We start from the raw sequence: 57671 nt of genomic DNA on the forward strand, positions 1-57671 counted from the left end.
GCAAGGTTAGCCTGCGAGGACAAGACGTCCATCGACTGGGCGCGCGTGATGCGCGGCATGAATTCCATCGCAAAGGCGGTCACCCCGGCCTTGGCCAGTGCCGCGACGGCGGCATCGTTGCCATACGGATCCATGATGGCGATGACCGCAGCGCCTGACTTGTAGCTTTTCAGCTCCGCATCAGTCGGCCGGCGCACCTTCAGCACCACGTCGGCCTTGGCAACATCGCCGGCCTCGCCGATCGAAGCGCCCGCCTTGGCAAACTCCTCATCGGGAATGCGCGATCGCGTGCCGGCACCGGCCTCCACAACCACTTCAAGACCCAGGCCGGCCAGCCGTTTCACCGTATCGGGCGAAGCCGCGACGCGCGGCTCGTTCGCATCGAGCTCACGAGGGATGAAAACCGTCTGTCCCACCGCATGATCCTTTCGGCTGGAACCTGTTTGCGCAAAATGTCGGCCGGGGCATCCGGCGACGTCAAAGGCAATGGGGTTTCGGAAAGACTATCGCAGAATGAAGGCGCCGACGGCCATGATCAGGACGAACAGGATAGTCGCCGAGAAGAAGCCGCCCGCGAAGAAACCGAAAGCCATCGCCAGAAGTATGGCGCCGCAGAAGAGTGATCCGTATTTGGCCAGCATGAGGAAGCCCGCATAGGTGCGGTCGTGCTCGGCATAGTCCATCTTCGCGCCCAGTTCGACAGGACCGGTCGGCGTGTGCTCAGCCATAGGAATACCCCTTCGAAGACATCTTTCAGGCACATAGCGAAAAGCCGCGCCGAGAGCAATGGCGCTATTGCCGCATCGCAGCCGACAACTGCCTCAAGGGAAATTTGAAGCAAAGCGCCCCTGCGTTCGGCAGAATCGCCGAACCGCTCCGGCTGCTTGTTTTCGCGCAATCCCGGACGAAGCCGGCTGGCGCGTCAACCGCGCTGGCCGTCTTTAGCCGGCGAGGTGCGGAAACAATCCAAGCAGGCCGGCTATGATCAGGTAGAGCGCGACGATGTAGTTCAGCAGCCGTGGCATGACTAGGATCAGCACCCCGGCGATCAGCGAGATAAGCGGCGTGAGCGCGAGCTGGGAAATATGCATGTCGGGGTCCTTTTGGCAGATACGTCGAAATGAAGACGCGGAGCGTCAACGCGCCGCCGTCATCAAAACGCGGATCTGGCCGGAAAGCTCCGGAGCTTTGCAAAATCAGGGGCCTCAGGCGGCCTCACGATAATATTTCGCCGTCGGCACGATAGACAAGGGCGTCAGCCGATTGATGGCCGGATTGGCGAACATCAACCGCTGTTCCATGGGCGTCGACCTGAAGAATGGGAAACGTTCGAGCGTCAGGCGCATATTTTCGCCGGCGGGGATTTCGAACAGGGCGATCCGGGTAAGAACGCCCGGAAACTCCTTAGCCTCGGTCCTCTGCACGGCATTGAAGTAACGAGAATAAAAATTGGAATGCTCGACCTTGACCGGCGTCAGCACAGAGTTCTGGCCAAAATAGAGCGAGGCCACCATGGCAAGCCTGAGTGTCAGAAACGGCAGCACTCCGGGTGCCGGCGCGGCGTCAGGATCGGTTGCGAAGCGGGTTCCATCGATGAAGGTTTCTCCGCGGGCAAGCCGCTCGATCAGTATTTCCGGATAGGCATCAACGGAGGGCGAATTCGGGTGCTCGATGGAAATGTAATGGAAGCGGATTGTGCTCACCAATTCGCCGTAGCAATAGACACCGAATCGGTAGGAATTGGGTAGATTGTCCCAGCGATCCTCGAACATGCCGCTGGCGAGCGGGCCGCACATGCCGGAGCGCAGATAGGACTTATAGCGAAGCCGGTAAATCGCTTCCAAATCCTCGCCCCCGGTAATGAGGCGATAATCGACATGCTCAAGCAGTTGCATCATCGATCGATTCAGCACCGAATCCCCGGCTGTGCTTACCCCGCCAGACGCATTCCTTGTAGCTGTTGCAGCATCCATCGTCTGTCCTCGAATTCGACCTAGGATAGGCTATTCGAGTTGAAATGAGACACAAGCCGAAATTTAGATCTTGTTGATTTACATTCCGTTAACCTTAATGGCCGGGAGTCGCCCGAGAATATCTTACTGAGCAATCGTCCGAGCGATTGCCGCTGAGAGGACGTGGATCATGCCTCCGAATACATCTGCATACTCTGAGGAGGACCCTTTCAGCTGCATTGCGCAAAGGCAAAATCGCGGCGGAACCGTATCCCGACACTGAACGAGTTCGACATCAAAGAGCGTCTGCGATTCGCAACGCGCGGGGAATCCAATCGAGCGAAGTCGAAAATTACGGCGCTAACGGACCGTCCGTTTACCGGTGCGACGCAGGTCAGCGGCAAATGGCCAGGTGACATTCGACATCGTCTCGATACCCGACGCACTGAGCGCGGCACCGAACAGGAAGCCCTGCACGAGATCCGGTTTCACTTGCAAGGCAAGGATCTTGAGCTGCTCAAAGGTCTCGACGCCTTCGACAGTCACCGAAAGTCCAAGCGGCCGCGACAGATTGACAATGCCCTTCAGCAGCTCCAGCGAACGCTTGCTCTGGGTGACGTCCATCAGGAAGGAGCGATCGATCTTGATCTTGTCGAGCGGCAGCTTATGCAGATAGCTCAGGCTCGAATAGCCGGTACCGAAATCGTCAAGTGCGATGCGCACACCGATCTGCTTCAGCTCCTCGATATATTGACGTGTCAGCGACTTGTCATCGAGCAGCGCAGTTTCGGTGACCTCGATCTCCAGCCGGCCGGCGGCAAGGCCGGAGCTGACCAGAGCGTCGCGAACCTTCTGGATGACGTCCCGGTTGCGGAAATCCTTGGCGGAGAGATTGACCGAGACGCTGGTGTGGTCCGGCCATTTGGCGCATTCGGTGCAGGCTGCCTGCAGCACGAAGGTGCTAATCTCGGAAATGATGCCCATTTCCTCCGCCAGCGGAATGAAGATGCCGGGCGAAATCGGCCCGAGGTCGGGATGGTCCCATCGGCACAGCGCCTCGCAGCTGGCGATGCGCATCGTGCTCATCGCCACGATCGGCTGGTAGACGACGCGCAGGGCCTTGCCTTCCACCGCGCTGCGCAGATCCGCCTTCATCAGCTGGCGGTTGCGGAACGCAGCGTCCATGGCGGCCTCGAACAGCCGCCAGCCGTTCTTGCCGAGCTCCTTGGCCTTATAGAGCGCCAGGTCCGCCTTGACGATCATGGCGTCGACGTCGGTATCCCTGACCCGCGACAGCACGGCGCCGCCGCTGGCCTGGATGCGCAGCCCGTGGCCGGCGACGTCCACCTCCCCTTGCAACGCTGCAAAGATCTCGTCGATCTGAAGGGTCAGATGGCTCTCATCCTCTATGCGGTCGAAGAAAACCATGAATTCGTCGCCGCCGAAGCGGCTGACGGTGATGCCTTGTCCCGCAATGGCGGCAAGACGCTCGGCCACCGCGTAGATCAATCCATCGCCGATCGGATGCCCGAGCGTGTCGTTGACGCTCTTGAAATCGTCGAGGTCGAGCACGGCAAGGCCGCAGAGGCGGTCACGGTCGCCTGACGCCATCGCCTCGCCGATCAGTTCGTGGAAATAGGCGCGATTGGGCAGGCCGGTGAGATTGTCATAGCGCGCCATGAAGCGGATCTTGTCTTCCGCCTCGACGCGCGCCGTCACGTCCTCAAAGGTGATGACCCCGAGTTCCTGGCTGCCTTCGCGGGCGGAGAATTCGTAGTGCTGGCCATTGGCGAGCGAAACCAGGACCTTACGGTCGCGGCCCTCGCGCAATGCACGCGTCAGCTGGGCTTCGATGTAGCGGCAGTCCTTTGGGGCCAGCATGCCGCCCACGACGCCGCGCATCAACAGACCATGGATTGACCGCCCAAGCAGAGCATCGGCCGATTTGAGCGACATCAGATGCGCGGCCTCGGCATTGGCGACCGCCACCCGACCGTCCGGGCCAAGCATGACGAGGCCATGCGACATGGTATTGAGCGCGCGATCGAATCTGAGCGCGAGCTTCCTCGCTTCCTTGTGGCCGATGACGGCCGAGAAAAGCACATCGCGGACGTGGTCGGCGCTGTTGATCGTGACGAAAGTCAACGGGATGATCATCAGCCCGAGAATGACCGAAGGCACATCCATGCGCAGCAAAAGTGCAAGTGCTGCCGGACCAATGAAGGTCACGGAAAAAACCCGCACCATAATGGGAGAGCCGTAGTTCCGGCCAACAACCGTCACCAAGGTTGCGATGGCCAGCGACGTCGCGGCCAGTTCGGCAAAGGGATCGGGATAGACATAGATCGATATGAAGCACAGCGCGCCCAACGTGAGGCCCTGCACGCTGCCCTTGAGGATGTAGTTGCGCTCCCACCGATGCGCCTCCTGGACGTCGGCTATTACACCGCCTGCCTTCCGGAAGGCGCGAATGCCGAAATAGCGGTAAAGGCAGATGGACAGCAGAACAAAAGAGAAAGCCAGGAACAACGGATTGTTCGTGCGCAAGTAGATCATTAGTCCGAGGATCCAGTAGCACACGCCACCGATCACCAGCATGTGGGCGTTGTCGAACAACGACCGCACAAACTGGATATAAACATCCGCTGGGATGTTTTCGGTCTTTGTTCTGCCCATGTCGTCGGCCCAACGCTAGGCCTCGTCATCTCACATCCGCCTTAAGAAAGGCTTAGAACAGCGGTTTTGGGCGGCTTGCCGAGGGTGCGCAAAGCAGGACAGACTGGGAGAATTGGGCTTTAGGTAAACAAGGCCATCACTCGGCGGCCTGGAGTTCCGCCTTCGCTGACGTGCCGGACAGGCGCTCGAGCAGCCTTTGGCGCTCGCCGGCCGCCTTTTGAGCGCTGGCTTGCCGAACATGGCCGTAGCCGCGGATGAGTGCCGGCACGGAGACGAGGGCCGTGGCGGCCTCGATGGTGTCCGGCGCCAGCGAGTTGGCGACGCGTTGCAGGTCGGCCTCATATTGCGCCAGCAATTGCCGCTCCATGCGCCGCTCGGCGGTGTAGCCGAACAGGTCGAATGCTGTCCCGCGCAGGCCCTTCATCGCCGCCAGCATGCGGAACCCTTTCATCATCCAGGGACCGAAGCTCGATTTCCTCGGTTTGCCGTCATTGCCGCGACGGCCCAGAATCGGCGGCGCCAGGTGGAATTCGAGTTTTTCGTAACTCTGGAACTGCTTGCCGAGTTCGGCGGCGAAGGAGCCGTCGGTATAGAGCCGCGCCACCTCGTATTCGTCCTTGATCGCCATCAGCTTGAACAGGTTCCTGGCCGCCGCTTCCGTCACGGCGCTCGAACCGGGCGCGGCCTTGGCTTCGGCCGCGCGCAGGGCAGCGATCCTGCCGGCGTAGCGCTTGCCATAGGCGGCGTTCTGATAAGCGGAAAGGAAAGCGACCCGGCGAGCAATGATTTCGTCCAGCGTCTGGGCAATGGTGGCGGGTTGGCCGTCCTTGCCCGGCTGGACGAGGCCACGCACGAAATCCGGCTGATGCGCGGCGCGGCGGCCCCAGCGGAAGGCGGCGATATTCATCCCCACCGCCTCGCCGTTCAATTCGATCGCCTTTTCGACGGCTTGCGCCGACAGCGGCAGACCGCCATGCTGGAAGGCGAAGCCGAGCATGAACATGTTGGCGCCCAGCGAATTGCCGAACAGGGCGGTGGCTGTGCGGGTGGCGTCGAAGAAATGCGCCTTGTCGTCGCCGGCAGCAGTGCGGATCGCCTTCTTCAAGCGCTCGATGGGGAGCGAGAAATCGGCCGAGCGGGCAAACTCGCCCGGCATGATCTCGGCAGTGTTGGCGAGGAAGATGGTGTGGCCCTCGCGCACCGCGGCCAGCACTTTTTTGGCTCCCGAGACGACGAGATCGCAGCCGAGCACGAGATCGGCCTTGCCGGCCGAGACACGGATGGCGTGGATGTCATCGGGCGTGCGGGCGATGCGGACATGGGTGAACACCGAGCCGCCCTTCTGGGCAAGCCCGGCCATGTCGATCATGCCGCAGCCCTTGCCCTCGAGATGAGCCGCCATGCCGAGCACGGCGCCGACGGTGACGACGCCGGTGCCGCCGACGCCGTCGATGATCGCCGCCCAGCCCTGTTCCCCGAGCGGGAATTCGGCGGCTGCTGGAACGCCGTCGAGCGGATCGGTCTTGCCGGCGATGCCTTCGGCCTTGCGGATCTTGGCCCCATGCACCGTGACGAAGGACGGGCAGAAGCCATTGACGCAGGAAAAATCCTTGTTGCAGCTCGACTGGTCGATCCGGCGCTTGCGGCCGAACTCGGTCTCCACCGGCTGGATGGAGACGCAGTTCGATTGGACGCCGCAGTCGCCGCAGCCCTCGCAGACCAGTTCGTTGATGAAGACCCGCTTGTCGGGATCGGGAAAGGTTCCGCGCTTGCGACGGCGGCGCTTTTCGGCGGCACAGGTCTGGTCGTAGAGCAGGATCGAAACCCCGCTGACGCCGCGTAGCTCGCGCTGGACGAGATCGAGATCGTCGCGGTGATGGATGGTGGCTCCGGCCGGGAACTCGACCTTGCCGGCATATTTGTCAGGCTCGTCGGTGACGATGGCGATGCGCTCGATTCCTTCGGCCCGCACTTGCCTGGCGATCATGTCCACCGTCAGGCCGCCTTCATGCGGCTGGCCGCCCGTCATGGCCACCGCGTCGTTATAGAGTATCTTGTAGGTGATGTTGACGCCCGACGACAGCGCGAAGCGGATCGCCAGCGTGCCGGAGTGGTTGTAGGTGCCGTCGCCGAGATTCTGGAAAATGTGGTCGCGCTTGGAAAAGGGCGCCTGGCCGACCCACTGCGCCCCCTCGCCACCCATGGCGGTGAAGCCGACAGTATTCCTGTCCATCCACAGTGCCATGAAATGGCAGCCGATGCCGGCCGCGGCGATCGAGCCATCCGGCACCTTGGTCGAGGAATTGTGTGGGCAGCCGGAGCAGAAGAAGGGCGTGCGGGAGCCGATGTCCGACGCGTCTGCGAGCATGGCCTGGAACTGGCGCAGCTTCGCCACCCGCGCTGAAATCTCTTCCGACGGACCGATGGTTTTCACGATCCTTTCGCCAAGGGCAATGGCGATTTCGTTGGGGTCGAGCGCGCCCTTGGCCGGAAACAGCCAGTCGCCGCGCTCGTTCTTCTTGCCGACGATGACGGGCTGCGTGGCGGTGCCGTAGAGGCTCTCGCGAAGCTGCACCTCGATCAGCGAACGCTTCTCCTCGACGACGACGATGGTGTCGAGGCCGCGCGCGAACTCGGCAATGTGCTGGAAATCGAGCGGCCAGGGGCAACCGACTTTGAACAGCCGCACGCCGATGCGGCCGGCGGCCGCCTCGTCGATGCCGATATCCTCGAGCGCCTGGCGGACGTCGAGATAGCTTTTGCCGATGGTGATGATGCCGATCCTGGGATTGCGGCCGCCCGAATAGACGACGCGGTTCAGCCCGTTGGCATGGATGAAGGCCGACGCGGCGGCGCGCTTGTACTCATGCAGCCGCTCCTCCTGGCCGAGCATGTCGATCTCGTGGCGGATGTTGAGGCCGCCGGGCGGCATGTCGAACTCGGGATTAACGATGTTCAGACGCTCGATCGAGGCATCGACCGAGGCCGTCGATTCGATGTTGTCCTTGACGCATTTGATGGCCGCCCATGTACCGGCGAAGCGCGACATGGCAAAACCGTAGAGCCCGTAATCGATTATCTCCTGGACACCGGCCGGGTTGAGGATCGGCACCATGGCGTCGACGAACAGGAATTCGGTGGCATGCGCGTTGGTCGAGGATTCGGCCATGTGGTCGTCGCCCATCAAAGCGAGCGCACCGCCATGTTTCGACGAGCCGGCCAGATTGGCGTGGCGGAAGACGTCGCCGGAGCGGTCGACCCCCGGACCCTTGCCGTACCAAATCGAAAAAACGCCGTCATGGGTGCCTTCGCCCAGCAGTTCCGTCTGCTGCGATCCCCAGCAGGCGGTAGCGGCGAGTTCCTCGTTAAGGCCGGGCTGGAAGACGATGTCGGCCTGGGCGAGCTGTTTTTTTGCCTTCCACAGCTGCATGTCGAGGCCGCCCAGCGGCGAACCGCGATAGCCGGAGACGAAGCCGGCCGTGTTCAGGCCCGCGCGGCGGTCGCGCTCGCGCTGCATCAGCAGCATGCGGATGACCGCCTGGGCGCCGGACAGGAAGATGCGTTCCTTCCTCAGGTCGAACTTGTCATCGAGCGCGACGTCGTGCAGCGTCATCAGGCATTTCCTCTGCGGAGGCCGCGCGGGGGCAGGCAGCCAGCGTCGGGATCGGATGACGCATCCTTTCTCCCCTTGCAACACAGGTCAAACGAAATCGGACGTGCCAGGCAACGCGCAACGAACGATCCGCCGTCGTCTCTTGCCCGGTATGAAATCGCCCCGCGAGCAATGTCCGGCGTACGAAAATTTCGCTTGCCTTTCGGCTTGGCGGCGAGCGTCAGGTGCCCTTGGAGCAGTCGGGCTTCGGCTCGCCCGGCAGCTTGCCGTCGGGGTGGCCGACGAGATCGGGATTGGCGGTGTAGAGCTGGTCAATGACGAGCGGCCGGTCGGGCAGGATGGACTGGTCTTCGGTGGACATCAGCGTGGTGTCGATCTTCTGCAGGACCGCGCCGTCGGAACCCTTGATAGCGATGGCGATCGTATAAGGCGTGTTCTTGACGACGCAGGTCAAAGCCGGGCTCTCCAGCGTCACCTTGTCGAGCTTGGGCCAGACCTTCTGCTCGACCACCAACGGCGCGCCGCCGGCCGGATCCTGGAAGCTGGCGACCGCGACCTGGCCCTCTCCCATCGGGCGCAGGGGCCGCAGCGTCACGACATAGGTCGCCCTGGCAAGACGATAGTTGAAGACGAATATCTTGCCCGAAATCTCGAACAACTTGCCTTCACCGTCCTTGGCGGTGTCGCGGCAGGCGCCGAGCGCCATCGCCGCGATCAGCGCCATGCCGAGCAGGGCTGAACGAGAGCTAATCCTGGACATTGTTGACCTCATTGGCCGCCCTGCGGCGGCGATAGTGGCGGCTTGCCTTCTGGCGGTTGCCGCAGACCGCCATGTCGCACCACAGGCGGCTGGAATTGCGGCTGCGGTCGACGAACAGCCAGGTGCAGTTGGGGCAGATCCTGAGCCTGGCGACCGTGTCGTTGCGCAGCAGCGACAGGGCGGAAACCGCCAGTGCCGCTTCGAATGCGATCGGCGTTGCCGGATCGCCGAACGGCTTTCCGGGCGTTGCGATCTCGGTCCGGCTGCCGGCAAGACCGCCGGCGCAGGCCCCCAGCAAGCCTGAGAGATGATCGGTAGCGACGGTGCCTTTCGACACCGCGTGGCGAAACAACCGGTCCGTCGCCTCGCGGATCGCCAGCACGACAGGCGCGATTGCAGCCGGCGCGGAGACCGCCAGCCGCCTGCCGCCAAGCTCGGCGGCGCGAAAGCCGCTCGCCGCGTCCGCGAAGCGGGCGATCTCGCGCGGATCGTCAAAACGGTCGAAGGTCCTCTCGGGATCGGCACGCAGCACGACGGTGTTCGCCGTGTCGAGCGCGAGCAGGCCGCCGGTGAAGCGGTGCGGGGTCCAGGATACCGTCATGTCCGAAATCTAACCGATAAATGGCATTTGACAAGTTAGATTCGACGATGCAAGTCTGCCCTGAAGCGGGTATTGCCGCTCTCTGTCTGGAGCGTATCGTCGTCCCAAAACCGCTATGCGCTTTGGGCGACATGCCCCCGAGGATTTTCGCATGCTGTATCTGTTCCAGCAGGTCCTGAACGGGCTGCATTCAGGCGCACTCTATGCGCTGCTGGCGTTCGGCTATGTGCTGACCAACGGCATCCTGCACCGCACCAACCTGGCCTATGGCGCGCTGTTCGCCTTTTGCGGACAGACGATGATCCTGACCGCCGCCTTCGGCTATCAGGTGCTGTGGCTGACGCTGACGGCGGCGGTGGTGCTCGGCGTCGCAGCGGCTTTCCTCTACGCCGCGCTCATCAGCCGCGTCCTGTCGCGCAGCGTCTTCGAACCGCTGGCCGACCGCTCGCCCAATGCGATCGTGGTGACCACGCTTGGCATCCTGCTGGTTTTGTCGGAAGCAAGCCGCATCGCGGCCGACACGCATGATCTGTGGCTGCCGCCTATGCTGGCGCAGCCTGTCGTTTTCGCGCAGGATGCCCGCTTCAAGGCGACATTGACGCTGATCCAGCTGCTCGATTGCGCCGTGGTGCTGGCGGCGGTGGCGCTTGCGGCATGGGCCTTTGCCCATTCGAATTTCGGCCGGCGCTGGCGCGCCGTCTCCGACGATCCCAAGGCGGCCGCCATGTGCGGCGTCGATGTGCGCGCCGTGTTCCGCCACGCAGTGCTGTTCGGCGGTTTCTGCGCCGCGCTGGCCGGCGTCATGGCCGGCCTCTATTACGGCAATGTCAGTTTCGGTTCCGGCCTCGTCTACGGGCTGAAGATCCTGTTCGTGACGGCGGTCGGCGGCTATCTCTCACCGCCGCGGGCGGCCCTGGGCGCTGCCGCCTTCGGCATGGCCGAGTCGCTGTGGGCCGGCTATTTCCCGGTGGAATGGCGCGACGCATGGATGTACCTGTTCCTCGTCGCCATGCTGGTGCTGATCGGCGCTGGCCGCGACCAGACCAAGATCGCGTGATCAGCATCAGACTTTGGTTGCATGACGCCTGCCACCGATGAGCCTGTTTCGGCAACGAAACGATCTCCTTAACGCTTTGATTTTGCCCACGAACCCTGCCGGAAGCCGGTTCCGGTTTTCCGAGCCCTGCGCCGCAGCCCTGCGCTTCGTCGGCTTCCTCGTCTCACAACCGCGTTGACAGCGCCGCTCCTGTGTTGACCCGTCCTGCCACGCACGGCATACGGTTAGGCCACAGCGGCGCGGCGTAAAACAACGGGGAGCCGTCGCGCCTCGGACAAAAGGGAGGAATGCATGGCAGGGCTTCTCGCTCTATCCAGGACGATCGACCGTGTGAACGAGTTCATCGGCAAATGGATATCGTGGTTGATCCTGCTGGCAATCCTGGTGAGCGCCGCTAACGCGACCATCCGCAAGGTGTTCGACACCTCGTCGAATGCGTGGCTGGAGCTGCAATGGTACCTGTTCGGCGCCGCCTTCATGCTGGCGGCGGCCTACACGCTGAAGCAGAACGACCATATCCGCATCGACATCGTCTATGGCCTGTTCCCGCGCCGCGTGCAGCACTGGATCGACCTTTTCGGCCATGTCTTTTTCCTGATGCCGTTCGTGACGCTGATGGTGATCTATTTCGTCCCCTACGTGTCGCTTTCGTTCCGCAGCGGTGAAATGTCGAACAATTCCGGCGGGCTGATCATCTGGCCGGCAAAGGCGATCCTGCTGGTCGGCTTCTTCCTGCTAGCGCTGCAGGGCATCTCCGAGATCATCAAGAAGATCGCCATCATGCGCGGCGACATGGACGACCCGACCCCGTTCATATCGGCGCATGAGCAGGCGGAACTCGAAGCCAAGGCACTGGCCGACGAGGTGCGCTCGTGATCGAGTTCATCGCCCAGAACATGGCGCCGATCATGTTCGCCTCGCTGGTCCTCTTCCTGCTGATCGGCTATCCCGTCGCCTTCTCGCTCGCCGCCAACGGACTTTTGTTCTTTTTCATCGGCGTGCTGGTCTCACCCTATTCGGGCGGCTCGATCAATCTCGCCTGGCCGCTGCTGCATGCGTTGCCGGATAATTTCTACGGCAGCCGGGTGATGTCGAACGACACGCTGCTGGCGATCCCTTTCTTCACCTTCATGGGCATCGTGCTCGAGCGATCGGGGATGGCGGAAGACCTGCTCGATACGATCGGCCAGCTGTTCGGGCCGATCCGCGGCGGGCTTGCCTATGCCGTGATCTTCGTCGGCGCGCTGCTGGCCGCGACGACCGGCGTGGTGGCGGCATCGGTCATCGCCATGGGGCTGATCTCGCTGCCGATCATGCTGCGCTACGGCTATGACCGCCGGCTGGCGTCCGGCGTCATCGCCGCGTCCGGAACGCTCGCCCAGATCATCCCGCCGTCGCTGGTGCTGATCGTGCTCGCCGACCAGCTCGGCCGCTCGGTCGGCGACATGTATGCGGGCGCGCTGATCCCCGGCATCGTGCTGACCAGCCTCTACATGCTCTACATCCTGATCATGACGATCGTCCGGCCGAATTCGATGCCGGCGCTGCCGCTGGAAGCACGCACGCTCGGCCATGGCGTCGTGTCGCTGCTGGTCGCGTTGCTGGCGACGGTGGCGATCTCCTACGCGGCCTACCGCTATCTCGCACCGACCCATGGCGACAATGCCGACATCCTCGGCGCCAGCATCGGCGTGGCCGTGATCTATATCGTTGCGATCGCCGATCAGCGCCTGAAAATCAACATGATGTCGCGGCTGGCGCAGCAGGTCGTGATCGTGCTGATCCCGCCATTGGCGTTGATCTTCCTGGTGCTGGGCACCATTTTCCTTGGCATCGCCACTCCAACCGAGGGCGGAGCCATGGGCGCTGTCGGCGCGCTTGCGATGGCGGCGATCAAAGGCCGGCTGTCGCTCGATGTGGTCAAGCAGGCGCTCGCTTCGACGACAAGGCTGTCGTCCTTCGTGCTGTTCATCCTGATCGGCGCGCGCGTCTTCTCCCTCACCTTCTACGGCGTCAACGGCCACATCTGGGTCGAGCATCTCTTGACCTCGCTGCCGGGCGGCGAGGTCGGCTTCCTGATCGGCGTCAACATCCTGGTCTTCGTGCTTGCCTTCTTTCTCGATTTCTTCGAACTGGCCTTCATCATCGTGCCGCTGCTGGCACCGGCCGCCGACAAGCTCGGCATCGACCTGATCTGGTTCGGTGTGCTTCTGGGCGTCAACATGCAGACCAGCTTCATGCATCCACCCTTCGGCTTCGCGCTGTTCTACCTGCGCTCGGTCGCCGCCCGGGTGCCCTATCTCGACCGCTTGACCGGCAAGCAGATCGCGCCGGTGACCACGGGCCAGATCTATTGGGGCGCCGTGCCGTTCGTCTGCATCCAGGTGATCATGATCGGGCTCACCATCGCCTTCCCGCAAATGGTGATGCACTACAAGGGCACAGCGGTCGATTCCGGCACGATCGACTATACGGTGCCGGAGGTGCCGGGACTGACGCCGCTCGGCACGCCGCCGGCCGGTACCGGAACCGCACCCGCCACTGGCGCCGCGCCGCCCGCCGCGCCTGCCGCACCCGACCTGTCGCAACCGCCGAACTTCGGCGACACGGCGCCCGCCAAACCGGCGGCACCACAGCCGGATCTGTCGCAGCCGCCGAACTTCAACTGATGCCGGAGGTCGCAAAATCATGAAAGCGGTACGGCTGGAAGCGGTTGGCAGCATCACGCTGCGCGAGGTCGCCAAGCCGGTTCCCGGGCCTGACGATCTGCTGGTGCGCATCGAGTCCTGCGGCGTCTGCGGCACGGACCGGCATCTCTTCCACGGCGAGTTTCCCTGCCGGCCGCCGGTAACACCCGGCCATGAGTTCTCCGGCATCGTCGAGGCAATGGGACATTCGGTGAGCGGCTTCTCGCTCGGCGACCGCGTCACCGGCGACCCCAACATCGCCTGCGGACGCTGCCGCCATTGCCATGCCGGCCGCATCAATTTGTGCAGCAATCTCAATGCCATCGGCATCCATCGCGACGGCGGCTTCGCCGACTACGTCGTGTTGCCGCAGAAACAGGCCTTCATCCTGCCCGCGGACTTGAAGCCGACGCACGGCGCCTTCTGCGAGCCTCTCGGCTGCTGCCTGCATGGCGTGGATCTGGCCGAGATCAAGCCCGGCTCCTCGGTCGCCATACTTGGCGGCGGCGTGATCGGCCTGCTCACAGTGCAACTGGCAAGGCTTGCAGGGGCGACGACCATCATCCTGTCGACGCGACAGGCCTCACGGCGCGCACTGGCCGAGGAGCTCGGCGCGACGGCAACGGTCGACGCAAGCGCCGCCGACGTCATCGATGCCATCTCCGGGCCAGCGGGACTGGTGCCCGGCGGTGTCGACGTGGTGCTCGAATGTGCCGGTGTCCAGAAAACGGTCGAGCAGTCGCTGCGGCTGGCGAGGGCCGGCGGCACGGTCGTCATTGTCGGCGTGGTGCCGCAAGGCATGAAGGCGGCGTTCGAGCCCTTCGATCTTCTGTTTCGCGAGTTGAAGGTTCTCGGCTCCTTCCTCAATCCCTACACGCACCGCCGCGCCGCCGAGCTGATCGCTTCGGGCGCGATCGAGATCGACCGGCTGATCTCCAGGCAGGTGCCGCTGGAAGAGGCCGCCGCGGTAATCGCCAACCCGCCTGCCGCCGGCGAGGTCAAGGTGGTGGTGGTGCCGGACCGAGGCTGAGTGCCGCTGTCGCTTCGAACCCGTTCGACCCCCGGCCCTGCGGCGCAAGTTTCGACGCCTTCGACTATCGATGTTTCCAGCACCGACGCCCAACGAATAAACCCCGGACTACCGAGTCCGGGGTCTTCGAAAAGGAGGCAGAAAAACCTTACAGCTTGCCGTTGCGCTGCTGGACCATCATGAAGGTGTCGTAATTGTACTCGGCCACCTGCGCCCAGAGATAGTGCTCCTTACGGAAGCCCTTGATCGAGTCCCAGATCTTCTTAAACGGCGCGTTCGAGGCTTCCATTTCGGCGTAGACCTCATTGGCCTTCTCGAAGCAGGCGGACATGATCTCCTGGCTGAACGGACGCAGTTTGGCGCCGCCGGCCACCAGCCGCTTCACCGCCGCAGGATTGAGATAGTCGTATTTCTGCAGCATGTTGGCATCGGCGGCTTGCGCGGCGGTATGCAGCAGCGACTTGTAAGTCGGCGAAAGCTCTTCGTATTTCGCCTTGTTGAACATCAGGTGGACGGTCGGGCCGCCTTCCCACCAGCCTGGATAGTAGTAGTAGGGCGCAACCTTATAGAAGCCGAGCTTCTCGTCGTCATAGGGGCCGACCCATTCGGCTGCGTCAATGGTGCCCTTTTCGAGCGCCGGGTAGATGTCGCCGCCGGCGATCTGCTGCGGCACGACGCCGAGCTTCTGCACAACCTTGCCGGCGAAGCCGCCGATGCGCATCTTGAGGCCGGAAAGGTCGGCCACCGTGTTGATCTCCTTGCGGAACCAGCCGCCCATCTGCACGCCGGTATTGCCGCCAGGCAGGCCGAACAAGCCTTGCGTGGCGAGAAATTCGTTGAACAGGTCGATGCCGCCGCCATGATAGTGCCAGGCATTCATGCCGCGCGCGTTGAGCGAGAACGGAACCGCCGCGCCCAGCGCCCAGGTCGGATCCTTGCCCCAGTAATAATATGCCACCGTGTGGCAGGCCTCGACCGTGCCGGCGGTCGTGGCGTCGGCCGCCTGAAGGCCGGGCACCAGCTCGCCAGCGGCGAAGACCTGTATCTGGAAGTTGCCGTCGGTGGCTTCCGAAAGCATCTTTGAGAAGACCTCGGCGCCGCCATAGATCGTGTCGAGCGATTTGGGAAAGGACGACGCCAGCCGCCAGGTCACCTTTGGATTGGACTGGGCTATGGCCGGCGCGGCGAGCGTGGCGGCGGCCACAGCGGCGCCAACGCCGGTCGTCCCGGCCTTGCGGATGAATGAACGACGATCCATGAAGTCCTCCCTTTTGGATCAACAAACCGACGTGCGGCGCATGCTCGATGCCCCGCACGGCTGGGCGAAACAATACACGGGCAAGGAGTCGAGTCCAGCGTGGCGGCCTGATTTGACGGCGTGTGCGCAGGGCCTTGCAACTATAGTCTAACGGGCCGTTTGGTGGCCCATCCGACGGACCGAAACTTGTCATGGAAAAATGTGCTGGGATCGCCTATTTTGAGGGCAGGATTCCCCGGCCCAGATGGAAAACAAAGCCAAAATGCAGCAGCCGCTCGTCGCCGTATCGACCGACGTCCGTCAATTCGACAACTACACCTGGCATGCCGCCCCACAGCAATATCTGGAGGCGGCGATCGCCGGCGCCGGCGTGTTTCCGGTGCTGGTGCCCTCGTTCGGCGATCGGCTCGATTTCGATGAGCTGCTGTCGTCGGTCGACGGCGTCATGCTGACCGGCTCGAAATCCAATGTCGACCCCTCGCTCTATGGCGGCGATGCCAGCGAGGCGAACGGCCCCTATGACCCGGCACGCGACGCCACCACCTTGCCGCTGATTCGCAAAGCGATCGAGCGTGGCGTGCCGCTGCTTGCCATCTGCCGCGGCATCCAGGAGATGAACGTGGCGCTGGGCGGCACGCTGGGCACTGAAATCCAGGAGCGTGAAGGCTCGCTCGACCACCGCGCGCCGGTGAGCGACAATCAGGACGAACGTTTCGCGATTCACCAGACCGTTTCGATCAAGGCGGGCAGTTGCCTGGCCGGTGTGTTTGGGGCCGGCGACATGAAGGTCAACTCGTTGCACCGCCAGGCAATCGGCCGGCTTGGTTCGAAGCTGCAGATCGAAGCCGTGGCCGACGACGGCACCGTCGAGGCGGTCTCTGTAAAGGATGCCCGCGCTTTCGCGGTCGGCGTCCAGTGGCATCCCGAATACTGGGTCAAGTCGGATAGTAACTCGGCCAAGATCTTCCGGGCCTTCGGCGACGCGGTTCGCCTGCATGCGGCTGCCAAAGCCGGCGCCCGCGCGGCGGCGGAGTAATCAGTCGTCGGTGCTCGGGTCCCCGGCGGCCGCCAGCGACAGCAGCGGCAGTGCGGGAGCGTAGGATTCGAATCCGTCGCCATCGGCGACCGCGAAGGTGACGATCGGATCGACGCCGTTGACGCTGAAGGCGACCGTGCCGTCCTCCTGCTCGCGCCAGAATTTCGCCCGCTCGATGCCTGGCATGAGTCGGCTACAGTTCGGAGCCACCGTCAAAAGCGACAGGCCGTCCGAGACGGTGGCGCCGCGTTTGATTGCGCAAACCCCCTCATCACCATTGGCGACCAGCCTGTAGGTGTCGGGCGGCGCGGCCTCTTCAGCGACGCTTTCACCAGTGCCGCCATGAAACAGCTGAACGCCGCCAAACAGGGCGGCGGCTCCGATCAGTACGGAAAGCGTTTTCATGGTGATCCTCATCCATGCGTACGGACAGGATGAAGAATGATTTCAAAGGGTTAAGCTGACGTTAATAAATATGGCAGCCCGACCGCTCAGCAGCGCGCCTTCACATGCGCGGTCTCGGGCACAGGTGTGATCGACCGGCGCTCGCTGAACCAGGACACCAGATTGTCGACGCACAGATCCGCCATGGCGCGACGTGTGTGCTCCGACGCCGAACCGACATGCGGCAACAGACTGGCATTGGTCGCGTCAAGCAGCGCCCGCGGCACGTTCGGTTCGTCGGCGAAGACATCGAGCCCGGCGGCGGCGATAGTGCCCTTGGCGAGGGCTGTCGCAAGCGCCGCCTCGTCGACCGTGCTGCCGCGCCCGATATTGACGAAGACGCCGTTGGCGCCAAGCGCCGACAGGATCTCGGCATCGACCGCCTTTTCCGTCGAGGCGCCGCCCGGGACCACCGAAATCAGCGTGTCGACTGCTTCGGCGAGGCCCTTCAGCGTCGGATGATAGGGGTAGGACAGGCCCTCGACCCGGCGCCGGTTGTGATAGGCGACGGGCAATCCGAACGCCTCCAGCCGGCGGGCAATGGCGAGCCCGATGCGGCCCATGCCGAAAATGCCGGCGCTGCGGCCGCGCAAGGTAAGCCGGCTCAAGGGATAGTTGCCCTTGCACTGCCAGCTGCCGTCGCGCAGCCAGGCTTCGGCGCGCGGCAGGTCGCGCACGGTGTTGATCAGCAGGCCGATGGCGGTGTCGGCGACCTCCTCGGTCAGCACATCCGGCGTGTTGGTGACCATGATGCCGTGATCGCCAGCGTGGCGGGCATCGACCGAATCGTAGCCAACACCGAAACTGGCGACGATCTCAAGCTTGGGCAATGCATCCATGAAGGCCGCGCTGATGCCGCCGAACGAGGCGATGGCGCGCACGTTGTCACGCATTTCATCGGTGACCAGGGACGGGTCGGCGCGCTCGATCCCGACACGCCTGAATGTCCGGTCGATGCGCTCGACCGCGTGGTCGTTGAAATGCCCCGGCACCAGGATGGCGACGGTTTGCAGTTGCTCGGGCCTTGTCATGCACGCTCCACCGGCTTGCCGGTCGACTGTCGCACATGCAGTTCCGGCTTGATCAGTTCCTGAGAGGGCCGCACCGTCTGCCCGTTCAGCTTGTCGAGCAGGGCGCTGGCGGCGCGGCGGCCAACCTCGCGCTGACCGTTCCACACGGTGGTCAGCGCCGGCGTGGCGATTGCCGCCTCCTCGAGATCGTCGTAGCCGGTGACCGATATGTCCAGGCCGGGCACCAGGCCGGCGCGCGCGATGCCGTTCATCAGGCCGATGGCGACGAGGTCGTTCCAGCAGCAGGCGGCTGTCGGCTTGTCCTTCAGGGCCAGAAACTGTCCGGCGGCCTCGAAGCCAGCCTGCTTGGTGCGCGGGCCGGGGATGCGCCAGGCCGGCCGCACTTCCAGCCCGGCGGCCTCCATGGCGTTGACATAGCCCTGGTAGCGATCGCGGCCGGTCGAGGTCTGGTCGGTGCCGCCGATCATGGCGATGCGCTTGTGGCCGAGCGAGATCAGGTGATTGGTGGCAAGCCCCGTGCCATAGGCATCGTCGCCGCGAAAAACCGGCACGTCGGCGCCCTCGACGGTGCGCGCGATCAGCACCGCCGGCAGGCCGTTTTCCTCGGCCATCAGAATATCCGAGGCCGGAGTGCCGATGGCCGGCGACATGATGACGCCGTCGGCGCCGAGCTGCAAAAGCGTGTCGATGAAAGTGCGCTGCTTCTCGAGCTGGTCGTAGTGATTGGACAGGATGAAGGTCTGGCGGCTGCGGTCGAGCTCGCTTTCGATCGAGCGCAGTATCTCGGCGAAGAACGGGTTCATGATGTCATGCACGACGACGCCGACAATGCCCGAACGCGAGGTACGCAGGCTGGCGGCACGGCGGTTGTAGATGTAGCCGATGGCGCGGGCATGTTCCTTGATGCGGTCACGGGTGCCGCCTGCCACCAGCGGGCTGTCGCGCAGCGCCAGCGATACCGTGGCCGTGGACACGCCGAGCGCATCCGCGATCGTCGACAGCTTGATCTTCTGTGCCAGCCTTCCCCTCCCCCGTCGTTTTTTTAAACTGTTTAAAGGCGGCCTTATGCCACCCTTCGACGCTAAATCAAAGTTTTTTTGCCAGCGCTTCCGCCTCGACGTCCAGCACCGCACGATTGCGCAGGCGCAGCCGGTGCTCGCGATGAACGATGTAGAGACCGCTGGCGACGATGACGGCGGCGCCGACGAGTGTCCAGCGGTCGGGGAACTGCTTGAAGACGATGAGCCCGGAAAGGATCATCCACACCATCTGCGAATAGGGATAGGGGGCGAGCGCGGTGGTGGTGGCCATGCGATAGGCCTGCACCAGAAGCCAATGACCGACGCCGCCAAAGACGCCGAGCATGAGCAGGATGAACCAGTGCCAGCCATCATGCGGCAGGGAAAACGAGAACGGCAGCATGGGCAGGAGCACCACCGCCGGGGCCAGTGCCGAAAACAGGATGAGGCTTTCCGATGTCTCGGTCGCCGACATGCGCCGGGTCATGATCACATAGAAGCAGTTCGACAGCATCGAGCCGAGCGCGAACAGGTGGCCGATGCCGAAAACGCCGACTCCCGGCCTTGTGATGATCAGAACCCCGGCGAACGCGGCCAGGATCGCCAGCCACCGCCGCCAGCCCGCCCATTCGCCAAGCAGCGGGCCGGCAAGTGCGGTGATGACCATCGGCCCGAAGAAATAGATCGATGTCGTCTCGGCCAGTTGCAGGGACCGCAGCGCCAGCACGTTGAAGATGGTCGAGCCGAACAGGAACAGCCCGCGCAGGACATGAGCCGGCAGGTTGGCCGGACAGAACCGCGCCGGTTCACGCCAGCCGCGCAACAGCGCGCCGACCAGCACGACATGCACGGCAAAGCGCACCCAGGCGACGACAAGCGCGGAGACGCCGGCTAGGACGAGGTATTTGCTGCTGGTGTCGAGAAAGGTGAAGAAGACATAGGTGGAAAGCATGCACAGGATCGCCACCGGCGGCGTCGCGCTTTCTGAAGATGTTTGGGGAGCACTCACTTGCAGGCCGGATGGAAAACTGGGCTGAGGCCCACCTTTTGCGGCAATTGCGGGCGTGCGGCAAGCCAAAAGCAGCTGGCACAACAAGACGCGCCGACAGGCTCAGGCCGGCGCCGTCAGGGATGCATGCGAGCACCCTTGGTGATCTTGTCGACCGTCTTCTTGTCGGCGCGCAATGCAATGCCGACCACCTTGGCGTCTTCCGGCGCGAATTCGGCGAAGACGGCGCGGTTGGCGGCGTCGAACCCGGTCGAGAACATCTCCTCGACATAGAGCGAGCTCGTTACTCCGCGCTCCAGGGCGCGGCTGTGGATCGCGCCGAGTGTCACCTGGTCGGCGGACAGCACGATGACGGGCTGGATCGACAGCGGGTTGTAGACATTGCCGGCGCGGTCACGATAGGGCTCGCCGATGATATCGGGGAACTGCGCGACGACGCCGCTGGTCAGGAATGCGGTGACGTTGAGTTTTTGCCAGACCGGCAGATCATCCCTGAGCACGATTGCAAATTTCGTATCGAACATGAGACAGTGACCATTCGGGGTTGTGCCCCTTTCAAGGCGAAAGGAAGCGATGTCGCTCGATCTAGGCAGCCAGGCGTTCCAGGGTCTTGGACGTTTGTGCGCGGAGGCTGCGGAAAACTGCATCATTGCCGCCCGCGACCCCGCCGGCATGGAGCGCATCGAGGCGCGATTCCACGGCAGCGCCTTCGACCTGCATCGCCACGACACCTATGCGATCGGGGTGACGCTGCAAGGCGTGCAGAGCTTTCGCTATCGCGGTGCGGTGCGGCATAGCCTGCCCGGCCAGATCATCGTCCTGCATCCCGACGAACTGCATGATGGCGGCGCCGGAACCGAGGACGGGCTGCGCTACAGGATCCTCTATCTGGAACCGTCACTGATGCTGGACTGCCTCGGCGGCGCATCGCTGCCTTTCGTCAGGCAGGCCGTGGTGGCGGACGAACGCCTGCGCGCGACCTTGCTTTCGGCGCTGGGTCCGCTGGAGGAGGAACTCGATGAGCTGTTCGTCGCCGACTTCCTGGCGCAACTGATGCAAGGGCTCGCCCGCCATGCCGGCCAGCCGGCGAGAGCGGTGCCGGGAACGGCCTGGCGGGCGGCCGCTCTGGCGCGCGACTATCTCACGGAAAACTCTGCCCGGCCCGTGCGATCCGACGAGTTGGAGGCGGTTACCGGGTTCGACCGCTATGCCTTGTCCAGGCATTTCCGCGCCGCTTTCTCCACCAGCCCGCATCGTTTCCTTTTGATGCGCCGGCTTCAGCGCGCGCGACGCATGATCGCCGCCGGCGAGCCGCTGGCACAGATCGCGGCCGAGGCCGGTTTCAGCGACCAAAGCCACTTCAACAGGCAATTCAAGAAGGCATTCGGCATGACGCCGGGACGCTGGTCTTCGCTGATCCGTGGGGCCGCAGCGGCAGCCTGATCACCGCACCGGCGGTCAGTCGTCCGACTCGGCGTCGTCGTCGATCAAGGCCAGTTCTTCGTTCGAAAGATTGGCCTCGATGCGGGCAAGAAATTTGAACAGCGCCTTCTGGTCCTTCTTGTCGAGGCCCTTCAGCGCCTGCTTTTCGGTCTTCTTCACCGACTTTTCGATGGCGCGGATGGTCTCGCGACCGGTGTCGGTGAGAAAGATATGCGCCTGGCGGGCATCGGCGTCGGAGGCGCGCTTTTGCAGAAAACCCTGTGCCTGCAGCCGATTGATGGTCTTGGTGATGGTGGGCGGGCGCACGCCGAGCCGGCCAGCCAGATTGCCCGGGGTCTGGCCGTCCTCGCGGTCGAGCGCCAGCATGATCTGGTCCTGGCCGGCATAGAAGCCATGCGCCAGCAGCCGTGCCGCAAGCGCTGTTCTTGCCAGCCTTGCCGCCGAATGCAGCCGGCTCATTGTCGCAGTTTTGTCCGCCTTGGCCATGGTCATCCCTCTTCGGCCATACCGGTGCGGGCAGCATAGACGCAGCCGGCCGGTTGGCAATCGACGATCAAAAAAGATTCCGGCGCCTGAAACAGCTTTGCCGGCAAGCATTGCGGTACCCGCCGTGGCTAATGCCAGATGATTATTTCAGTTAGATGACAAACGACTTTTCGCGAAAGCGATTGCGGTGGATCGGCCGGCCGTGGTCGTCCACAGGCTCTTTTTGCGCACCGATACCGCATGGCCTGCAGGGCGCCGCCAGCCGCCTAGTTCGACGAGACGCTGACCTAGGGATTGGACCGCAGCCATTCGCGGTTTGCCTCGTGCAAAAGCCCGCCGCGCATCCTATATGGAGCCGACAATCCCTTTCGAGGCCGCCGAAATCTTTCAAGGCCCATCCATTCGAGGCAAGCCATGAGCGACGCACAGACGCAGATCCCCGTAACCGTTCTGACCGGCTATCTCGGCGCCGGCAAGACGACGCTGCTCAACCGCATCCTGTCGGAAAACCACGGCAGGCGCTACGCCGTCATCGTCAACGAATTCGGCGAGATCGGCATCGACAACGACCTGATCGTGGAATCCGACGAGGAAATCTACGAGATGAACAATGGCTGCGTCTGCTGCACGGTGCGCGGCGACCTGATCCGCGTCGTCGAGGGCCTGATGCGCCGGCCCGGCCGCTTCGACGCCATCGTGGTGGAGACCACGGGTCTCGCCGATCCGGTGCCGGTGGCGCAGACCTTCTTCATGGACGACGACGTGCGCTCCAAGACCAAGCTCGACGCGGTGGTGGCGCTGGTCGACGCCAAGCACCTGCCGCTCAGGCTGAAGGATTCCAAGGAAGCCGAGGACCAGATCGCCTTCGCCGACGTCGTCGTGCTCAACAAGACCGACCTCGTCACACCAGAAGAACTCGCCAAGGTCGAAGCGACGATCCGCGCCATCAACCCGGCCGCAAGGATCCATCGCACCACCCGCGCCGGCGTGGCGCTGTCGGAAGTGCTCGACCGCGGCGCCTTCGACCTGTCCAGGGCGCTGGAGAACGACCCGCATTTCCTCGAGGCGCATGACGACCACCATGATCATGACCACGACCACGATCATCACCACCACGATCATGACGGGCACGATCATGACCACGATGGGCACCACCATCACGCGCATCCATCCGACATTCATGACGTGACGGTGCAGTCGGTTTCGCTGCGCGGGGGCGAGATGGATCCGAAGAAATTCTTCCCCTGGATCGAGAAGGTCACCCAGATGGAGGGGCCGAACATCCTGCGCCTGAAAGGCATCATCGCCTTGAAGGGCGACGACGAGCGTTACGTCATCCAGGGCGTGCACATGATCATCGAGGGCGACCACCAGCGCGCCTGGAAAGACGGCGAGAAGCATGAGAGCCGGCTGGTGTTCATCGGTCGCGAACTGGACCCCGAACGGCTGAGGAAGAGCTTCGAGGCCTGCCAGGCCGCTTGATTTCCGGACTTTATGGCGGTAGCGCTGCCCGCTCTTCCTTCTCCCCTTGCGGGAGAGGGTGGGGCCGCGCCTGGCGCGCTGGCGGCTCCCGAGACGACCAGCAACAATCTGGAATGGACCTGTCCTACATGCCGACCGTCGCCCCGCTTGATCTCGAAGGCCATTGCCTTGCCGCCGTCTTCCTCGGCGACGTGCCGCATTTCGCGCTGGCCGACGGCACCGTCCATCGGCTCGACAATGGCCACAAGACGGTGCAGGCCAATGACGGGCTGCTCGCGGCCTTCCACGATGCCGCCAATGACCGGCTGCTCACCGGCGGCGAAGACGGCAAGGTGTTTGCGGTGAAAGCGGGCGGCGAGGCCAAGGAATTGGCGAGCGCGGGCAAGAAGTGGGTCACCAGCGTCGCCGCTGGCCCGCAAGGTGCCATCGCCTACGCTACAGGCAAGACCGCCTATGTGCGCTTTGCCGACGGCCACACAAAAGAGTTCGCCCATCCGCGTTCGGTCGAGGGGCTGGCATTTTCGCCCAAGGGCATGCGCTTCGGCGTAGCGCGCTACAATGGCGCGACGCTGCATTTCCCGGCCGCCGAGGGCAAGCCGGTGGAGCTCGAATGGGCTGGCGCCCATACCGGCATCACCTTCTCGCCGGATGGCGCCTTCCTGGTCACCACCATGCAGGAAAACGCGCTGCACGGCTGGAAGCTGGCAGACGGCAAGCATATGCGCATGAGCGGCTATCCTGCGAAGGTCAAAAGCCTGTCATGGAGCGTGAAAGGCAAGTGGCTGGCGAGTTCCGGCGCGCCGGCGGCGATCGTCTGGCCGTTTTCAGGCAAGGACGGGCCGATGGGCAAGGCGCCGCTGGAACTCGGTACGCGCGGCAATGCGATGGTGACCTCAGTCGCCTGCCATCCGAGCCAGGATGTCGTCGCCATCGGCTATGAGGACGGCATGGTGATGGCGGTGCGTTTTTCCGACGCCAAGGAAGTGCTGTTGCGCCGCCCCGGCAAGGGCGCCATCACCTCGATGATGTGGGACAGGGAGGAACGGCGCATCGCCTTCGGCAGTGCCGCCGGCGACTGCGGCGTTATCGACATCACGGGTTAGGGGAGTAGGGGAGTAGGGCAATATGGGAGCGGGTTTAGAGCATCCGGGCCGTTGAGCGCCTACCCCACTACTCCACTACTGCGCCAGAGAGGGGTTTCATGCACAGCGCCCACACGTCCATTGGCGGCGTCAGCCGCGACCGCATTGCCGCATTGCGGGATACCGAAGGCGCCAGCTTCCGCAAGGCGCGGCCGAAATCGCAGGCCAAGGCCGGCAACGGCCTGCCCGGCTTCTTCGGTGGCGTGCCGATGCACTGGATGAACGACTGGCCGACGCCGTTTCCGATCCTGGTCGAGAGCGCCAAAGGCGCTACGATCACCGACATCGACGGCAACAGGCTCGACGATTTCTGCCTCGGCGACACCGGATCGATGTTCGGCCATTCGCCGCCGGCGATAGCGCGCGCCATCCGCCGGCAGGCCGGACGCGGCCTGACATACATGCTGCCTTCGGAAGATGCGCTCGCCATTGGACCGCTGCTGCAACAGCGCTTCGGCCTGCCGTTCTGGCAGATCGCCACGACGGCGACCGATGCCAACCGCTTCGCGCTGCGCGTTGCCCGCGCCGTCACCGGGCGAGAAAAGATATTGGTTTTCAACGGCTGTTATCACGGCTCTGTCGACGAGACGATGGTGCGGCTGATCGACGGCAAGCCGGCCAACCGGCCCGGATTGGCCGGAGAATTCCGCGACCTGACCCGCACGGCCAAGGTCATCGAGTTCAACGACGTTGCCGCGCTGGAGGCAGCGCTCAGGGACAAGGATGTCGCCTGCGTCATCGCCGAACCGGTGCTGACCAATTCCTGCATGGTGCTGGCCGATCCCGGTTTCCACGAGGCGCTGCGAAAGCTGACCCGCGCGGCCGGCACGCTGCTTCTGATCGACGAGACGCATACGATCTCGACCGGACCGGGCGGCTATTCCGCGAAATACGGGCTGGAGCCGGACCTGTTCGTGCTAGGCAAGCCGATCGCCGGTGGTGTACCGGCAAGCGTATGGGGCATGAGCGAAGAGGTCGCCTCGCGCTACGCCGACTACAACAGGACGAAAGAGCCGGGTTATTCCGGCATGGGCACGACGCTCTCGGCCAATCCTCTGCAGTTTGCCGCGATGCGCGCCGCGCTCGAAGAAGTGATGACGGCCGAGAACTACGACCGCATGGATCATCTGGCGCGGCGGCTCGATGCCGGGCTGACCACGGTCATCGACCGCTACCGCCTGCCATGGCATGTCGCCCGCGTCGGCGCCCGCGTCGAATTCATCTGCGCGCCGGGCCCGCTGCGCAATGGGGCGGAGGCGGAGGCCGCGCACGCGCCGGAACTCGAAGCCGCCATCCATGTCGCGCTGGTCAATCGCGGCGTGCTTATCGCGCCCTTCCACAATATGATGCTGATCTCTCCGGCGACCACTGGCGCCCAGGTCAACCGGCTGATCACCGCCTTCGGCGCAGTTGCGGCGGAGCTTGCGGCATGAGACAAGCCACCCAACAGACAGGCGCGCAAGCCAGGCCGGGCTCCATCATGACTTCACCTTCGGGCTCGACGCCCACCGAGGCGCAGGCCTTTCTCGACGCCCATCCTGAGATCGAAGCCTTCGATATCGTGCTGACCGATGCCAACGGCGTCGGCCGTGGCAAGATCGTGCGCCGGCACGAGCTGAAAGCCATCTTCGAAGGCGGCCGGCACATGCCGATCTCGATCCTCGGCCTCGACATCACCGGCGAGGACGTGCACGAGACCGGGCTGATCTGGACCACCGGCGACGGCGATCTGCGCGCCTGGCCGATTCCTGGCACGCTGGTGCCGCTCCACGGGACCAACCCGCCGCGCGGCCAGGTGCTGATGGCGATGTATCATCTCGACGGCGCGCCGATGTCATCGGACCCGCGGCTGGCGCTGGCAAGGCAGGTCGACATATTGGCGTCCAAGGGGCTGTACCCGGCCGGCGCCTTCGAGCTCGAATTTTTTCTCCTCGCCAATGAGCGCGACAGCGACGGCAAGGTGCAGCCGGCGCACGCCGTGCTGGATGGCCGCGTCTCGGGCAAGACCGAGGTCTACTCGGTCGACCATCTGCACGGCATGGAGCCGCTGTTTACCGACATCTATGCCGCGGCCAAGGCACAGGGCATTCCGGCCGAGACCGTGATTTCCGAATATGCGCCCGGCCAGTACGAATTGACGCTGAACTACCGCAAGGATGTGATGCGGGCGGCCGACGACCTCGTCATGCTGAAACGGCTGGTTCGGGCGCAGGCGCGCCGCCATGGCGTCACCGCTTGCTTCATGGCCAAACCGATCGAGAAATATGCCGGCTCCGGCATGCATTTCCACGTCTCGCTGCAGGACAAGGCTAGCCGAAACGTTTTTTCGGAGGCCGGTGGCGAGAGTTGGTCGCTGCCACTGCTGCGCGGGCTGGGCGGCCTGATCCAGACCATGGCGGAATCGATGCTGGTGTTTGCGCCGCACGCCAATTCCTGGCGGCGCTTCGTCTCCCAATCCTATGCACCGGTGGCGCCGACCTGGGGCGTCAACAACCGGTCGGTGGCGCTGCGCGTGCCGGCGGGCGACGCCAGGAACCGGCGCATCGAGCATCGGCCGTCGGGCGTCGACGCCAACCCCTATCTGATCGCGGCAACCGTGCTTGCCGGCATCGTCAAAGGGCTCGACGAAGGCCTCGACCCCGGCCCCGAGACGACCGGAAACGGCTATGAGGCGGCGGTGACGCGCACGACCATGCCGGTCGACTGGCGCGCGGCGATCGAGGGGGCCAGAGCGTCCAGCTTCCTCAAAGGCGCGCTTGGCGAAGACCTGCACCGCACCTTCGTGGCGATCAAGCAGTCCGAATACCTGCGCGTGGCGCGCACGGTCAGCGAGCTGGACTATCACCTCTATCTGCACGAGGTCTGAGCCCTCGGAGGAACCATCGCCCTTCCCGTCCATTTCAGTGTCAGAACCGACAGGACAGGATGATGGCGACCACAGGCCAAACGCATGAAGCGAAGAGGCCGGCCAGGCGCATTTCCGGGCCGTCCGACGAGCCACTGCCAGATGTCACCTCGATCTCGGAGCTGCGTGAGGTAGCGAAGGCTTGCCACCGCTGCCCGCTGTGGCGCGATGCGACGCAGACCGTGTTCGGCGAAGGGCCTGACGGCGCCAAGGTGATTTTCGTCGGCGAGCAGCCCGGCGATCAGGAAGATCTCGCCGGCGCTCCCTTCGTTGGCCCGGCCGGCAGGGTGTTCGACGCCATACTGGACGACGCCGGGGTCGACCGCCAGAAAGTCTACGTCACCAATGCGGTCAAGCACTTCAAGTTCGAGCCGCGCGGCAAGCGTCGCATTCATTCCAAGCCGAACGCCGGCGAGATTCAGGCGTGCCGCTGGTGGCTCGACCAGGAATTCGGACTGATCAAACCGAACCTTGCCGTGGCGCTTGGCGCAACGGCGGCATTGTCGCTGCTCGGCAAGGCGGTTCCGGTGACGAAGATGCGCGGCCAGGCGATCGAGCGGGAAGATGGCATGCGTGTGTTCATCACCATCCATCCATCCTTCATCCTGCGCATCCGTGACCGTGCGGACAAGGAGGCCGAGCGAGAACGGTTCCTTGACGACATGAAGCAGGTGAAGCGGCTGATGGCTGCCTGATCCAAACGATTAGCGAATCAGGATGGCCCTGAGATCGTTGACATTGGTGCCGGTCGGACCGGGCACGAACAGATCGCCGACCGCGTTGAAAGCCGTCCAGGCATTGTTGCCTGCCAGCATCGCCTTGGCGTCGATGCCGACCGCGCGCATGCGCGCGACCGTGGAACCATCGGCGAAGGCGCCGGCATTGTCCTCCGAGCCGTCGATGCCGTCGGTGTCGGCGGCCAGGGCGTGAATGCCCTTCACATCATTGATGCCGATGGCGAAGGCGAGCAGGAATTCGGAGTTGCGGCCGCCTTTCCCCTTGGCACGCAGCGTCACCGTGGTCTCGCCGCCGGACAGGATCAGCACCGGCTTTGAGAAAGGCCGATTGCGTGTCGCTACTTCGCGCGCGATGGCCGCGTGAACCCCGCCCACCTCGCGGGCTTCGCCTTCGATGGCATCCGAGAGAATGACAGCTTCGATGCCCTGTCGGCTCGCTTCCGCTGCGGCTGCTTCGAGCGACACGCCGGCGGAGGCGATCAGATGCACCTCGTTGCGCGAAAAGCGCTCATCCCCGGGAACTGGTGCATCGGCGGCCGGTGAATTGATATGCGCCATGACCGAGGCCGGCAGGTTCATGCCGTAGGCTGATATCGACGCCAGCGCATCCGCCCGGCTGCCGGTGTCGGGAACGGTCGGGCCGGATGCGACCAGCGCCGGATTGTCACCGGGAATATCGGAGACAACCAGCGACACCATTTTGGCCGGCCAGGCGGCGGCGGCCAGCCGGCCTCCCTTGATGGTGGAAAGATGCTTGCGGATGGTGTTCATCGCCGCGATCGGCGCGCCCGACGCCAGCAGCGCCTCGTTGACGGCGATCTCGTCGGCCAATGTCAGGCCGGTTGCCGGTGACGGCAGCAGCGCCGAACCGCCGCCGGAAATCAGCGCCACCACCAGATCGTCGGCGGTCAGCCCTTGCACCTTCCCGAGCAGCCGCCGCGAAGCCTCGAGCCCGGCGGCGTCCGGCACCGGATGCGCCGCCTCGATGATCTCAATGCGCTCACATTTCGCGTCATAGCCGTAGCGGGTGACGACCAGTCCTTCGAGCGGGCCGTCCCATGCTTTCTCGAAGGCCGCCGCCATCTGCGCCGAGCCTTTGCCGGCGCCGATCACGATGGTGCGGCCCTTGGGCCTGACCGGCAAATGATAGCGGATGGTCTTTTCCGGATCGGCGGCGGCGACGGCGGCGTTGAAGATGGAGGTGAGGAAGGATTTGGGATCGAGAATGGTCATATCCGGCAGCCAGCAGCGTTTCGCGCATTCTTGCAGAGCTGACGTTGCGCCTCACCCCGACCCTCTCCCCGTGAAGAACGGGCATAGGGGGATAGCCAGCGGTGGAGCGTTTCACTTCCACCCGCAGCAGCTACAGCGCAGCTGCTGCGAAGGACGGGCAGGCGGATGAGGGGCGGCGCCGATGTCACGATTTTTCTTCCGGCGGCAATACCAGTTCGCGCTTGTCGAGGCCCAAATGATTACACAGCGCATCGACCACCACGCCGTGATCCTCGCGCTCCGGCAACCCGGAGACGGCGATGACGCCGATGACCCCGACACCCTTGACCGTGACGGGAAAGCCGCCGCCGGCCAGCACGTAGTCAGCAATATCCAGGCCCTCGCCGATCTTGAAAGTGCGGTCGGGGCGCTGCTGTTCCAGCACCATGCGGTAAGTGCTTTTCAGGAACCGCTTGACGACGTTGATTTTGCGCCGCGCCCAGTCGGGATTGGAAGCGTTCGAGCCCGGCATGGCGGCGTAGAACAGCGGCCGGTCGAAGGTCCTGATATCGGCGATGATCGGGAGATTTTCGGCGAGCGCCCGGTCGCGGATCGCGGATCCGATACTGAACGCAACCGCCTCGTCGAAGGCGGGAAAGACAAGGGCTTCCTCCTGTCTCTTGATCAGAGCGATGTCTTCGGCAACGGCCATGTCGTTCCCCTTTCAACGTCGCCGCACGCTTTGACGGATGGTTGCCGCTGGGTCAAGCCCGGGTCAAGCAAGGAACGCGCCGTCACGTTCTAAATTGCCAAATCGGTTTTTGCCGGCCGACCCGCCACATAGACCTCGCGCACGGCGCGATCATCGCCCAGCGTCTGCAAGAGAAAGAGTTCCTGCGCCAGCGTCTCGACGGTCTCCATCCTGAGCCGCATCGACGACGTCGCCCTGGCGTCCAGCACGACGATATCGGCATCGGTGCCTTCCTCCAGCGTGCCGATCCTTTGCGCCACCGACAGCGCCTCGGCGTTGCCGCGCGTGACCTGCCAGAAGGACTGGAACGGGTTCAGCTTCTCGCCGTTCAGCGCGATCACCTTGTAGCCCTCGTCCATGGTGCGCAGCATGGAATAGTTGGTGCCGCCACCGACATCGGTGGCGGCGGCGATGCGGAGGGCTTTATCGCGGGTGCGGTAGCGCTGATAATCGAACAGGCCGGAGCCGAGGAACAGGTTCGAGGTCGGGCAGAACACGGCTACGGAGCCGCTGTCCGAAAGCGCGTCCGCCTCCCGCTCCGACAGATGGATGCAATGGCCGAGCAGGCTCTTTCTCCCCAACAGCCCGTAATGCTCGTAGACGTCGGTGTAATCGCGCGACCACGGATAAAGCTCCTGCGTGAAGGCGATCTCGGCATGGTTTTCCGACAGATGCGTCTGGATGTGCAGGTCGGGGTATTCGCGGCACAGCGCGCCGGCCATCTCCATTTGCTCCGGCGACGAGGTGATCGCAAAGCGAGGTGTGATGGCGTAAAGCTGCCGGCCCTTGCCGTGCCACTCGCTGATCAGCGCCTTGCTGTCGTCATAGCCCGATTGCGGCGTGTCGAGCACGCCATCGGGCGCGTTGCGATCCATCATCACCTTGCCGGCAATGTTGAGCATGTTGCGATCATGCGACTCGGCGAAGAAAGCTTCTGCGGAGGCCTTGTGCACGGAACAGTAGGCGGCAACCGTCGTGGTGCCGTGGCGCACCATCTCGTCGAGGAATAGCCGCGCGACGCGCCGGCCATGCTGCGCATTGGCGAACTTCGTCTCCTCCGGGAAAGTGTAGGCGTTCAGCCAGTCGAGCAGTTCGGCGCCGTAGGAGGCGATGATCTGCATCTGCGGGAAATGCACATGGGCATCGATGAAGCCCGGCAGCAGCAGATGCGGCCGGTGATCAATCCTTCTCGCTGTCTCGCCTGCCTGCCTTTCAACATCGACGTAAGCGCCGGCGGCGACGATCCTGCCGTCGCGGATCAGCAGGCCGCCATCCTCCTCGTAGCGCCAGGCGGAATGATCATCGATGCTTTCAGGCCAGCGCACGAAGGACAGCGTGCGGCCACGCAGAAGCGTCGATGTCATGCTTATTTCCCCGCGCCTTCGAACCAGGCCACCAGCAGTGCCCGCTCCTTGTCTGTGATCTGGCTGACATTGGCGGGCGGCATGGCATGGCTGCGGCCGGCCTGCAGATAGATCTCGCGGGCATGCTCGGCGATGTTGACGTCGGTATCCAGCATCACGCCCTTGGGCGCATGGTAGATGCCCTCGTAGACCGGCTCCTGGGCATGGCACATCGAGCAGCGGCCGAGCACGGTGTCGCGCACGGCCGCGAAATGGGCCGAGGCGACATAGACTTGCGCCGAGGCGGACGCCTTCGGTTCGCCGGTCAACACCTTCGGCACGGTCGACAGCCAGATGATGACGAGGAACAGGACAAGGGCGCCCAGCCAGGTCCAGTGCGGGTTGCCGGCGCGCTTGTGAACGGTGTTGAAGTAGTGGCGGATCAGCACGCCGATGATGAACACCAGAGAGGCGATGATCCAGTTGAACTCGGTGCCGAACGCCAGAGGATAGTGGTTCGACAGCATCAGGAACAGCACCGGCAGCGTCAGATAGTTGTTGTGGAGCGAGCGCTGCTTGGCGATCTTGCCATATTTCGGATCGGGTTTGCGGCCGGCGATCAGATCGGCGACGACGATCTTCTGGTTGGGGATGATGACCATGAAGACATTGGCCGACATGATCGTGGCGGTGATGGCGCCCAGATGCAGGAAAGCGGCGCGGCCGGTGAACAGATGGGTCAGCCCCCAGGCGATGAACACCAGCAAGCAGTAGAGCACCAGCATCAGGCCGGTGTCGCTTTTGCCCAGCGGCGAACGGCAGAGCAGGTCATAGACTACCCAGCCGACGCCGATCGTCGCCATCGACAGGAGGATGCCGACCGGTACAGACATCGGCAGCACGTTGGGATCGATCAGGAACAGGTCGGCCCCTGCATAGTAGACCACGCACAGCATGGCGAAGCCGGACAGCCAGGTGGCGTAGGATTCCCATTTGAACCAGGTGAGGTGTTCCGGCATCTCGGCCGGCGCGACCAGGTATTTCTGGATGTGATAGAAGCCGCCGCCATGCACCTGCCACTCCTCGCCGAAGGCGCCGACAGGCATGCCCGGTCGCTGGCGCAAACCGAGATCAAGCGCGACGAAATAGAAGGACGAGCCGATCCAGGCGATGCCGGTGATGACGTGCAGCCAGCGCACGGCAAAGCTCAGCCAGTCCCAGAAAATAGCGAAATCCATCATTGAAGTCGTCCCTGCCGATGAAGCGACTTTACGGTGTGGCGCGCAAACGGAAAGAAGCGAGGTGTGCGATGACTTTCAAAAAAAATTGGAAAATACTAGGTTGCTCGCACACAGCTTGATTGAAAGCCCCTGAACCGCATGGCCTATCTCGACAACATCGCCGTCTTCGTCCGCGTGGTCGAGCTCGGCAATCTGTCGGCGGCCGGGCGCGACATGCGCATTTCGCCGGCGGTTGCTTCCAACCGAATCAAGGAGCTGGAGAAGCACCTTGGTGTGCGGCTGTTCAACCGCACGACACGACAATTGATGCCGACCGAGCATGGCACGGTGTTCTACACCGGCGCCAAGCAGGTGCTGGAAGCGATCACCGAGGCGGAGGCCGCGGTTTCGGCCCTTTCCGGTCAGCCGCGCGGCACCATCCGCGTGACCGCGCCGCTCGGCCTCGGCCGCCGCCTGGTCGCCTCGGGTATTCCCGATTTCCACGACAAATATCCTGATATCGAAGTGCGGCTGAGGCTCTCGGATCACAATGTCGATATCATGAAAGAGGGCATCGACGTCGCCTTCCGACTCGGTATCATCGAAGATTCCAGCCTCAGGATGCGCGGCATCATGGAATGCGAGCGGGTGCTGGTGGCGGCACCCAAATATCTGGAGGCGCGCGGAGAGCCGGCCGAGCCGCAGGAACTGATCAGCAGGAAGCACGATTGCCTGATGCTGCGCTATTCCGGCGCGCGCGAATATGTCTGGACCTTGCAGACGCCGAACGGACCGCAGAAATTCGAGGTGCACGGGCCCTATGATACGGACGATGGCGACGTGCTGACCGGCTGGGCGCTGTCGGGGCGCGGCATCATCAACAAGCCGCGCTTCGAGGTCGAGCCGTTCATCCGCGACCGGCGGCTGAGGATCATCCTGGCCGGCACGCCGCCGACGCCGGTGCAGTTCGCCGCCGTCTATCCGCACAAGAAGCTGCAGGACCCGAAGGTGCGCCTGCTGCTGGATTTCATGGCCGAGCGCTGCCAGCGGCTGATCAAGGACATACTGGTCGGCAAGTGAGCGGCTCCTGGCCCAGTCGCAAGGGTTGCCTTGCGCGAAGGCGAACTTAGGTTCGCGGATGCCGCCTCATGGCCGATGGGCTTTGCGCCGACTGACGAGCTAGCCACAATGCATCTCACCGTTTCGCTCAACATTGCCTCCACGGCCGGGCAGGCCGGCGCGCTCACCTTCAGCGACTTGGCCGGCTTCGCGCAGCGGGCGGAAGCGGCCGGGCTGGACATGATTGTTCTCGACGATGCGCCGCCGGGCAGGGCCGGGTCGGGCAACCCGTTCGAAGCGACGACCCTGCTTGCCGCACTGGCGACCGTGACGAGCAGGATCGGGCTGGTCGCCACCGCGTCGATGGTTGCCCACCAGCCCTACAATCTGGCGCGCCGGTTCGCCTCGCTCGATATCATCAGCCACGGTCGCGCCGGATGGAACGCAACGATGGCGCAGGCGCCGAGCGAGGCGGCCAATTTCAGCCGGCCGGATGGATTTTCCAGCGACGAGTTTCGCCGCCGCTCCGAGGAATACATCGGCATCGTCCAGGGCTTGTGGAATGGCTGGGAGGCGGACGCGCTGTTGTTCGACAAAGACAGCGGCCGCTTTCACGATCCCGGAAAAATGCACCAACTCGACCACAAGGGCGAATTCTTCGCCGTGCGCGGACCGCTGAACGTGGCGCGCTCGCCGCAGGATACGCCGGTTCTGGTCCTGTCCGGCCTGGCGGCAGGCGACCTCGACATTGCCGCGCGCACAGCCGATGTCATCCTGCTGGACGAAAGGCAGGCAGCGCGGCGCAGGGCACGCCATGACGAATTCAGGCGCCGCGTTTCCGCGTCCGGGCGCGAACCGGATGCCGTGAGAATATTGGCTGACATATCCCTCGCCGCCAACGGCGTCGCCGGGCTGGCCGACAGGATGGAGGAAGAATTCCGGGCGAACAATTGCGACGGATTCAACATCCGGCTGTCCGCGCACATTTCAGCGCTCGACGATTTCACCAATCGCGTTCTGCCGGAGCTGCGGCGGCGCGGCGTGATTCGACAGAGCCATGGGGGCACAACGCTGCGCTCGCATCTGGGACTCAGCGGCGGAGGCGACCGATGACCGCGCGCCAGATGAAGCTCGGCGTCTTTCTGTGGGCGACGGGCCACCATATCGCCGCCTGGCGGCATCCCCAGGCCCATGTGAAGGCCGGGATCGACATCGATCATTACGTCGCGCTGGCGCGCACGGCGGAAGCGGCGAAATTCGACCTGTTGTTCTGCGAGGATGCGGCCGGCCTGCGCGAAGCCGATGTCAGCATCGCCAGCCAGACCTCGCGTTCGATCGGCTTCGAGCCGATCAGCCTGCTTTCCGCACTCGCTGTCCAGACCAGCCGCATCGGCCTCGTCTCCACGGCTTCGACCAGCTACAACGAGCCTTACGGGCTGGCACGAACCTTCCTTTCGCTCGACCAGCTGAGCGGCGGGCGCGCCGGCTGGAACCTGGTCACGTCGGCCAGCCCGATCGAGGCCGCCAACTTCGGCGCAACGGGTCTCAGACCCCACGCCGATCGTTATGAACGGGCACGAGAATTCGCCGAAGTCGTCACCAGGCTTTGGCACGGCAAGCTCGGCGCCTCCGGCCATGACGGCCAGAGCTTTTCGGTGTGCGATCCACTCGATTTGCCGCGTTCGCCGCAGGGCGCCCCGGTCATGGTTCAGGCCGGCGCCTCGGATGTCGGCCGCGATCTCGCCGCTCGCACCGCCGATGTGGTGTTCACCGCCGCGCAGACTTTCGCGGAAGCGAAGGCTTTCTACGACGATCTCAAGGGCCGTCTGGCGGCCTATGGACGCGAACCGGACGACATCAAGATCATGCCCGGCGTCGCCCCGGTGGTGGCGGAAACCGAAGCGGAAGCGCGGGCGAAATACGAGGAGCTGCAGGAGCTGATCCCCGATGACGTCGGCGTAGCGCTGCTGTCCAGCTATCTCAGCATCTCCGATCTTCGGCGCTATCCGCTCGACGGGCCGCTGCCCGAATTGCCGGAGAGCGAAGGCATGAAAAGCCGGCAGGCCCTGGTCATCGAGCAATCGCGCCGCGACGGCCTTTCCATCCGCCAGCTTGCCCGCCATTTCGCCGGCGCACGCGGCCATTGGCGCATCGTCGGGACCGCGGTGCAGATCGCAGACGAACTCCAGGCCCGGTTCGAGGGCGGTGCGGCGGACGGCTTCAACGTCATGCCGTCATATTTCCCCGGCGAACTCGATGCCTTCGCCACCCTAGTTGTGCCGGAGCTGCAGCGGCGCGGCCTGTTTCGCAGGGAGTATGAGGGCCGCACACTGCGCGATCATCTGGGCTTGAAGCAACCGGTATAGCCGCGACGTGACCTTACCCGGCCAACGTCCTATCATGCGGCATCTGACGTCCGGCATTTGACGCGGCGCCGTGATTGACCAGCGCCGTCATGATCTCGGCGGCCGCTAGCGCGGCAATGACGGATGGGCGCTTGTCTTTCACGGCGTCACCGCCAATTGGGGAAACGAGGCGGGCAAACTGCGCTTCCGTACCCTCCGCCGATTTCAGCAACCAGTTCCTGAACGTCGCTTTCTTGGTCTTCGAGCCGATCATGCCGACATAGGCGGTGTCGCCACGCTTCAGGGCTTCGGCGACAATCAGGAAGTCCAGCGCATGATCATGGGTGAGGATGGCGAAGGCGCTGCCTGCAGGCGCGTTGCGCACCTCGGCTTCAGGCATCGGGGTCAGCCGCGTCTCGACGGCTTCCGGCATTCCGTCTAGCGCGTCGGCCCGTGTTTCGATGACAACGGCACGCACAGGGAGAAGCGCTACCGCGGAGGCCAGCGCCTGCCCGACGTGGCCGCCGCCGAAGATGTAGACATAAGGCAGTTCAGCCTGCTCGATTTCCGCGGCCGAAATCAGCTCCTGCGCCAACGTCGCATCGACGAGGCGGATCGACACCTCGACGCGCCCGCCGCAGCATTGGCCGATCTCCGGACCGAGCGCCACGTCGAGGATCACGTGGGCGTCGGGGCGGGTCTCTTCACCCTCCCCCTTGTGGATAGGGTTGGACGACGTCGTCGTCGAGGGATCTGTGAACGCCGCTCCCCCGCCCCGTTTCGCTGACGCCGCTTCGCGGCGTCCGCTCGCCGACCCTCCCCGCAAGGAGGAGGGTAAAGAGCCCAGCATCTGCCGTGCCTTGTCGATGGCCATATATTCCAGTTGGCCGCCGCCGATCGTGCCCGATGTCGCTGCTTGCGAGACGAGCATGAAGGCGCCCTTCTCGCGCGGCGTCGAGCCCTTCGTCGCCGCGACCTCGACGAGCGCGACCCGGCCGGTTTGGCCAAGAAAGGCTTTCAGGCTTTGCACAGTCGTGTTCATTTTTTACATTCCCTGTCGGGAAATATAGGCCTTTTCGGCCTGTTTTGCACGTTTTGCCGGAGTCAGGTCTTCGCCTCTTTCTTCAGCCGCTCGATCGCCATCAGCACGCGTTCCGGTGTCGCAGGCGCATCGAGACGTGGACAGATCCTGTGGTCGGCGACGCTTGCCACCGCGTCGGACAGGGCATGCAGCACCGACATGCCGAGCGGGAAGGGCGGCTCGCCGACCGCCTTGGAGCGATGGATCGTCGGCTCACCGGCCTCCGGCCAATCGGCCAGTGTCACGTTGAAGATCTTAGGCCGGTCCGACGCCAGCGGGATCTTATAGGTCGAGGGCGCATGCGTGCGCAGCCGGCCCTTGTCATCCCACCACAGTTCCTCGGTCGTCAGCCAGCCCATGCCCTGGATAAAGCCGCCCTCGACCTGGCCGAGGTCGATGGCGCGGTTCAGCGAGCGGCCCGTCTCGTGCAGGATGTCGGTGCGTTCGACCATGTATTCGCCGGTCAGCGTGTCGACCGAGACTTCCGAGCAGGAGGCGCCATAGGCGAAATAATAGAAAGGACGGCCCTCGCCCTTGTCGCGGTCCCAGTGGATCTTCGGCGTCTTGTAAAAGCCGGCCGCCGAAAGCTGGATGCGGGCCATATAGGCCTGCTTGACGAGGTCGGCGAAAGGTATCTCCTGGTTGCCGATTCGCACCCTGTTGGGCAGGAACAGCACCTGGTCGCGTGGCACCTGGTATTTCTCGGCGGCGAAATCGGTCAGCCGGTCCTTGATCTGGCGGGCGCCATTCTGCGCCGCCATTCCATTGAGGTCGGTGCCGGACGACGCGGCGGTGGCCGAGGTGTTCGGCACCTTGCCGGTGGTCGTCGCGGTGATCTTCACCTGGTCGAGATCGATCTGGAACTCTTGCGCCACCACTTGCGCCACCTTGACGTTGAGGCCCTGCCCCATCTCGGTGCCGCCATGGTTCAGATGCACCGAACCGTCGGTGTAGACATGCACCAGCGCGCCGGCCTGGTTGTAATGCGTGGCGGTAAACGAGATGCCGAATTTGACCGGCGTCAGTGCGAGGCCTCGCTTGATGAAGCGGCTGTTGTTGTTGAAGGCCGAGATTTCGCGCCGGCGCCTTGCATAGCTGGCGCTTTCTTCCAGTTCCGCGACGATGCGGTGGATGATGTTGTCCTCGACCGCCTGGTGGTAGGGCGTGACGTTGCGGTCGGCGGTTCCATAGAAATTCCGCTTGCGGATCTCAAGCGGGTCCTTGCCGACGGCAAACGCCACCTCGTCGATGATACGCTCGGCGCCGACCATGCCTTGAGGGCCGCCGAAGCCGCGAAAGGCGGTGTTCGAGACCGTGTTGGTGTAGAGCGGCGCCGACTGTGCATGCACAGCCGGCCAGAAATAGGTGTTGTCGCAGTGGAACAGCGCGCGGTCGGTGACCGGGCCTGAAAGGTCCGCAGAAAAGCCGCAGCGCGCCGCGAACATGAAGTCGACGCCGAGAATATTGCCCTCATCGTCGAAGCCGGCTTCGTAGTCGATGAGGAAATCGTGCCGCTTGCCGGTGGCGATCATGTCGTCATCGCGATCGGGCCGGATTTTCACTGCCCGATGATGCTTCTTGGCTGCGATCGCGGCCAGCGCTGCAAACTGGTTGCCCTGCGTTTCCTTGCCGCCGAAGCCGCCCCCCATGCGACGCATTTCCACGGTAATGGCGTTGCTCGGCACGCCGAGTGCATGACCAACCATGTGCTGGACTTCGCTCGGATGCTGCGTCGAGGAATAGATGGTGACGTCCTGATCCTCGCCGGGAACCGCCATCGCGATATGCCCTTCGAGGTAGAAATGCTCCTGGCCGCCGACGCGCATTTTTCCTTTCAGCCGGCGGGGGGCCTGACGGATCGCAGCAGCCGCGTCGCCGCGCTTCAGCGTCAGAGGCGGCGTGACGAGTTTGTCCTTGCTCGGATCAAGCGCGCCGATGTCGGTGACGAAAGGCAATTCCTCGTATTCGACCCTTGCCAGCCTCGTGGCGCGCCGCGCCTGCTCGCGCGTCTCGGCAATCACGCAAAAGATCGGCTGGCCGAAAAACTGTACCTTGCCGTCGGCGAGTACCGGCTCGTCATGGCGCCCGGTCGGCGAAATGTCGTTCTCGCCCGGCACATCCTTTGCCGTGAGCACGTCGATCACGCCGGGGGCGGCGCGCACCGCCGACAGGTCCATTTTGGCGATGGCGGCATGCGTGGCCGTGGCCAAGCCGAGGCAGCCATGCAGCGTGCCCGCCGGTTCGGGCATATCATCGATGTAAACGGCGCTGCCGCTGACATGCTTGTGCGCGGAATCATGGCGCTGGTCTGTGGCGACGCCGCCGACGATCTTTTCGGCCTTTAAATTGGCGCTGGCGTGCTTGTTCATCATGCCGCCTCGTTGCGCGACACCTGGAACGGTGCCCTGGTGCCGGTGGTTTCGACAAAGAAACGCAGCAACAAGTTTTTCGCCGCCAAAGCCCGATATTCAGCGCTTGCCCGCATGTCGGTGAGCGGCGTGAAATCCGTTGCGTATTCGGTCATCGCCGCCTCGACTGTTTCTTCGGTCCAGGGTTTGCCGAGCAGAGCTTTCTCGACCGCCGCAGCCCGCTTCGGCGTCGCCGCCATGCCGCCATAGGCGATGCGGATATCGGCCACGGTGCCGTCCCTGGCCAAGGTCAGAAAAAACGCGCCGAGGGCGGCGGTGATATCCTCGTCGCGGCGCTTGGTGATCTTGTAGACGCCGAACTTCGTTTCGTTTGCCGGAACCGGCACATGCACGGCCTCGACGAACTCGCCGGCCTGCCGGTCCTGCTTGCCATAGGCGATGAAGAAATCCTCGAGCGGGATCGTGCGCCGCTTGCTTCCACGGCGCAGCGTCAGCCGCGCGCCGAGCGCGATGAATGGCGGCGGTGTGTCGCCGATCGGCGAGCCATTGGCGATGTTGCCGCCGATCGTGCCCATGTTGCGCACCTGTTCGCCGCCGATGCGATCGAACAATGGCCCGAGCGCCGGGATGCGTTTCGACAGCATCGCGAAGGCATCGGAATAGGTGACGCCGGCGCCGATCGAGATCACGTCCTTGTCCTCGGCAATGGCGCACAGCCCGTCGAGATTGCCGATGAAGATGACAGGCGAAATATCGCGCATGTGCTTGGTCACCCAGAGACCGACATCGGTCGAGCCGGCGACGATGGTGGCGCCCGGTTCCTTGTCGAGCACGGCGGCGAAATCGTCAACGTCAGCCGGCACGACGAGCCGCGCCTTGCCGGCGCCGATCTCGATCCGTGCGCCGTCGCCCATCGCCTCGAGTCTGGCCATGATCGACTGACGCTCCAGCGCCAGCGGATCCTTCTGTGCTTTGCCGTAGCTGGAGATGGCGCGAGCCGCGCGCATGATCGCCTCATAGCCGGTGCAGCGGCAGAGATTGCCCTGCAAGGCCTTTTCGATAGCCGCGTCCGACGGTTCCGGTGATTTCATCCACAAGCCGTAAAGCGACATGACGAAACCTGGCGTGCAGAAGCCGCATTGCGAACCGTGGAAATCCACCATCGCCTGCTGCACCGGGTGCAACTGGCCCGGCGTTCCACGGAGATGCTCGACCGTCACGACATGGGTGCCGTCCAACGAACCCAGAAAGCGGATGCAGGCGTTGACACTTTCATAGACCAGTTCGCCGGCGGAAAGCCTGCCGACCAGCACGGTGCAAGCGCCGCAATCGCCCTCTGCGCAGCCTTCCTTGGTGCCGCGCAGCGATCGGTCGAGCCGCAGCCAGTCGAGCAAGGTCGCGTCAGGCGCCACGGATGACAGCACGACATCCCTGCCGTTGAGGATAACACGAATATCGTTACGGATCTTGACCTCGGCCACGTCTCAGCTCCCCCTGTAAGTCGAATAGCCGTAGGGCGAGACGAGCAGCGGCACATGATAGTGCACGGCATCCGCCATGCCGAAGCGGATCGGCACGGTGTCGAGGAAGGCCGGCTCGGGCAGTTTCGTTCCCTGGCGCCGCAGATAGTCGCCAGCGGCGAAAACCAGCTCGTATTCGCCGGTCTGGAAATCCGCGTCGGCCAAAAGCGGTGCGTCGCAACGGCCATCGGCGTTGGTGGCGACCGTCTTCAGATGCGTCCTGGCCGGGCCATCGATCCGGTAGAGCGCGATCGACAATCCCGCCGCGGGCTTGCCGGTTGCCGTATCCAGGACATGGGTCGTCAGACGCCCGCCATCGATTTTCGACGTTTCTGCCATTGTCCGCCTCCCATTCCAATACGAACAAACCGGCCGGTACAGCCAAACATTGCTGATGAATTGTGCGCCAATTAAAGGCGATGCATAAGTCCCGGTCGAGCGGAGTGCGACAAAAACACTTTCAAAAATTTTCGGGGGAATGCGAGAAGCACCCTTTCGATATCCTGATCATACTTCGGGCGATGCCCCGTGGGAGGGACGATGCGTTACACCAGAGACATGCGCGGCTACGGAGCCAATCCGCCGGATCCCAAATGGCCCGGTGGCGCGCATGTGGCCGTGCAATTCGTCGTCAATTACGAAGAAGGCGGCGAGAACTGCGTCCTGCATGGCGACAAGGCTTCGGAAGCCTTCCTGTCGGAAATCGTCGGCGCGGCTCCCTGGGCGGGCCAACGCCATTGGAACATGGAATCGATCTACGAATATGGGGCGCGGGCAGGCTTCTGGCGGCTGCTTCGCCTGTTCACCGAGGCCGAGGTGCCAGTGACCTGTTACGGCGTCGCCACGGCACTCGCCCGCTCGCCCGATCAGGTGACGGCGATGCAGGATGCCGGCTGGGAGATCGCCTCGCACGGGCTGAAATGGATCGACTACCGCGACCACAGCGCCGAGGACGAGCGCCGCGACCTCAAGGAGGCGATCCGGCTGCACTACGAAGTGACAGGCACGCGCCCGACGGGCTGGTACACCGGCCGGACGTCGGTCAACACCGTGCGGCTGGTGGCGGAGGAAGGCGGCTTCGACTACGTCTCCGACACTTATGACGACGAACTGCCCTACTGGTTCGCGGATGACGGGACCGACAGGCCACAGCTCATCATCCCCTACACGCTCGATGCCAACGACATGCGCTTCGCCACGCCGCAGGGCTTCAACTCGGGCGACCAGTTCTTCGCTTATCTGAAGGACAGTTTCGACACGCTCTATGCCGAAGGCAAGGCTGGGCGGCCGCGCATGATGAATATCGGCCTGCACTGTCGCCTCGTCGGGCGGCCGGGGCGGGTGGCGGCGCTGAAGCGCTTCGTCGACTATGTGAAGTCGCACGACAAGGTCTGGCTGGCGCGGCGTATCGACATCGCCAGGCATTGGCGCGAGACCCATCCATACAAGCAGCCGGTGCTGCGCCCTTCGAGGATGGAATTCGAGGCCTTCGTGCATGCTTTCGGCGGCGTTTTCGAACATTCGCCGTGGATAGCCGAGCGCGCCTACGAGCTGGAACTTGGCCCGGCGCACGACAGCGCCGGCGGCCTGCACAATGCGCTCTGCCGCGTTTTCCGCGCCGCAAGCGAAACGGAGCGGCTGGGCGTGCTCAACGCCCATCCAGACCTTGCCGGCAAGCTGGCAAGGGCCAGGCGGCTGACGGCGGAATCAGCCAGGGAACAGGCTTCGGCCGGCCTCGATGCGCTGACCGACAAGGAGCGCGAGCTGTTTTCCAAGCTTAACGCCGCCTACGTCACCACCTTCGGTTTCCCGTTCATCGTCGCGGTGAAGGGCAAGACCAGGCAAGAAATCCTGGCGGAGTTCGAAAGGCGCATCGGCAACAGCCGCGGCGTCGAATTCGAGACCGCCTGCAAACAGGTCGAGCGCATCGCGCTCTTCCGCCTCAAGGACATGCTTCCGCAATAGGTTTGAACCCATGGATACGATCAGAATGCCCGAGCGAACCTATTATGCTCCACATGGCGGCCATTCCGGCCAGAGTGAGCTTCTGACCGGCCGCGCCGTCTTCACCGAGGCCTATGCCGTCATCCCCAAGGGCGTGATGCAGGACATCGTCACCAGCGCCCTGCCATTCTGGGACAAGACCCGCGTCTGGATATTGTCGAGGCCGCTGTCGGGCTTTGCCGAGACGTTTTCGCAGTACATCGTCGAGATCGCGCCCGGCGGTGGCAGCGACCGGCCGGAACCCGATGCCGGCGCCGAGGGCGCCTTGTTCGTGGTCGAAGGCGAACTGACCGTCCTGCTTGCCGGCGAAAGACATGTCTTGCGGCCGGGCGGCTTCGCCTTCCTGCCGCCGTCGAGCGGCTGGACTGTTCGCAACGAAAGCAATGCGGCTGTCCGCTTTCACTGGATACGCAAGGCTTATGAGCCCGTCAGCGGCCTCGAGGTCCCACAAGCCTTCTTCACCAACGAGCAGGACATCGGGCCGACGCCGATGCCCGGTACCGACGGCCGTTGGGCGACGACGCGCTTCGTCGATCCGGCCGACATGCGCCATGACATGCACATGACCATCGTCACCCTCGAACCGGGCGCGGTCATTCCCTTTGCCGAGACCCATGTCATGGAGCACGGGCTCTATGTCCTGGAAGGCAAGGCCGTCTACCGGCTCAACCAGGACTGGGTCGAGGTGGAGGCCGGCGACTATATGTGGCTGCGCGCCTTCTGTCCGCAGGCCTGCTATGCCGGCGGACCGGGAAAATTCCGCTATCTGCTCTACAAGGACGTCAACCGGCACGCCAAGCTCGGCAGTGCCGGGATCGCAGGGCGTGCGCCGTGACCCGCATCGTCGCGCGGCCGCTGACCCGCGAGGGCTTTGCCCCGTTCGGCGATGTCATCGACATGGGCGGCGACAACCACTACCCGATCAATGGCGGCAAGGCCGAGCGCTACCATGATCTGGCGACCGCCGAGGCCGTGGGGCCGAATGCGCGCGTGCTGATCTCGATGGTGCGCGGCACGCCTTACGAATTGCCGCTGGCGCTGACCATGGTCGAGCGTCACCCGCTCGGCAGCCAGGCCTTTGTCCCGCTGTCGCCACGACCGTTCCTGGTCGTCGTCTGTCATGACGGCAAGGACGGTCCGGCCGAGCCGCATGCCTTCATCACCAAGCCAGGGCAAGGCATCAATTATTCACGCAATCTATGGCACGGCGTACTGACGCCATTGGGTGAGCCCCAGGATTTCCTGATCGTCGACCGTGGCGGCGACGGCTCCAATCTCGAAGAATTCCATTTTTCGCACGCCTACGAGATTCATCTCCCCGACGAGATCCTTTGATGACCGACATTTCGCTGATCGACCGCCTGCTCGACGTCATCGAGCACGACATCGTGCCGAAGACGCAGGAAGGCGTCGCCCATGGCAACAAGCTGTTCGGCGCGGCGATCCTGAAGAAAGGCGACCGCTCGCTGGTGCTGGCCGAAACCAACAACGAGATCGAAAACCCGCTCTGGCATGGCGAAGTGCACTGCCTGAAACGCTTCTACGAAATGCCCAAAGCCGAACGTGTCGACACCAAGGAGGCCATCTTCCTGGCCACGCACGAGCCCTGTTCGCTCTGCCTGTCGGCGATCACCTGGACCGGTTTCGACAATTTCTACTATCTGTTCAGCCACGAGGATTCGCGCGACAGTTTTGCCATCCCGCACGATCTGAAAATCCTGAAAGAGGTCTTCACCCTCGATCCCGGCGGTTACAATGCCGAGAACGCCTATTGGAAGAGCTTTTCGATCCGCAGGCTGGTGCGGGCGCTGCCCGAGGCGGAACGCGGGCGGCTGGAGGCGCGCATCGGCAAGATTGCAGCACTTTATGAAGCGCTCTCTGGCGACTACCAGGCCAACAAGGCCGAGAACGACATTCCGCTGAACTGAGGGCACCAAGCAGCGGCACAGGTCGCATATTCCACTGCTCCAGTCGCGAATGGCGATTGAAACTTGCCGCGCCGCGAGGCGTTATGCGCGCCATGAAAACCGTCACCGAGTTTCCCCGCAAGGTCGTCGAATTCCCTGATATGGGCATCGTTATGCCGGATGGCTGCCGGCTGTCGGCGCGGGTGTGGATGCCGGAAGATGCCGGCGACGATCCGGTGCCTGTCATCCTCGAGCACCTGCCCTACCGCAAGCGCGACGGCACCATCTTTCGCGACCAGCTGACGCATCCCTATTTCGCCGGCCACGGCTATGCCTCGATCCGTGTCGACATGCGCGGCAATGGCGATTCCGAAGGGCTGATGGACGACGAATATTCCGAGCAGGAGTTGCAGGACGCCTGCGACGTCATCGCCTGGGCGGCGGCTCAACCCTGGTGCAACGGCAATGTCGGCATGATGGGTATTTCCTGGGGCGGCTTCAACTGCCTGCAGGTGGCAGCCATGCAGCCGTCGGCGCTCAAGGCGGTCATCAGCCTGTGCTCGACCGTTGATCGCTATGCCGACGACATCCACTACAAGGGCGGCTGCCTGCTGCTGGAAAATTTCGGCTGGGCCTCGACAATGCTGTCCTATTCGTCACGGCCGCCGGACCCGCTGCTGGCGGGCGACAACAGATGGCGCGACCTGTGGCTCAGCCGACTGGAGAACCAGTCGTTCCTTTTGCCGCTCTGGCTTGGCCACCAGCACCGCGACGCCTACTGGAAACGCGGCTCGATCTGCGAGGATTTCTCCGCCGTCAAGGCCGCGGTGCTGTCGATCGGCGGCTGGCATGACGGCTACCGCAACACCATCTCGCATCTCGTCGCCAACATCGAGGCGCCGGTCAAAGGCATCGTCGGCCCCTGGATCCACAAATACCCGCATTATGCCGGGCCCCAGCCGGCAATCGGCTTCCTGCAGGAAGCGCTACGCTGGTGGGACCGCTGGCTAAAGGGCGTCGAGACCGGCGTCGAGGCCGACCCGGCCTACCGCGCCTATGTGATGGACAGCGTGCGGCCGGCGCGCTGGCATCCGGAACGGCCGGGCCGCTGGGTGGCGGAGCGGCAGTGGCCTTCGCCCGACATCAAGACGCAAACGATCGAATTGATCCCGGCGGGCGGTAAATCCGTCACCATCGCTTCGCCGCAAAGCTGTGGGCTGGCCGGCGGTGAGTATTTCCCGTTCACCTTCGGCCCGGAATTGCCGGGCGACCAGCGTCCCGACGACGCGCTGTCGGTGTGTTTCGACCAGCCGGAACTCGCCGAGGCGATCGACGTCGTCGGCGCACCGGAAGTCGACGTCCGGTTATCCTGCGACCGCCCGCAGGCCAACATCGCGGTGCGGCTTTGCGACGTGCATCCCGATGGCGCCTCCGAACTGATCTCCTATGGCGTGCTCAACCTGACGCATCGCCTCTCGCACGAATTCCCGCAAGCGCTTGTCCCCGGCGAGAGCGTTTCGGCACGCGTCGTGCTCGACCAGTGCGCCTATCGCGTGCCGGCCGGCCACCATTTGCGCATAGCCGTCTCGAACGCCTATTGGCCCATGATCTGGCCCTCGCCGGAGCCGGTCCGCCTGAGCCTGTCGGCGGCGACGCTGAAGCTGCCGCTGCGCCCGCTGGCGACGGGCGACGAGGTCACGTTCGCCGCGCCGGAGGCTGCTTCCCCCTGGGCAACCGAGACGATCCGCCCGGCCAATTCGGAACGCCGCGTCGACCGCGACGAGAAGACCGGCATCGTCACGCTTTCCATAGAAGACGATTTCGGCGAGGTGCGCGATCTTGCACATGGCCTGGCGAACGGCAGCATCGCCCGCGAGACCTGGACGATCCATCCGGACGATCCGTTGTCGGCTGGGGGACGGACGCATTGGACGCAAACCCTGTCGCGAAGCGGATGGTCGGTGCGCACCGAAACATCGGCCGAAATACGCTCGGACGCCAAAAACTTCATCGTAAGCGCCCGAATTGAAGCTTACGAAGGCGAAAAACTCGTCTTCGAACGCGATTTTGAACAGGCGGTTCCGCGCTCGCTTGTTTGAGCGGCAAGGCATTGGTCCAATTGCGACGTGCCATTTACGCCACGGCATGTCGCATTCGGTCTTGCTTACCGCTTTCCCTTGCGGTCATTATTCCCCTCACAAGAAACAAGAAAACGACCACTAAGGTCGAACCAACAGAGTGAGGAACTCAAAATGTCAAACGAACTGGAATTCCTTAGCCGACGCGTCGCCTCAGGCAAGCTCAGCCGTCGGGATTTTCTCGGCCGGGCGGCAGCGCTCGGCGTCACCGCGACCTTCGCCAACTCACTGCTTTCGAGCGCGGCGCGCGCAGCCGGCCCGGTCAAGGGCGGCACGCTCAAGGCAGGCCTGGTTGGCGGCGAGTCCACCAACAGCCTGGATCCAGCCCTGTTCATGACGCAGGTGCCGTTCGCCTTCGGCAAGATGTGGGGCGAACTGATCGTCGAGCTTTCCCCAGAGGGCAAGCTCGAGAACCGCATCGCCGAGGAGATCGGCTCGTCCGACGATGCCAAGGTCTGGACACTGAAGATCCGCGACGGCGTCGAATTCCACAATGGCAAGACGGTGACCGCCGAAGACGTCGCCGCCACGCTCGAGCGTCATTCGGACGAGAAGTCGAAGTCCGGCGCGCTCGGCTACATGAAAGGCATCGAAAGCATCAAGGCCAGCGGCAAGGAAGTGGTGCTGACGCTGAAGGAGGCCAATGCCGATCTGCCCTACCTGCTCAGCGACTACCACCTGATCGTCCAGCCCAATGGCGGCAAGGACAAGGCCGATGCCGGCATCTCGGCGGGCCCTTACAAGGTCACCACCAACGAGCCCGGCGTGCGCCATGGCGGCGAGCGCTTCGCCAATTACTGGCAGGGCGACAAGATGGGCCATGCCGACCAGATCGAGATCATCGTCATCAACGACGCTACGGCCCGTACGGCCGCCCTGCAGGGCGGCCAGGTCAACATGGTCAACCGCGTCGAGCCGAAGATCGTCGACCTGATCAAACGCGTGCCGGGCGTCACCATCCGCAACCATGCGGGACCGGGCCACTACGTCTTCATCATGCACTGCAATACGGCGCCGTTCGACAACAACGACCTCAGGATGGCGCTGAAGCTGGCGATCGACCGCGAAGAAATGCTGAAGAAGGTGCTGCGCGGTTACGGTTCGCTCGGCAATGATTTCCCGATCAATGCCGCCTACCCGCTGTTCACCGAGATCGAGCAGCGCACATACGATCCGGACAAGGCCAAGTTCCACTACAAGAAGTCGGGGCATGACGGCGCGGTGCTGCTCAGGACCTCCGACGTCGCCTTTCCCGGCGCCGTCGACGCGTCCCAGCTTTTCCAGCAGAGCGCGGCCAAGGCCGGCATCCAGATCGAGCTCAAGCGCGAGCCGGGCGACGGCTACTGGAACGAGGTCTGGAACAAGCAGCCCTTCTGCGCCTCCTATTGGGGCGGACGCTCGACCCAGGACCAGATGTACTCGACCGCCTACCTGTCGACCGCCGACTGGAACGACACGCGTTTCAAGCGCCCGGATTTCGACAAGATGGTGCTGGCGGCGCGCGCCGAGCTGGACGAGGCCAAGCGCAAGGCGATGTATCACGACATGGCCGTCATGGTGCGCGACGAAGGCGGCCTGATCCTGCCGATGTTCAACCAGTTCATCGACGCCACCGGCGCCAAGGTGGGCGGCTGGGTGGACGATCCGCACCAGGAGTTGATGAATGGCTATGCCCTGGCAAAGTGCTGGCTCGAAGCCTGAGCCGGCCTTGCCCAGATGTCCTCACCCATCGTGAAACTGGTGGCCCAGCGCGTCGCGCTGGGCATCCTCCTTTTGTTGGCCGTCTCGGTCCTGATCTTCGCCGGCACACAGATCCTGCCCGGCGACGTCGCGCAAGCCATCCTAGGGCAGTCGGCGACACCGGAATCGCTCGCCAATCTGCGTGAGCAGCTTGGGCTCAACGATCCGGCCTATATCAGGTATTTCCGCTGGCTCGGCGGCGTTTTGACCGGCGATCTCGGGACCGCCATGTCGAGCGGACAGGATATCGCAACATCGATCAAGGGCCGGCTGTGGAACACGCTTTTCCTCGCCTTCTGGGCGGCGATCGTGGCCATTCCACTGGCCATAACGCTTGGCCTGATCGCGGTGCGCTACCGCAACGGCTGGGTCGACAAGCTGATCTCGGGACTGGCGCTCGCCTCGACCTCCTTCCCGGAATTCTTCATCGGCTACTTGCTGGTCTTCTACTTCGCGGTTCAGCATCAGTGGTTCCCCGCCATCTCGACCGTCTATGACGGCATGCCTTTCGGTGAACGCATGCAGGCGATCGCGCTGCCGGCGGCGGCGCTGACGCTGGTGGTGCTTGCCCATATGATGCGCATGACGCGCGCTGCGATCCTAAACGTCATGCAATCGGCCTATGTGGAGACCGCCGAGCTCAAGGGGCTCTCGGCTTTCGCGGTCATCCGCAAACATGCCTTCCCGAACGCCATCGCGCCGATCATCAACGTCGTCATGCTCAACCTCGCCTATCTGATCGTCGGCGTGGTCGTGGTCGAAGTGATCTTCGTCTATCCCGGCATGGGGCAGTATCTGGTCGATCACGTCACCAAGCGCGACGTGCCGGTGGTGCAGGCGGTCGGACTGATCTTCGCCGCCGTCTATATCGGCCTCAACATCATCGCTGACATAGCGGCAATCGTCGCCAATCCGCGCCTGAGGCATCCCAAATGAAGAGGGCGGGCATGCTCGACATCAAACGCATCCCCGTGCCCGCGCTGGTCGGCCTGGTGCTGACGGCCCTGTTCGTGCTGGCGGCCATCTTCGCGCCGTGGCTTGCGCCGCACGGCAATGGCGAGATCGTCGGCGACGTCTGGGAGCCCATGTCGGCGGCGCACTGGCTGGGCACCGACAACCTTGGCCGCGATCTGCTGTCGCGCATGATCTATGGTGCGCGCATCACCCTTTTCATCGCAGTGCTCGCCACGGCGTTGTCCTTCTCGCTTGGCGCCATTCTCGGCTTTTCGGCGGCGGTGTTCGGCGGCTGGTTCGACACGCTGCTGTCGCGCCTCGTCGATCTTCTGATGTCGATCCCGACGCTGATCATGGGCCTTGTCGTGCTCTCGGTGCTGCCGACAAACCTGGTGACGCTGATCCTGGTGATGGGCATTCTCGACTCGACCCGCGTCTACCGCCTGTCGCGCGCGGTGGCCGTCGACATCAACGTCATGGACTATGTCGAAGCCGCCAAGCTGCGCGGCGAAGGCAGCACCTGGATCATCTTCCGCGAGATCCTGCCCAATGCGCTGTCGCCGCTGGTCTCGGAACTCGGCCTGCGCTTCATCTATGCCGTGCTGTTCCTGTCGACGCTCTCCTTTCTTGGCCTCGGCGTACAGCCGCCGGATGCCGACTGGGGCGGCATGGTCAAGGAAAACAAGGACGGCATCGTCTTCGGCATTGCCGCGGCGCTCATACCGGCGGCCGCGATCGCGGCGCTTGCGATCTCGGTCAATCTCGTCGCCGACTGGGTGCTCAACCGCACGACAAGCCTGAAAGGAGGACGCGGATGATGGCCGACAGCAAAGCGAAATCCAGCCCGCTCCTCGATATCCGCAACCTGCGCATCGAAGCCATGGTCTACCCACCGGGCGAAGCGCCAAAGACCATCACGCTCGTCCACGACGTCTCGCTGACCCTGGAAAAGGGCAAGGTGCTCGGCCTGATCGGCGAATCCGGTGCCGGCAAGTCGACCATCGGCCTGTCTTCGATGGGTTATGGGCGCGGCGGCGTGCGCATCACCGGCGGCGAGGTGCTCCTCAACGGCCGCGACATCCTCAAGGGCGGCAAGGAAGGTTTCCGCAGGCTGCGCGGCCGCGAGGTCTGCTATGTCGCGCAGTCGGCGGCAGCGGCGTTCAACCCGGCGCACAGGCTGATGGACCAGGTTGTCGAAGCCACCCTCCTGCACGGCAGGGCGACGCGCGCGGAGGCCGAGAAACGCGCCGTCGCGCTGTTCAAGAAGCTGAGCCTGCCCAATCCCGAAACCATCGGCGAGCGTTTCCCGCACCAGGTCTCCGGAGGCCAGCTGCAGCGTGTGATGACGGCGATGGCGCTGTGCTCGGAACCGGACCTGATCGTCTTCGACGAGCCGACGACGGCGCTCGACGTGACGACGCAGATCGACGTGCTGTCGGCGATCAAGGACGCCATCCGCGACACGCATGTGGCCGCGCTTTACATCACCCACGACCTCGCCGTCGTCGCCCAGGTTTCGGACGAGATCATGGTGCTGCGCCACGGCCGTCTGGTCGAATGGGGCGGCACCCGCCAGATCATCAAGGAACCGCGCCAGGAGTACACCAACGCTTTGGTGTCAGTGCACGAGATCGAACACGCCGAGCAGAAACCCGGCGTCTCGCCATTCCTGTCCGTGAAGAACGTCACCGCCGCTTATGGCGGCGGTCATGTCAAGGTGCTGAAGAACGTCTCCGTCGATATCTATCCCGGCCAGACGCTGGCGGTGGTCGGCGAGTCCGGCTCCGGCAAGTCGACGCTGGCGCGCGCCATCACAGGGCTCCTGCCGCCCGAACAGGGCACGGTGACCTTCGACGGGCGCCCGCTTGCCAACCGGCTTGCCGACCGGCCGAAGGAGGATCTGCGGCAGCTGCAGATGATTTACCAGATGGCCGACGTGGCCATGAACCCGCGCCAGACCGTCGGCACCATCATCGGCCGGCCGCTGGAGTTCTATTTCGGCATGCGGGGACGTGAGCGCGACCGGCGCGTCGCCGAATTGCTCGACGAGATCGAGATGGGCAAAGGCTTCCTCGACCGCTATCCGGCGGAGCTGTCGGGCGGCCAGAAGCAGCGCGTCTGCATCGCCCGCTCGCTCGCCGCCAAACCGAAGCTGATCATCTGCGACGAGGTGACCTCGGCGCTCGACCCGCTGGTGGCCAACGGCATTCTCAAGCTTTTGTTGAACCTGCAGCAGCACGAGAAGGTCGCATATCTCTTCATTACCCACGACCTTGCGACGGTAAGGTCGATCGCCGATTCGATCGCGGTGATGTATCGCGGCGAGGTGGTCCGTTACGGTTCCAAAAGCAAGGTGCTCACACCGCCTTTCGATGCCTATACCGACCTCCTGCTGTCCTCGGTTCCGGAAATGGAGATCGGCTGGCTGGAAAAGGCGATCAAGGGGCGACGCATGGCGAGCGCCGGGAACTAGCCAGCGGTTCGCCAGTCAAGGAGATGACGAACGTCATCCGGATGCAACACTGGAGGGCCAGACGTCCTTCGGACGGCATCGCCTGTGTGCGGTTGTTTCAAAAAGGGGTAGGACATGAAGACTGAACTCGACCATCTCGCTGAACTCGCCGGCCAAGGCCGGATATCGCGGCGTGACTTTCTCGGGCGCACCGCGGCGCTGGGCATGTCGGCGGCGCTGGCAACGACGCTGGCCGGGAAAGCCTTCGCGCAGACGCCGGTCAAGGGCGGCATTCTCAAGGCCGGCCTGCAGGGCGGCGAATCGACCAACAGCCTCGATCCGGCGCTGAACCTCAGCCAGGTCACCTTCAGCTTCGGCAAGCAGTGGGGCGAATATCTGGTTCGCCTCACCCCCGACAACAGGTTGGTCAACCTGATCGCCGAGGACATCGGCGCTTCCCCGGATGCCAAGACCTGGACGATCAAGATCCGCGACGGCATCGAGTTCCACAATGGCAAGACGGTCGGCGCGGAGGATGTCGCGGCCACCATCGAGCGCCACGCCGACGAGAAGTCGAAGTCGGGCGCACTCGGCATTCTCAAGAACATCAAGGGCATCAAGGCCAACGGCAAGGAGGTCGTCGTCACGCTTGCCGACGCCGATGCCGACTTCCCCTATCTGATGGCCGACTATCATCTCGTCATCCAGCCCAATGGCGGCAAGGACGATCCGAACGCGGGCATCAGCGCCGGCCCCTATAAGGTGACCGTCAACCAGCCCGGCGTGCGCCATGGCGGCGAGCGCTTCGCCAATTACTGGCAGGGCGACAAGGCGGGCCATGCCGACCAGGTCGAGATCGTCGTCATCAACGATGCGACGGCGCGGCTGGCGGCCCTGCAAGGCGGCCAGGTGCACATGATCAATCGCGTCGAGCCGAAGGTGGTCGATCTCGTCAAGCGCATCCCCGGCGTCAGCATCGAGAACGTTTCGGGCAAGGGCTATTACCCGTTCAACATGTTCTGCGACACCGCGCCCTTCGACAACGGCGATCTCAGGATGGCGCTCAAGCTCGCCATGGACCGCGACGAGATGCTGGAAAAGATCCTGCGCGGCTACGGTTCGGTCGGCAATGACTTCCCGATCAACGAGGCCTATCCGCTGTTTTCGGCCATCGAACAGCGCAAGTTCGACCCGGAAAAGGCTGCAGCGCTCTACAAGAAGTCGGGCCACAGCGGCTCGATCCTGCTGCGCACCTCCGACGTCGCCTTCCCCGGGGCCGTCGATGCGGCACAGCTCTATCAGCAGAGTGCCGCCAAGGCCGGCATCAAGATCGAGATCAAGCGCGAGCCTGGGGACGGCTATTGGTCGGAGGTCTGGAACAAGCAGCCTTTCTCGCTGTCTTACTGGGGCGGGCGTGCCACGCAGGACCAGATGTATTCCACCGGCTATGTGTCGAACGCCGACTGGAACGACACGCGTTTCAAGCGGCCCGAGTTCGACAAGATGCTGTTTGCAGCGCGCGGCGAGCTCGACCAGGACAAGCGCAAGGCGATCTATCACGACATGGCCGTGCTGATGCGCGACGAAGGCGGATTGATCGTGCCTTTCTTCAACCAGTTCATCGACGCCGCCACCAACAAGATCGGCGGCTTCGCCAAGAGCCCGATCGGCGAGATGATGGACGGCTACGCGCTCGCCGAATGCTGGCTGAACGCCTGACATCAAGTTCCTGCCGAGCACGCCGCGTGTCCGTGCGACACGCGGCGTGCTCGTTCCCCCCACAATCGCATGGAGCAGCTCGTGGCGCTCAAGACCAAACTGTTGCTGATCATCCTCGACGGCGTGCCTTACCGGAACTGGCGCCGGCTGATGGGCAACCTCGAAGGCTGGGTGCAGTCGGGCGAAGCGCGGGTATGGAGGATGCGCTCGGTGCTGCCGTCGACCTCGGCCTGCTGTTATGCTTCGATCCACACCGGGGTGCCGCCGCAGGCGCATGGCATTCTTTCCAACGAGAACCGCTTCCGCGTCAGCCAGCCCGACATCTTCTCGGAGGTCACCGGGGCCGGGGGAATAACCGGCGCGGTCACCCACTCCTACTGGTCGGAGTTCTTCCGTTCCTACCCGTTCGACCTCGTCGAGGACATGGAGTATGACGAGCCGGGCGGGCCGATCACGCATGGCCGCTTCCACACCATGACCGGCTACAACGCGCGCAACCAGATGACGCCGAGCGACGTCGACCTGTTCGCCACGCTGACCATGCTGAGCAGCCGCCACGGCATCGATTACGGCATCCTGCACACTTGCACGCTGGACTCGATGGGCCACCGTTTCGGCCATGACTGTCACGAGATGGACCATGCGTGCTACGCGATGGACGGCATGCTGGCCGCTTTCCTGCCGCGCTGGCGCGACGCCGGCTATGAAGTGATCGTCACCGCCGATCACGGCCAGACCGACCGCGGCCACCATGGCGGCCATGATGAGGAGATGCAGGATTTCGCGCTGTATTATTTCGGCGCCGGCAAGGGACCGGATGCCGACACACTGCTCGACCAGCTGCAGCTGGCGCCGACGGTTCTAAGCCGACTGGGGGTGTCGGTGCCGGCGACGATGAAGGCGAAGCCTTTCCTGAGCTAGCTTCCCCTTCACCCACTGGCAAGGCTCATCTTCTTCGGTTAGCCTCCGCAAATTCCTTGGCGGAGGATGAACCTTTTTGAGCCGATCAGCGACAGAGCAGGCAGGAGCCAGGCGGCTCGATCGGTCATGACCGGCGCGATGGAGACCGATCGCGCGCTTGTCGAGCGGGTCGCGAAGGGCGACCGGGCCGCCGTGCGGCTCCTGTTCATGCGCCACCACGCGCGGATATACCGCTTCGTGGCGCGCCAGACGGGATCGGAAATGATGGCTGACGACATCGCGAACGAGGTGTTCCTCGAACTGTGGCGCCAGGCGCCGGGTTTCGAGGGACGTTCCGAAGTCTCGACATGGCTGCTCGGCATCGCCCGCTTCAAGGCGCTGTCCCTGTTGCGCAAGAAAAAGGAAGACTGGATCGACGACGAGGCCGCAGCCGCGGTGCCCGACGGCGCCGATACGCCCGAGATCGTTGCCATGAAGGAGGACAAGAGCACTGCCTTGCGCCGCTTCATCGATGCCTTGCCGCGCGAGCATCGCGTGGTCATCGATCTCGCCTATTATCAGGGGCAATCGGTGACCGAGATCGGCGAGGTGCTCGACATCCCGGTCGCGACCGTCAAGACCCGCATGTTTTATGCCCGCAAGAAACTCGGCGAAGCCCTCAAGGCCGCCGGTTACGACAGGGGGTGGCCATGAGCGCCGCTGAAAAGATGTCGCGCCGCGACGAAATGGAAACGTTGCTGCCGTTCTACCTGAACGGTTCGCTGGAAGGCTCGGAACTGGAGGCCGTCGAGGAATGGCTGGCCAGCGATCCGACGGCGATGGCCGCCCTTGGCGAGGCGGAGGCTGAATTCTCCAGCACCGCGGCCGCCAATGAGGCGATCCGTCCGCCGGCCGACGCGCTGAGCCGCTTTTCCAGGGCGCTCGATGCGGAGGCTGGCCCGGCGCGCGCCGCCGCCGGTTCGTCCTGGCTGGCGCAGGCCTGGGGCCGTTTCATGGCGCTGCCGGTCGGCGTCGCCTGGGCGGCGGCCGCGGCTCTGCTGGCGCTGGTCATGGTGCAGTCGTTCGTGCAGCCCGGCGGCAAGGACGGCAATTTCGAGATCGCGGGCGCGCAGGACGAGATGGCGAAGATGCCGTTCGCCCTGGTCAAGTTCAAGCCCGACGCGAAAATGTCCGACATCGCCGCCTTTCTCGGCAGCAGCGGCCTGAAGATCCTGGACGGACCGACCGCCGGGGGCGTGTTCCGGCTCGGCATTCCGGCCGCCAACGCGGCCGACTACACCAGGCAACTCGGCCTTGTTGCCGCCCAGCCTTTCACCGACACCGTGATCGAGGGAAGGAAACCGGCCGATGGCGGCTGAGGCGGTCATCCGATTTGCGGCAATTCTTGCGGCAGCGATGACGATCGCCACCGGGCCTGCGTCGGCGCAGGGCAACGACGCCAATGCCAACCGGGGAAAGATCGACTGCCGCAACGGCACCGATGCGGCGGGCGCCGACTGTGGCAAGGACGGCAAGAGCATCAGTGACGGCGCGGCCGGTGCCGTGTTTCTTCCCGCCCTGATCGTCGACCTGTTCCCCAATCCGGCCGCTCCCGCGGCACCGGTGCCGACGCCACGGCCGGACCCGGCGGCGCCGCCCGCCGGCACGCAGGCCGGACTGCCTTCGGGCGGGCCGATCGTCTCGCCAAGCGATCTCATCGCCGTTCAGCCGCCACGCGCCGTGGCCGGCGATTTCGTGCCCGACGAGGTGCTGGTGACCGTCGATGGCGATGCGGGCGCCGTGCAGCAGATCGCCGCTTCCTTCGGCCTCGATGTGCGCTCGCAGCGGCAATCATTTTTGCTCGGCACCACGCTTGTGCGCTTCGGCATTCCCGACGGTCGCCCCGTCGGCGTGGTGCTGGCGCAGCTTGCCGCCGACAGCCGCACGCAGCGGCGTGAGCCCAACCATATCTATTCGCTTCAGCAGGCGGCGGGCATCGTCAACTATGCGTTCGAGCGCATCGCGCTCGACGCCAACCATGCGAGCGGCGAGAACGTCCGCGTCGCGGTAATCGATACCGGCGTCGACGACACCAATCCGACGCTGGCCGGGGTCATCGCCGGCCAGTTCGACGCCATGCCCGACGTGCCGGTCGAAAAGCGCGACCACGGCACTTCGGTCGATGGGCTGATCGCCGGCGTCGGCGCGCTCAGGGGCATGGCGCCCGGCGCCAGGATCTATCACGCACGTGCCTTCGAAGGCGGCAAGTCGACAATGGACGTCATCCTCGCTGCGCTCGACTGGGCGGCCGAGCAGGACGTGCGCATCATCAATATGAGTTTCGTCGGTCCGAAGAACGACCTGCTCGGCATCGCCTGCCGCAATGCACGCGCGCTCGGCATGGTTCTTGTCGCCGCCGCCGGCAACAACGGGCCCAAGGCGCCCTATGGCTACCCGGCCGCCTTCGACGGCGTCATCGCGGTGACCGCCACCGACGCCAGGGATGGGCTGATGCCGCAGGCCAATCGCGGCGCCTATGTCTTCATCTCGGCGCCGGGCGTCGAGATGGTGGCGCCGAGCGGAGCCGGC

50 protein-coding genes and 1 pseudogene (1 of these 51 running past the window's edge) are annotated in these 57671 nt (G+C 63.9%); 28 read left to right on the forward strand and 23 right to left on the reverse strand.

The genetic code is table 11. The features are described 5' to 3' along the window. From FJ942_RS26810 to FJ942_RS26845, 8 genes and pseudogenes are all read right to left on the reverse strand, one after another. Positions 1-416, reverse strand: a pseudogene (locus FJ942_RS26810) (NAD(P)(+) transhydrogenase (Re/Si-specific) subunit alpha); the annotation flags it as partial. Positions 417-503: 87 nt separating this feature from the next. After that, a complete protein-coding gene (locus tag FJ942_RS26815) occupies positions 504-728 on the reverse strand; it encodes an aa3-type cytochrome c oxidase subunit IV (RefSeq protein WP_140501115.1) in 225 nt (74 codons plus the stop codon). Positions 729-941: 213 nt separating this feature from the next. After that, positions 942-1091 (reverse strand): DUF3096 domain-containing protein, encoded by a 150-nt coding sequence (locus FJ942_RS26820; protein WP_140501117.1) that lies wholly within the window; start codon positions 1089-1091, stop codon positions 942-944. Between the two features lie 114 nt (positions 1092-1205). Beyond that, positions 1206-1973 carry a hypothetical protein gene (locus FJ942_RS26825; protein WP_140501119.1) on the reverse strand — a complete coding sequence of 256 codons (768 nt, stop codon included), beginning with the start codon at positions 1971-1973 and terminating at the stop codon, positions 1206-1208. A gap of 339 nt (positions 1974-2312) precedes the next feature. Beyond that, on the reverse strand, positions 2313-4628 hold the full coding sequence (locus tag FJ942_RS26830) for an EAL domain-containing protein (RefSeq protein ID WP_140672528.1): 2316 nt from the start codon (positions 4626-4628) through the stop codon (positions 2313-2315). A 136-nt stretch (positions 4629-4764) separates the two neighbouring features. After that, a complete protein-coding gene (locus tag FJ942_RS26835; protein ID WP_140672529.1) occupies positions 4765-8241 on the reverse strand; it encodes an indolepyruvate ferredoxin oxidoreductase family protein in 3477 nt (1158 codons plus the stop codon). A 220-nt stretch (positions 8242-8461) separates the two neighbouring features. After that, positions 8462-9013, reverse strand: a complete 552-nt coding sequence (locus FJ942_RS26840) for a hypothetical protein (RefSeq protein WP_140672530.1) — start codon at positions 9011-9013, stop codon at positions 8462-8464. Continuing rightward, positions 8988-9602 carry a CGNR zinc finger domain-containing protein gene (locus FJ942_RS26845; protein ID WP_140672531.1) on the reverse strand — a complete coding sequence of 205 codons (615 nt, stop codon included), beginning with the start codon at positions 9600-9602 and terminating at the stop codon, positions 8988-8990. The genes FJ942_RS26840 and FJ942_RS26845 overlap by 26 nt, the downstream gene beginning before the upstream one ends. A 151-nt stretch (positions 9603-9753) precedes the next feature. Here FJ942_RS26845 and FJ942_RS26850 point away from each other — a divergent pair, with 151 nt between their 5' ends. The 4 genes from FJ942_RS26850 to FJ942_RS26865 all read left to right on the forward strand — a co-directional run bounded on the left by FJ942_RS26850 (position 9754) and on the right by FJ942_RS26865 (position 14376). After that, positions 9754-10659 carry a branched-chain amino acid ABC transporter permease gene (locus FJ942_RS26850; RefSeq protein WP_140501129.1) on the forward strand — a complete coding sequence of 302 codons (906 nt, stop codon included), beginning with the start codon at positions 9754-9756 and terminating at the stop codon, positions 10657-10659. Positions 10660-10950: 291 nt separating this feature from the next. Beyond that, positions 10951-11535 (forward strand): TRAP transporter small permease subunit, encoded by a 585-nt coding sequence (locus tag FJ942_RS26855; RefSeq protein WP_140501131.1) that lies wholly within the window; start codon positions 10951-10953, stop codon positions 11533-11535. Continuing rightward, positions 11532-13328: a TRAP transporter large permease subunit gene (locus tag FJ942_RS26860; protein WP_181167623.1), complete on the forward strand. Its 1797-nt coding sequence runs from the start codon at positions 11532-11534 to the stop codon at positions 13326-13328. Before FJ942_RS26855 ends, FJ942_RS26860 begins: the two co-directional genes overlap by 4 nt. 19 nt (positions 13329-13347) lie before the next feature. Further along, positions 13348-14376: a zinc-dependent alcohol dehydrogenase family protein gene (locus tag FJ942_RS26865; protein WP_140567815.1), complete on the forward strand. Its 1029-nt coding sequence runs from the start codon at positions 13348-13350 to the stop codon at positions 14374-14376. Between the two features lie 148 nt (positions 14377-14524). Here FJ942_RS26865 and FJ942_RS26870 read toward each other — a convergent pair whose 3' ends face one another. Next, positions 14525-15634, reverse strand: a complete 1110-nt coding sequence (locus tag FJ942_RS26870; RefSeq protein WP_140525590.1) for a TRAP transporter substrate-binding protein — start codon at positions 15632-15634, stop codon at positions 14525-14527. A gap of 262 nt (positions 15635-15896) precedes the next feature. Between FJ942_RS26870 and FJ942_RS26875 the strand changes: the two genes are divergently transcribed. Further along, entirely contained in the window at positions 15897-16670 is a 774-nt protein-coding gene (locus tag FJ942_RS26875) for a gamma-glutamyl-gamma-aminobutyrate hydrolase family protein (protein ID WP_140567890.1), read from the forward strand. On the opposite strand, the gene FJ942_RS26880 is transcribed toward FJ942_RS26875, so the two are convergent. The 5 genes from FJ942_RS26880 to FJ942_RS26900 all read right to left on the reverse strand — a co-directional run bounded on the left by FJ942_RS26880 (position 16671) and on the right by FJ942_RS26900 (position 20697). Continuing rightward, a complete protein-coding gene (locus FJ942_RS26880) occupies positions 16671-17075 on the reverse strand; it encodes a hypothetical protein (protein WP_140501137.1) in 405 nt (134 codons plus the stop codon). An 86-nt stretch (positions 17076-17161) separates the two neighbouring features. Beyond that, a complete protein-coding gene (locus FJ942_RS26885; RefSeq protein WP_140899500.1) occupies positions 17162-18145 on the reverse strand; it encodes a 2-hydroxyacid dehydrogenase in 984 nt (327 codons plus the stop codon). Further along, the gene (locus FJ942_RS26890) at positions 18142-19164 is read right to left on the reverse strand and encodes a LacI family DNA-binding transcriptional regulator (RefSeq protein WP_140501249.1); all 1023 of its coding nucleotides are present in this window, start codon (positions 19162-19164) and stop codon (positions 18142-18144) included. The genes FJ942_RS26885 and FJ942_RS26890 overlap by 4 nt, the downstream gene beginning before the upstream one ends. A gap of 67 nt (positions 19165-19231) precedes the next feature. After that, positions 19232-20116 (reverse strand): DMT family transporter, encoded by an 885-nt coding sequence (locus FJ942_RS26895; protein ID WP_181170047.1) that lies wholly within the window; start codon positions 20114-20116, stop codon positions 19232-19234. A 173-nt stretch (positions 20117-20289) separates the two neighbouring features. After that, the gene (locus FJ942_RS26900) at positions 20290-20697 is read right to left on the reverse strand and encodes a DUF2000 family protein (RefSeq protein WP_140512837.1); all 408 of its coding nucleotides are present in this window, start codon (positions 20695-20697) and stop codon (positions 20290-20292) included. A gap of 49 nt (positions 20698-20746) precedes the next feature. On the opposite strand from FJ942_RS26900, the gene FJ942_RS26905 reads away from it, so the two are divergent. Then, a complete protein-coding gene (locus FJ942_RS26905) occupies positions 20747-21616 on the forward strand; it encodes an AraC family transcriptional regulator (protein WP_140899504.1) in 870 nt (289 codons plus the stop codon). Between the two features lie 15 nt (positions 21617-21631). Here FJ942_RS26905 and FJ942_RS26910 read toward each other — a convergent pair whose 3' ends face one another. Further along, a complete protein-coding gene (locus FJ942_RS26910) occupies positions 21632-22102 on the reverse strand; it encodes a MarR family transcriptional regulator (RefSeq protein ID WP_140501145.1) in 471 nt (156 codons plus the stop codon). 414 nt (positions 22103-22516) lie between these two features. Here FJ942_RS26910 and FJ942_RS26915 point away from each other — a divergent pair, with 414 nt between their 5' ends. From FJ942_RS26915 to FJ942_RS26935, 5 genes are all read left to right on the forward strand, one after another. Further along, positions 22517-23584: a GTP-binding protein gene (locus FJ942_RS26915; protein ID WP_140512833.1), complete on the forward strand. Its 1068-nt coding sequence runs from the start codon at positions 22517-22519 to the stop codon at positions 23582-23584. A 128-nt stretch (positions 23585-23712) separates the two neighbouring features. Then, a complete protein-coding gene (locus FJ942_RS26920; protein WP_140686568.1) occupies positions 23713-24687 on the forward strand; it encodes a WD40 repeat domain-containing protein in 975 nt (324 codons plus the stop codon). Between the two features lie 98 nt (positions 24688-24785). Continuing rightward, positions 24786-26159, forward strand: a complete 1374-nt coding sequence (locus FJ942_RS26925; RefSeq protein ID WP_140558757.1) for an aspartate aminotransferase family protein — start codon at positions 24786-24788, stop codon at positions 26157-26159. A 47-nt stretch (positions 26160-26206) separates the two neighbouring features. After that, the gene (locus FJ942_RS26930) at positions 26207-27592 is read left to right on the forward strand and encodes a glutamine synthetase family protein (RefSeq protein ID WP_140525625.1); all 1386 of its coding nucleotides are present in this window, start codon (positions 26207-26209) and stop codon (positions 27590-27592) included. Next, positions 27589-28326 carry a UdgX family uracil-DNA binding protein gene (locus FJ942_RS26935; RefSeq protein ID WP_224647248.1) on the forward strand — a complete coding sequence of 246 codons (738 nt, stop codon included), beginning with the start codon at positions 27589-27591 and terminating at the stop codon, positions 28324-28326. Before FJ942_RS26930 ends, FJ942_RS26935 begins: the two co-directional genes overlap by 4 nt. A gap of 9 nt (positions 28327-28335) precedes the next feature. On the opposite strand, the gene FJ942_RS26940 is transcribed toward FJ942_RS26935, so the two are convergent. The 4 genes from FJ942_RS26940 to FJ942_RS26955 form a co-directional block, all read right to left on the reverse strand. Continuing rightward, positions 28336-29601, reverse strand: a complete 1266-nt coding sequence (locus FJ942_RS26940; RefSeq protein ID WP_140899506.1) for a glycerate kinase — start codon at positions 29599-29601, stop codon at positions 28336-28338. 184 nt (positions 29602-29785) lie between these two features. Beyond that, positions 29786-30292, reverse strand: coding sequence for a heme-degrading domain-containing protein (locus tag FJ942_RS26945; protein WP_140633652.1), 507 nt, complete (start codon positions 30290-30292; stop codon positions 29786-29788). Between the two features lie 89 nt (positions 30293-30381). Beyond that, complete coding sequence (gene guaD / locus FJ942_RS26950) at positions 30382-31695, reverse strand: guanine deaminase (RefSeq protein WP_140633655.1); 1314 nt, start codon at positions 31693-31695, stop codon at positions 30382-30384. A gap of 2 nt (positions 31696-31697) precedes the next feature. Beyond that, entirely contained in the window at positions 31698-32915 is a 1218-nt protein-coding gene (locus FJ942_RS26955) for a urate hydroxylase PuuD (protein ID WP_140899507.1), read from the reverse strand. 138 nt (positions 32916-33053) lie between these two features. Between FJ942_RS26955 and FJ942_RS26960 the strand changes: the two genes are divergently transcribed. The 3 genes from FJ942_RS26960 to FJ942_RS26970 all read left to right on the forward strand — a co-directional run bounded on the left by FJ942_RS26960 (position 33054) and on the right by FJ942_RS26970 (position 36319). Then, complete coding sequence (locus tag FJ942_RS26960) at positions 33054-33974, forward strand: LysR family transcriptional regulator (RefSeq protein ID WP_140558761.1); 921 nt, start codon at positions 33054-33056, stop codon at positions 33972-33974. Between the two features lie 108 nt (positions 33975-34082). Continuing rightward, a complete protein-coding gene (locus tag FJ942_RS26965) occupies positions 34083-35066 on the forward strand; it encodes an LLM class flavin-dependent oxidoreductase (RefSeq protein ID WP_140558762.1) in 984 nt (327 codons plus the stop codon). Then, positions 35063-36319 (forward strand): LLM class flavin-dependent oxidoreductase, encoded by a 1257-nt coding sequence (locus FJ942_RS26970; RefSeq protein ID WP_140558763.1) that lies wholly within the window; start codon positions 35063-35065, stop codon positions 36317-36319. Before FJ942_RS26965 ends, FJ942_RS26970 begins: the two co-directional genes overlap by 4 nt. 13 nt (positions 36320-36332) lie before the next feature. On the opposite strand, the gene xdhC is transcribed toward FJ942_RS26970, so the two are convergent. The 4 genes from xdhC to uraH all read right to left on the reverse strand — a co-directional run bounded on the left by xdhC (position 36333) and on the right by uraH (position 41607). After that, the gene (gene xdhC / locus FJ942_RS26975) at positions 36333-37340 is read right to left on the reverse strand and encodes a xanthine dehydrogenase accessory protein XdhC (RefSeq protein ID WP_140664222.1); all 1008 of its coding nucleotides are present in this window, start codon (positions 37338-37340) and stop codon (positions 36333-36335) included. 62 nt (positions 37341-37402) lie between these two features. Beyond that, entirely contained in the window at positions 37403-39748 is a 2346-nt protein-coding gene (gene xdhB / locus FJ942_RS26980) for a xanthine dehydrogenase molybdopterin binding subunit (protein WP_140658494.1), read from the reverse strand. Then, entirely contained in the window at positions 39748-41229 is a 1482-nt protein-coding gene (gene xdhA / locus FJ942_RS26985; protein ID WP_140658467.1) for a xanthine dehydrogenase small subunit, read from the reverse strand. Before xdhA ends, xdhB begins: the two co-directional genes overlap by 1 nt. A gap of 3 nt (positions 41230-41232) precedes the next feature. Then, positions 41233-41607: a hydroxyisourate hydrolase gene (uraH, locus tag FJ942_RS26990; RefSeq protein WP_140501174.1), complete on the reverse strand. Its 375-nt coding sequence runs from the start codon at positions 41605-41607 to the stop codon at positions 41233-41235. Between the two features lie 201 nt (positions 41608-41808). On the opposite strand from uraH, the gene puuE reads away from it, so the two are divergent. From puuE to FJ942_RS27060, 14 genes are all read left to right on the forward strand, one after another. Beyond that, complete coding sequence (puuE, locus tag FJ942_RS26995) at positions 41809-43233, forward strand: allantoinase PuuE (RefSeq protein ID WP_140658468.1); 1425 nt, start codon at positions 41809-41811, stop codon at positions 43231-43233. Between the two features lie 10 nt (positions 43234-43243). Further along, positions 43244-44107 (forward strand): bifunctional allantoicase/(S)-ureidoglycine aminohydrolase, encoded by an 864-nt coding sequence (locus FJ942_RS27000; RefSeq protein WP_140658470.1) that lies wholly within the window; start codon positions 43244-43246, stop codon positions 44105-44107. Next, complete coding sequence (locus tag FJ942_RS27005; protein WP_140501180.1) at positions 44104-44607, forward strand: ureidoglycolate lyase; 504 nt, start codon at positions 44104-44106, stop codon at positions 44605-44607. Before FJ942_RS27000 ends, FJ942_RS27005 begins: the two co-directional genes overlap by 4 nt. Next, a complete protein-coding gene (locus tag FJ942_RS27010) occupies positions 44607-45200 on the forward strand; it encodes a nucleoside deaminase (protein WP_140501182.1) in 594 nt (197 codons plus the stop codon). The genes FJ942_RS27005 and FJ942_RS27010 overlap by 1 nt, the downstream gene beginning before the upstream one ends. Positions 45201-45292: 92 nt before the next feature. Further along, positions 45293-47278, forward strand: a complete 1986-nt coding sequence (locus FJ942_RS27015) for a CocE/NonD family hydrolase (protein ID WP_140658474.1) — start codon at positions 45293-45295, stop codon at positions 47276-47278. Between the two features lie 153 nt (positions 47279-47431). Next, positions 47432-49018 carry an ABC transporter substrate-binding protein gene (locus FJ942_RS27020; protein ID WP_140512805.1) on the forward strand — a complete coding sequence of 529 codons (1587 nt, stop codon included), beginning with the start codon at positions 47432-47434 and terminating at the stop codon, positions 49016-49018. 15 nt (positions 49019-49033) lie between these two features. Beyond that, entirely contained in the window at positions 49034-49993 is a 960-nt protein-coding gene (locus tag FJ942_RS27025) for an ABC transporter permease (RefSeq protein ID WP_140512803.1), read from the forward strand. A gap of 11 nt (positions 49994-50004) precedes the next feature. Further along, on the forward strand, positions 50005-50829 hold the full coding sequence (locus FJ942_RS27030; protein WP_140501190.1) for an ABC transporter permease: 825 nt from the start codon (positions 50005-50007) through the stop codon (positions 50827-50829). Continuing rightward, positions 50829-52484 (forward strand): ABC transporter ATP-binding protein, encoded by a 1656-nt coding sequence (locus tag FJ942_RS27035; RefSeq protein WP_140501254.1) that lies wholly within the window; start codon positions 50829-50831, stop codon positions 52482-52484. The genes FJ942_RS27030 and FJ942_RS27035 overlap by 1 nt, the downstream gene beginning before the upstream one ends. Before the next feature lie 114 nt (positions 52485-52598). Beyond that, positions 52599-54182: an ABC transporter substrate-binding protein gene (locus FJ942_RS27040; RefSeq protein ID WP_140558767.1), complete on the forward strand. Its 1584-nt coding sequence runs from the start codon at positions 52599-52601 to the stop codon at positions 54180-54182. Positions 54183-54263: 81 nt separating this feature from the next. After that, positions 54264-55103 (forward strand): alkaline phosphatase family protein, encoded by an 840-nt coding sequence (locus tag FJ942_RS27045; protein ID WP_140558768.1) that lies wholly within the window; start codon positions 54264-54266, stop codon positions 55101-55103. A gap of 126 nt (positions 55104-55229) precedes the next feature. Beyond that, positions 55230-55796, forward strand: coding sequence for a sigma-70 family RNA polymerase sigma factor (locus tag FJ942_RS27050; RefSeq protein WP_140512795.1), 567 nt, complete (start codon positions 55230-55232; stop codon positions 55794-55796). Continuing rightward, positions 55793-56461: an anti-sigma factor gene (locus FJ942_RS27055; RefSeq protein WP_140558770.1), complete on the forward strand. Its 669-nt coding sequence runs from the start codon at positions 55793-55795 to the stop codon at positions 56459-56461. The genes FJ942_RS27050 and FJ942_RS27055 overlap by 4 nt, the downstream gene beginning before the upstream one ends. After that, on the forward strand, positions 56451-57671 hold the 5' portion of the coding sequence (locus tag FJ942_RS27060) for a S8 family serine peptidase (protein WP_140672532.1). It continues 207 nt past the right edge of the window; only the first 1221 of its 1428 coding nucleotides appear in the window; its start codon is at positions 56451-56453; the stop codon falls past the right edge of the window. The genes FJ942_RS27055 and FJ942_RS27060 overlap by 11 nt, the downstream gene beginning before the upstream one ends.

Source organism: Mesorhizobium sp. B2-4-2, from assembly GCF_006442845.1.
Taxonomy (GTDB): Bacteria; Pseudomonadota; Alphaproteobacteria; order Rhizobiales; family Rhizobiaceae; genus Mesorhizobium.

What these genes read in the sequence shown, in the direction of transcription:
- FJ942_RS26815 (WP_140501115.1), bottom strand. Translation starts at nt 728, where the DNA reads ATGGCTGAGCACACGCCGACCGGTCCTGTCGAACTGGGCGCGAAGATG.
- FJ942_RS26820 (WP_140501117.1), bottom strand. Translation starts at nt 1,091, where the DNA reads ATGCATATTTCCCAGCTCGCGCTCACGCCGCTTATCTCGCTGATCGCC.
- FJ942_RS26825 (WP_140501119.1), bottom strand. Translation starts at nt 1,973, where the DNA reads ATGGATGCTGCAACAGCTACAAGGAATGCGTCTGGCGGGGTAAGCACA.
- FJ942_RS26830 (WP_140672528.1), bottom strand. Translation starts at nt 4,628, where the DNA reads ATGGGCAGAACAAAGACCGAAAACATCCCAGCGGATGTTTATATCCAG.
- FJ942_RS26835 (WP_140672529.1), bottom strand. Translation starts at nt 8,241, where the DNA reads ATGACGCTGCACGACGTCGCGCTCGATGACAAGTTCGACCTGAGGAAG.
- FJ942_RS26840 (WP_140672530.1), bottom strand. Translation starts at nt 9,013, where the DNA reads ATGAGGTCAACAATGTCCAGGATTAGCTCTCGTTCAGCCCTGCTCGGC.
- FJ942_RS26845 (WP_140672531.1), bottom strand. Translation starts at nt 9,602, where the DNA reads ATGACGGTATCCTGGACCCCGCACCGCTTCACCGGCGGCCTGCTCGCG.
- FJ942_RS26850 (WP_140501129.1), top strand. Translation starts at nt 9,754, where the DNA reads ATGCTGTATCTGTTCCAGCAGGTCCTGAACGGGCTGCATTCAGGCGCA.
- FJ942_RS26855 (WP_140501131.1), top strand. Translation starts at nt 10,951, where the DNA reads ATGGCAGGGCTTCTCGCTCTATCCAGGACGATCGACCGTGTGAACGAG.
- FJ942_RS26865 (WP_140567815.1), top strand. Translation starts at nt 13,348, where the DNA reads ATGAAAGCGGTACGGCTGGAAGCGGTTGGCAGCATCACGCTGCGCGAG.
- FJ942_RS26870 (WP_140525590.1), bottom strand. Translation starts at nt 15,634, where the DNA reads ATGGATCGTCGTTCATTCATCCGCAAGGCCGGGACGACCGGCGTTGGC.
- FJ942_RS26875 (WP_140567890.1), top strand. Translation starts at nt 15,897, where the DNA reads ATGCAGCAGCCGCTCGTCGCCGTATCGACCGACGTCCGTCAATTCGAC.
- FJ942_RS26880 (WP_140501137.1), bottom strand. Translation starts at nt 17,075, where the DNA reads ATGAAAACGCTTTCCGTACTGATCGGAGCCGCCGCCCTGTTTGGCGGC.
- FJ942_RS26885 (WP_140899500.1), bottom strand. Translation starts at nt 18,145, where the DNA reads ATGACAAGGCCCGAGCAACTGCAAACCGTCGCCATCCTGGTGCCGGGG.
- FJ942_RS26895 (WP_181170047.1), bottom strand. Translation starts at nt 20,116, where the DNA reads ATGCTTTCCACCTATGTCTTCTTCACCTTTCTCGACACCAGCAGCAAA.
- FJ942_RS26900 (WP_140512837.1), bottom strand. Translation starts at nt 20,697, where the DNA reads ATGTTCGATACGAAATTTGCAATCGTGCTCAGGGATGATCTGCCGGTC.
- FJ942_RS26905 (WP_140899504.1), top strand. Translation starts at nt 20,747, where the DNA reads ATGTCGCTCGATCTAGGCAGCCAGGCGTTCCAGGGTCTTGGACGTTTG.
- FJ942_RS26910 (WP_140501145.1), bottom strand. Translation starts at nt 22,102, where the DNA reads ATGGCCAAGGCGGACAAAACTGCGACAATGAGCCGGCTGCATTCGGCG.
- FJ942_RS26915 (WP_140512833.1), top strand. Translation starts at nt 22,517, where the DNA reads ATGAGCGACGCACAGACGCAGATCCCCGTAACCGTTCTGACCGGCTAT.
- FJ942_RS26920 (WP_140686568.1), top strand. Translation starts at nt 23,713, where the DNA reads ATGCCGACCGTCGCCCCGCTTGATCTCGAAGGCCATTGCCTTGCCGCC.
- FJ942_RS26925 (WP_140558757.1), top strand. Translation starts at nt 24,786, where the DNA reads ATGCACAGCGCCCACACGTCCATTGGCGGCGTCAGCCGCGACCGCATT.
- FJ942_RS26930 (WP_140525625.1), top strand. Translation starts at nt 26,207, where the DNA reads ATGACTTCACCTTCGGGCTCGACGCCCACCGAGGCGCAGGCCTTTCTC.
- FJ942_RS26940 (WP_140899506.1), bottom strand. Translation starts at nt 29,601, where the DNA reads ATGACCATTCTCGATCCCAAATCCTTCCTCACCTCCATCTTCAACGCC.
- FJ942_RS26945 (WP_140633652.1), bottom strand. Translation starts at nt 30,292, where the DNA reads ATGGCCGTTGCCGAAGACATCGCTCTGATCAAGAGACAGGAGGAAGCC.
- guaD (WP_140633655.1), bottom strand. Translation starts at nt 31,695, where the DNA reads ATGACATCGACGCTTCTGCGTGGCCGCACGCTGTCCTTCGTGCGCTGG.
- FJ942_RS26955 (WP_140899507.1), bottom strand. Translation starts at nt 32,915, where the DNA reads ATGATGGATTTCGCTATTTTCTGGGACTGGCTGAGCTTTGCCGTGCGC.
- FJ942_RS26960 (WP_140558761.1), top strand. Translation starts at nt 33,054, where the DNA reads ATGGCCTATCTCGACAACATCGCCGTCTTCGTCCGCGTGGTCGAGCTC.
- FJ942_RS26965 (WP_140558762.1), top strand. Translation starts at nt 34,083, where the DNA reads ATGCATCTCACCGTTTCGCTCAACATTGCCTCCACGGCCGGGCAGGCC.
- FJ942_RS26970 (WP_140558763.1), top strand. Translation starts at nt 35,063, where the DNA reads ATGACCGCGCGCCAGATGAAGCTCGGCGTCTTTCTGTGGGCGACGGGC.
- xdhC (WP_140664222.1), bottom strand. Translation starts at nt 37,340, where the DNA reads ATGAACACGACTGTGCAAAGCCTGAAAGCCTTTCTTGGCCAAACCGGC.
- xdhB (WP_140658494.1), bottom strand. Translation starts at nt 39,748, where the DNA reads ATGAACAAGCACGCCAGCGCCAATTTAAAGGCCGAAAAGATCGTCGGC.
- uraH (WP_140501174.1), bottom strand. Translation starts at nt 41,607, where the DNA reads ATGGCAGAAACGTCGAAAATCGATGGCGGGCGTCTGACGACCCATGTC.
- puuE (WP_140658468.1), top strand. Translation starts at nt 41,809, where the DNA reads ATGCGTTACACCAGAGACATGCGCGGCTACGGAGCCAATCCGCCGGAT.
- FJ942_RS27000 (WP_140658470.1), top strand. Translation starts at nt 43,244, where the DNA reads ATGGATACGATCAGAATGCCCGAGCGAACCTATTATGCTCCACATGGC.
- FJ942_RS27010 (WP_140501182.1), top strand. Translation starts at nt 44,607, where the DNA reads ATGACCGACATTTCGCTGATCGACCGCCTGCTCGACGTCATCGAGCAC.
- FJ942_RS27015 (WP_140658474.1), top strand. Translation starts at nt 45,293, where the DNA reads ATGAAAACCGTCACCGAGTTTCCCCGCAAGGTCGTCGAATTCCCTGAT.
- FJ942_RS27020 (WP_140512805.1), top strand. Translation starts at nt 47,432, where the DNA reads ATGTCAAACGAACTGGAATTCCTTAGCCGACGCGTCGCCTCAGGCAAG.
- FJ942_RS27025 (WP_140512803.1), top strand. Translation starts at nt 49,034, where the DNA reads ATGTCCTCACCCATCGTGAAACTGGTGGCCCAGCGCGTCGCGCTGGGC.
- FJ942_RS27030 (WP_140501190.1), top strand. Translation starts at nt 50,005, where the DNA reads ATGCTCGACATCAAACGCATCCCCGTGCCCGCGCTGGTCGGCCTGGTG.
- FJ942_RS27035 (WP_140501254.1), top strand. Translation starts at nt 50,829, where the DNA reads ATGGCCGACAGCAAAGCGAAATCCAGCCCGCTCCTCGATATCCGCAAC.
- FJ942_RS27040 (WP_140558767.1), top strand. Translation starts at nt 52,599, where the DNA reads ATGAAGACTGAACTCGACCATCTCGCTGAACTCGCCGGCCAAGGCCGG.
- FJ942_RS27050 (WP_140512795.1), top strand. Translation starts at nt 55,230, where the DNA reads ATGACCGGCGCGATGGAGACCGATCGCGCGCTTGTCGAGCGGGTCGCG.
- FJ942_RS27055 (WP_140558770.1), top strand. Translation starts at nt 55,793, where the DNA reads ATGAGCGCCGCTGAAAAGATGTCGCGCCGCGACGAAATGGAAACGTTG.